Source organism: Pseudomonas sp. PDM03 (genome assembly GCF_014852385.1).
Classification (GTDB): Bacteria; Pseudomonadota; Gammaproteobacteria; order Pseudomonadales; family Pseudomonadaceae; genus Aquipseudomonas; species Aquipseudomonas migulae.
Genome location: NZ_JACVBM010000013.1, coordinates 113,501 through 171,045, shown reverse-complemented (window position 1 = coordinate 171,045; position 57,545 = coordinate 113,501). Strand labels below are relative to the sequence as shown.

The 57,545-nt window shown below is 58.4% G+C and carries 52 protein-coding genes (3 of these 52 only partly in view); 32 read left to right on the top strand and 20 right to left on the bottom strand.

All coding sequences use genetic code 11. From position 1 onward, the window contains the following. Together ggt and IB254_RS18730 are read left to right on the top strand one after the other, a co-directional pair. Positions 1-959: the 3' portion of a gamma-glutamyltransferase gene (gene ggt, locus IB254_RS18735; protein ID WP_192418696.1), read on the top strand. It extends 769 nt beyond the left edge of the window; the window shows 959 of its 1,728 coding nt (coding positions 770-1,728); its start codon lies beyond the left edge, outside the window; it ends in the stop codon at positions 957-959. 69 nt (positions 960-1,028) lie between these two features. Beyond that, positions 1,029-1,562, top strand: coding sequence for a cysteine hydrolase family protein (locus IB254_RS18730; RefSeq protein ID WP_192418694.1), 534 nt, complete (start codon positions 1,029-1,031; stop codon positions 1,560-1,562). 517 nt (positions 1,563-2,079) lie between these two features. Here IB254_RS18730 and IB254_RS18725 read toward each other — a convergent pair. Beyond that, positions 2,080-2,394: a DUF3630 family protein gene (locus IB254_RS18725; protein WP_192418692.1), complete on the bottom strand. Its 315-nt coding sequence runs from the start codon at positions 2,392-2,394 to the stop codon at positions 2,080-2,082. Positions 2,395-2,569: 175 nt separating this feature from the next. On the opposite strand from IB254_RS18725, the gene IB254_RS18720 reads away from it, so the two are divergent. Genes IB254_RS18720 through IB254_RS18710 form a run of 3 tightly spaced genes read left to right on the top strand, consistent with a single transcriptional unit; the run spans position 2,570 to position 4,483 of the window. Further along, the gene (locus tag IB254_RS18720) at positions 2,570-3,640 is read left to right on the top strand and encodes a sterol desaturase family protein (RefSeq protein ID WP_192418690.1); all 1,071 of its coding nucleotides are present in this window, start codon (positions 2,570-2,572) and stop codon (positions 3,638-3,640) included. Continuing rightward, a complete protein-coding gene (locus tag IB254_RS18715) occupies positions 3,630-4,004 on the top strand; it encodes a nuclear transport factor 2 family protein (protein WP_192418688.1) in 375 nt (124 codons plus the stop codon). The genes IB254_RS18720 and IB254_RS18715 overlap by 11 nt, the downstream gene beginning before the upstream one ends. Before the next feature lie 20 nt (positions 4,005-4,024). After that, entirely contained in the window at positions 4,025-4,483 is a 459-nt protein-coding gene (locus tag IB254_RS18710; protein ID WP_192227350.1) for a GNAT family N-acetyltransferase, read from the top strand. 4 nt (positions 4,484-4,487) lie between these two features. Here the strand turns inward: IB254_RS18710 and IB254_RS18705 are convergent, their stop codons facing one another. After that, entirely contained in the window at positions 4,488-5,924 is a 1,437-nt protein-coding gene (locus IB254_RS18705; RefSeq protein ID WP_192418686.1) for a M15 family metallopeptidase, read from the bottom strand. Positions 5,925-6,059: 135 nt separating this feature from the next. On the opposite strand from IB254_RS18705, the gene IB254_RS18700 reads away from it, so the two are divergent. From IB254_RS18700 to IB254_RS18690, 3 genes are all read left to right on the top strand, one after another. Further along, positions 6,060-8,882, top strand: a complete 2,823-nt coding sequence (locus IB254_RS18700) for an amino acid adenylation domain-containing protein (RefSeq protein ID WP_192418684.1) — start codon at positions 6,060-6,062, stop codon at positions 8,880-8,882. A 705-nt stretch (positions 8,883-9,587) separates the two neighbouring features. After that, on the top strand, positions 9,588-10,352 hold the full coding sequence (locus IB254_RS18695; RefSeq protein ID WP_192418682.1) for a tetratricopeptide repeat protein: 765 nt from the start codon (positions 9,588-9,590) through the stop codon (positions 10,350-10,352). Between the two features lie 281 nt (positions 10,353-10,633). Next, a complete protein-coding gene (locus IB254_RS18690) occupies positions 10,634-11,638 on the top strand; it encodes an acetoacetate decarboxylase (ADC) (RefSeq protein ID WP_192418680.1) in 1,005 nt (334 codons plus the stop codon). A 53-nt stretch (positions 11,639-11,691) separates the two neighbouring features. On the opposite strand, the gene IB254_RS18685 is transcribed toward IB254_RS18690, so the two are convergent. Further along, on the bottom strand, positions 11,692-12,141 hold the full coding sequence (locus IB254_RS18685) for a MerR family transcriptional regulator (RefSeq protein WP_008029448.1): 450 nt from the start codon (positions 12,139-12,141) through the stop codon (positions 11,692-11,694). 234 nt (positions 12,142-12,375) lie between these two features. Between IB254_RS18685 and IB254_RS18680 the strand changes: the two genes are divergently transcribed. From IB254_RS18680 to IB254_RS18670, 3 genes are all read left to right on the top strand, one after another. Further along, a complete protein-coding gene (locus IB254_RS18680) occupies positions 12,376-13,206 on the top strand; it encodes an alpha/beta fold hydrolase (protein WP_192418678.1) in 831 nt (276 codons plus the stop codon). 566 nt (positions 13,207-13,772) lie between these two features. Further along, entirely contained in the window at positions 13,773-15,998 is a 2,226-nt protein-coding gene (locus IB254_RS18675; protein ID WP_192418676.1) for an SIR2 family NAD-dependent protein deacylase, read from the top strand. A gap of 85 nt (positions 15,999-16,083) precedes the next feature. Beyond that, complete coding sequence (locus IB254_RS18670) at positions 16,084-16,890, top strand: hypothetical protein (RefSeq protein ID WP_192418674.1); 807 nt, start codon at positions 16,084-16,086, stop codon at positions 16,888-16,890. Between the two features lie 337 nt (positions 16,891-17,227). On the opposite strand, the gene IB254_RS18665 is transcribed toward IB254_RS18670, so the two are convergent. Together IB254_RS18665 and IB254_RS18660 are read right to left on the bottom strand one after the other, a co-directional pair. After that, positions 17,228-17,593 (bottom strand): response regulator transcription factor, encoded by a 366-nt coding sequence (locus IB254_RS18665; RefSeq protein ID WP_192418758.1) that lies wholly within the window; start codon positions 17,591-17,593, stop codon positions 17,228-17,230. A gap of 44 nt (positions 17,594-17,637) precedes the next feature. Beyond that, entirely contained in the window at positions 17,638-18,630 is a 993-nt protein-coding gene (locus IB254_RS18660) for a response regulator (protein ID WP_192418756.1), read from the bottom strand. A gap of 353 nt (positions 18,631-18,983) precedes the next feature. Between IB254_RS18660 and IB254_RS18655 the strand changes: the two genes are divergently transcribed. Next, entirely contained in the window at positions 18,984-24,035 is a 5,052-nt protein-coding gene (locus IB254_RS18655; protein ID WP_192418754.1) for an AAA family ATPase, read from the top strand. Between the two features lie 57 nt (positions 24,036-24,092). Here the strand turns inward: IB254_RS18655 and IB254_RS18650 are convergent, their stop codons facing one another. From IB254_RS18650 to IB254_RS18640, 3 genes are all read right to left on the bottom strand, one after another. Continuing rightward, positions 24,093-24,590, bottom strand: coding sequence for a helix-turn-helix transcriptional regulator (locus IB254_RS18650; RefSeq protein ID WP_192418672.1), 498 nt, complete (start codon positions 24,588-24,590; stop codon positions 24,093-24,095). A gap of 269 nt (positions 24,591-24,859) precedes the next feature. Continuing rightward, positions 24,860-25,396 carry a DUF2867 domain-containing protein gene (locus IB254_RS18645; RefSeq protein ID WP_192418670.1) on the bottom strand — a complete coding sequence of 179 codons (537 nt, stop codon included), beginning with the start codon at positions 25,394-25,396 and terminating at the stop codon, positions 24,860-24,862. 23 nt (positions 25,397-25,419) lie between these two features. Continuing rightward, positions 25,420-26,070, bottom strand: a complete 651-nt coding sequence (locus tag IB254_RS18640) for a DJ-1/PfpI family protein (protein WP_032832512.1) — start codon at positions 26,068-26,070, stop codon at positions 25,420-25,422. A gap of 126 nt (positions 26,071-26,196) precedes the next feature. On the opposite strand from IB254_RS18640, the gene IB254_RS18635 reads away from it, so the two are divergent. Beyond that, positions 26,197-26,757, top strand: a complete 561-nt coding sequence (locus IB254_RS18635) for a TetR/AcrR family transcriptional regulator (RefSeq protein WP_192418668.1) — start codon at positions 26,197-26,199, stop codon at positions 26,755-26,757. A gap of 108 nt (positions 26,758-26,865) precedes the next feature. Here the strand turns inward: IB254_RS18635 and IB254_RS18630 are convergent, their stop codons facing one another. Beyond that, a complete protein-coding gene (locus tag IB254_RS18630) occupies positions 26,866-27,999 on the bottom strand; it encodes an aminotransferase class V-fold PLP-dependent enzyme (protein WP_192418666.1) in 1,134 nt (377 codons plus the stop codon). A 369-nt stretch (positions 28,000-28,368) separates the two neighbouring features. On the opposite strand from IB254_RS18630, the gene arsN2 reads away from it, so the two are divergent. Next, positions 28,369-28,815: an arsenic resistance N-acetyltransferase ArsN2 gene (gene arsN2, locus IB254_RS18625; protein ID WP_192418664.1), complete on the top strand. Its 447-nt coding sequence runs from the start codon at positions 28,369-28,371 to the stop codon at positions 28,813-28,815. Between the two features lie 156 nt (positions 28,816-28,971). Here arsN2 and IB254_RS18620 read toward each other — a convergent pair whose 3' ends face one another. Beyond that, positions 28,972-29,643: a class I SAM-dependent methyltransferase gene (locus tag IB254_RS18620; RefSeq protein WP_192418662.1), complete on the bottom strand. Its 672-nt coding sequence runs from the start codon at positions 29,641-29,643 to the stop codon at positions 28,972-28,974. 77 nt (positions 29,644-29,720) lie between these two features. Then, complete coding sequence (locus IB254_RS18615; RefSeq protein ID WP_192418660.1) at positions 29,721-30,020, bottom strand: hypothetical protein; 300 nt, start codon at positions 30,018-30,020, stop codon at positions 29,721-29,723. 345 nt (positions 30,021-30,365) lie between these two features. Between IB254_RS18615 and IB254_RS18610 the strand changes: the two genes are divergently transcribed. Next, on the top strand, positions 30,366-31,520 hold the full coding sequence (locus IB254_RS18610) for a hypothetical protein (protein WP_192418658.1): 1,155 nt from the start codon (positions 30,366-30,368) through the stop codon (positions 31,518-31,520). 71 nt (positions 31,521-31,591) lie between these two features. Next, positions 31,592-32,710, top strand: coding sequence for a glycosyltransferase 61 family protein (locus tag IB254_RS18605; RefSeq protein ID WP_192418656.1), 1,119 nt, complete (start codon positions 31,592-31,594; stop codon positions 32,708-32,710). A 40-nt stretch (positions 32,711-32,750) separates the two neighbouring features. Here the strand turns inward: IB254_RS18605 and IB254_RS18600 are convergent, their stop codons facing one another. Then, the gene (locus IB254_RS18600) at positions 32,751-33,065 is read right to left on the bottom strand and encodes an NIPSNAP family protein (RefSeq protein ID WP_008029420.1); all 315 of its coding nucleotides are present in this window, start codon (positions 33,063-33,065) and stop codon (positions 32,751-32,753) included. Positions 33,066-33,256: 191 nt separating this feature from the next. Here IB254_RS18600 and IB254_RS18595 point away from each other — a divergent pair, with 191 nt between their 5' ends. The 3 genes from IB254_RS18595 (at position 33,257) to IB254_RS18585 (ending at position 36,205) form a co-directional block, all read left to right on the top strand. After that, positions 33,257-33,586: a DHCW motif cupin fold protein gene (locus IB254_RS18595; RefSeq protein WP_008029418.1), complete on the top strand. Its 330-nt coding sequence runs from the start codon at positions 33,257-33,259 to the stop codon at positions 33,584-33,586. A gap of 137 nt (positions 33,587-33,723) precedes the next feature. Further along, a complete protein-coding gene (locus IB254_RS18590; RefSeq protein WP_318653020.1) occupies positions 33,724-34,953 on the top strand; it encodes a YbfB/YjiJ family MFS transporter in 1,230 nt (409 codons plus the stop codon). A gap of 4 nt (positions 34,954-34,957) precedes the next feature. After that, a complete protein-coding gene (locus tag IB254_RS18585) occupies positions 34,958-36,205 on the top strand; it encodes an MFS transporter (protein WP_192418652.1) in 1,248 nt (415 codons plus the stop codon). On the opposite strand, the gene IB254_RS18580 is transcribed toward IB254_RS18585, so the two are convergent. Beyond that, complete coding sequence (locus IB254_RS18580; RefSeq protein ID WP_192418650.1) at positions 36,122-37,033, bottom strand: LysR family transcriptional regulator; 912 nt, start codon at positions 37,031-37,033, stop codon at positions 36,122-36,124. The two genes, IB254_RS18585 and IB254_RS18580, sit on opposite strands and share 84 nt — an antisense overlap. A 271-nt stretch (positions 37,034-37,304) precedes the next feature. Here IB254_RS18580 and IB254_RS18575 point away from each other — a divergent pair, with 271 nt between their 5' ends. From IB254_RS18575 to IB254_RS18560, 4 genes are all read left to right on the top strand, one after another. Further along, positions 37,305-37,619 (top strand): DUF485 domain-containing protein, encoded by a 315-nt coding sequence (locus IB254_RS18575; protein WP_192418648.1) that lies wholly within the window; start codon positions 37,305-37,307, stop codon positions 37,617-37,619. Next, positions 37,616-39,289 (top strand): cation acetate symporter, encoded by a 1,674-nt coding sequence (locus IB254_RS18570; protein ID WP_192418646.1) that lies wholly within the window; start codon positions 37,616-37,618, stop codon positions 39,287-39,289. The genes IB254_RS18575 and IB254_RS18570 overlap by 4 nt, the downstream gene beginning before the upstream one ends. 82 nt (positions 39,290-39,371) lie before the next feature. Next, positions 39,372-39,926 (top strand): cytochrome b, encoded by a 555-nt coding sequence (locus IB254_RS18565; protein WP_192418644.1) that lies wholly within the window; start codon positions 39,372-39,374, stop codon positions 39,924-39,926. Between the two features lie 3 nt (positions 39,927-39,929). After that, positions 39,930-40,949, top strand: coding sequence for an NAD(P)H-dependent flavin oxidoreductase (locus tag IB254_RS18560; protein ID WP_192418642.1), 1,020 nt, complete (start codon positions 39,930-39,932; stop codon positions 40,947-40,949). 89 nt (positions 40,950-41,038) lie between these two features. Here IB254_RS18560 and IB254_RS18555 read toward each other — a convergent pair whose 3' ends face one another. Then, the gene (locus IB254_RS18555; RefSeq protein WP_192418640.1) at positions 41,039-41,926 is read right to left on the bottom strand and encodes a LysR family transcriptional regulator; all 888 of its coding nucleotides are present in this window, start codon (positions 41,924-41,926) and stop codon (positions 41,039-41,041) included. Positions 41,927-42,040: 114 nt separating this feature from the next. Between IB254_RS18555 and IB254_RS18550 the strand changes: the two genes are divergently transcribed. Continuing rightward, the gene (locus IB254_RS18550; protein ID WP_192418637.1) at positions 42,041-42,712 is read left to right on the top strand and encodes an MOSC domain-containing protein; all 672 of its coding nucleotides are present in this window, start codon (positions 42,041-42,043) and stop codon (positions 42,710-42,712) included. 151 nt (positions 42,713-42,863) lie between these two features. On the opposite strand, the gene IB254_RS18545 is transcribed toward IB254_RS18550, so the two are convergent. After that, complete coding sequence (locus IB254_RS18545) at positions 42,864-43,223, bottom strand: DUF6124 family protein (protein WP_192418635.1); 360 nt, start codon at positions 43,221-43,223, stop codon at positions 42,864-42,866. A 530-nt stretch (positions 43,224-43,753) separates the two neighbouring features. Here IB254_RS18545 and IB254_RS18540 point away from each other — a divergent pair. The 5 genes from IB254_RS18540 (at position 43,754) to IB254_RS18520 (ending at position 49,971) form a co-directional block, all read left to right on the top strand. Continuing rightward, positions 43,754-45,271: a CoA-acylating methylmalonate-semialdehyde dehydrogenase gene (locus tag IB254_RS18540; RefSeq protein ID WP_192418633.1), complete on the top strand. Its 1,518-nt coding sequence runs from the start codon at positions 43,754-43,756 to the stop codon at positions 45,269-45,271. Between the two features lie 123 nt (positions 45,272-45,394). After that, complete coding sequence (locus IB254_RS18535) at positions 45,395-45,784, top strand: tautomerase family protein (protein WP_192418630.1); 390 nt, start codon at positions 45,395-45,397, stop codon at positions 45,782-45,784. 63 nt (positions 45,785-45,847) lie between these two features. After that, positions 45,848-46,897, top strand: coding sequence for an NAD(P)H-dependent flavin oxidoreductase (locus IB254_RS18530; protein ID WP_192418627.1), 1,050 nt, complete (start codon positions 45,848-45,850; stop codon positions 46,895-46,897). 259 nt (positions 46,898-47,156) lie between these two features. Beyond that, positions 47,157-48,506, top strand: coding sequence for a gluconate:H+ symporter (locus IB254_RS18525; protein ID WP_192418625.1), 1,350 nt, complete (start codon positions 47,157-47,159; stop codon positions 48,504-48,506). A gap of 139 nt (positions 48,507-48,645) precedes the next feature. Next, positions 48,646-49,971, top strand: a complete 1,326-nt coding sequence (locus IB254_RS18520) for an OprD family porin (RefSeq protein WP_192418623.1) — start codon at positions 48,646-48,648, stop codon at positions 49,969-49,971. A 392-nt stretch (positions 49,972-50,363) separates the two neighbouring features. Here IB254_RS18520 and IB254_RS18515 read toward each other — a convergent pair whose 3' ends face one another. Continuing rightward, a complete protein-coding gene (locus IB254_RS18515) occupies positions 50,364-51,206 on the bottom strand; it encodes an NAD-dependent protein deacetylase (protein WP_192418621.1) in 843 nt (280 codons plus the stop codon). A gap of 124 nt (positions 51,207-51,330) precedes the next feature. Beyond that, positions 51,331-52,377: a class I SAM-dependent methyltransferase gene (locus IB254_RS18510; RefSeq protein WP_192418619.1), complete on the bottom strand. Its 1,047-nt coding sequence runs from the start codon at positions 52,375-52,377 to the stop codon at positions 51,331-51,333. Positions 52,378-52,802: 425 nt separating this feature from the next. Here IB254_RS18510 and IB254_RS18505 point away from each other — a divergent pair, with 425 nt between their 5' ends. The 3 genes from IB254_RS18505 (at position 52,803) to IB254_RS18495 (ending at position 55,869) form a co-directional block, all read left to right on the top strand. After that, a complete protein-coding gene (locus IB254_RS18505; RefSeq protein WP_192418617.1) occupies positions 52,803-54,137 on the top strand; it encodes an acetamidase/formamidase family protein in 1,335 nt (444 codons plus the stop codon). Between the two features lie 144 nt (positions 54,138-54,281). Then, a complete protein-coding gene (locus IB254_RS18500; protein WP_192418615.1) occupies positions 54,282-55,121 on the top strand; it encodes a DUF692 domain-containing protein in 840 nt (279 codons plus the stop codon). Continuing rightward, entirely contained in the window at positions 55,114-55,869 is a 756-nt protein-coding gene (locus tag IB254_RS18495) for a DUF2063 domain-containing protein (RefSeq protein ID WP_192418613.1), read from the top strand. The genes IB254_RS18500 and IB254_RS18495 overlap by 8 nt, the downstream gene beginning before the upstream one ends. A gap of 141 nt (positions 55,870-56,010) precedes the next feature. Here the strand turns inward: IB254_RS18495 and IB254_RS18490 are convergent, their stop codons facing one another. Then, positions 56,011-56,958 carry a phosphatidate cytidylyltransferase gene (locus IB254_RS18490; RefSeq protein ID WP_192418604.1) on the bottom strand — a complete coding sequence of 316 codons (948 nt, stop codon included), beginning with the start codon at positions 56,956-56,958 and terminating at the stop codon, positions 56,011-56,013. After that, a protein-coding gene (locus tag IB254_RS18485; RefSeq protein ID WP_192418602.1) for a lysophospholipid acyltransferase family protein crosses the window boundary here: on the bottom strand, positions 56,955-57,545 show its 3' portion. It continues 9 nt past the right edge of the window; only the last 591 of its 600 coding nucleotides appear in the window; the start codon falls outside the window, past its right edge; it ends in the stop codon at positions 56,955-56,957. Before IB254_RS18485 ends, IB254_RS18490 begins: the two co-directional genes overlap by 4 nt. Further along, positions 57,541-57,545, bottom strand: the end of a protein-coding gene (locus IB254_RS18480) for a CDP-alcohol phosphatidyltransferase family protein (RefSeq protein WP_192418600.1). Its footprint extends 628 nt past the window's final position; the window shows 5 of its 633 coding nt (coding positions 629-633); its start codon lies beyond the right edge, outside the window — the gene reads right to left on this strand; it ends in the stop codon at positions 57,541-57,543. The genes IB254_RS18485 and IB254_RS18480 overlap by 14 nt, the downstream gene beginning before the upstream one ends.

The window sequence follows — 57,545 nt, the reverse complement described above, 5'->3', positions numbered from 1 at the left end:
AGACCCGCGAACTGGCCCCCATCGAGTGCGATTACCGTGGCTACCACGTGGTCTCGGCACCACCGCCAAGCTCCGGCGGCGTAGTGATCTGCGAGATCATGAACATCCTCGACGGCTACCCGATGAAAGACCTGGGTTACCGCTCGGCACAGGGTATGCATTACCAGATCGAAGCCATGCGCCACGCGTATGTCGACCGCAACAGTTACCTCGGCGACCCGGACTTCGTGAAAAATCCGATCGCCCATTTGCTGGATAAAAACTACGCGAGCAAAATCCGCGCGGCCATCAATCCGCAAAAGGCCGGCGTGTCCCGCGAGCTCAAGCCCGGCGTCGCGCCGCATGAAGGCAGCAACACCACCCATTACTCCATCGTCGATAAATGGGGCAACGCGGTGTCGGTGACCTACACCTTGAACGACTGGTTCGGCGCCGGGGTCATGGCCAGCAAAACCGGGGTCATCCTCAACGACGAGATGGACGACTTCACCTCGAAAATCGGCGTGCCGAACATGTACGGTCTGGTGCAAGGGGAGGCCAACGCCATCGCGCCGGGCAAGGCGCCGCTGTCGTCCATGAGCCCGACCATCGTCACCAAGGACGGCAAAGTCGTGATGGTCGTCGGCACCCCCGGCGGCAGCCGCATCATCACCGCGACCTTGCTGACCATCCTCAACGTGATCGACTACGGCATGAATATCCAGGAAGCGGTGGATGCGCCGCGTTTCCACCAGCAGTGGTTGCCGGAAGAAACCAACCTGGAGGCGTTCACCACCAGCCCGGATACGGTGAAGCTGCTTGAAAGCTGGGGTCACAAGTTTGCCGGGCCGCAGGATCCCAACCATATCGCCGCGATTCTGGTCGGGGCGCCGTCGCTGGAAGGTAAACCGGTGGGCAAAAACCGTTTCTACGGAGCGAACGATCCGCGTCGTAACACCGGGTTGTCTCTCGGTTATTGAGGGTTGTGTTTGGAAGGGGACGGATTTAGTTTCTGTCCCCTGACCCAACGACAGATCAAGGATGGAACCATGACCACCGCAATGTTGATCATCGATGTCCAGCGAGCACTTTGCACGGGCGAGTACGAGTGCTTCGAAATCTCACGTGTCATCGACACCATTAACGGGCTCAGCACCCGTGCCCGAAAGGCCGGCATTCCGGTGGTGCTGATCCATCATGAGGAAGAAGGCAGTCCGCTGGCGTATAACGCGGACGGCTGGCAACTGGCCGAAGGGCTGAAAACCTCGCCCAAGGATTGGCACGTACGCAAGACCACACCGGATTCGTTCTACCAGACCAACCTGCAAAAGCTGCTGCCGGTGCAGGATTTCGAACGCCTGGTCATCTGCGGTTTGCAAACCGACTATTGCGTCAACGCCACGGTACGTCAGGCGCTGCAACTGGGGTACGACGTGGTGCTGGCGGCTGACGCTCACTCCACGGTCGACAACGGCAACATCCCCGCCGAAGACATCATCGCCGAGCACAACAAGGACCTGGCGCATTTGACCGGTTCAGTGGCGCGAATCGACGTGAAACCCGCCGCCGACATCACCTTCTAGCACCCAAGATGGCGGGCCCCGCCCACCCCTGTAGGAGCCGGCTTGCTGGCGATGGCGATTGCACGGACGCCTTCGCCGGCAAGCCGGGCTCCTACGGATCGCGGGATGTCCGGGATGGCGGGCTCACCCAAAGCCTGTAGGAGCCGGCTTGCCGGCGATGGCGATTTCCCGGACGCCATCGCCAGCAAGCTGGCTCCTACAAATCGCGAGGGTGTTGGAGATTGAGGGTTCACGCAAAACCTGTAGGAGCCCGGCTTGCTGGCGATGGCGATTTCCCGGACGCCTTCGCCGGCAAGCCTGGCTCCTACGGATCGCGGGATGTCCGGGATGGCGGGTTCACGCAAAACCTGTAGGAGCCCGGCTTGCTGGCGATGGCGATTTCACGGACGCCATCGCCGGCAAGCCTGGCTCCTACGGATTCGAGCGTGTTGGGGATTGTAGGTTCACGCCACACCTGTAGGAGCCGGCTTGCTGGCGATGGCGATTTCATGGGCGCCTTCGCCGGCAAGCCTGGCTCCTACGGATTGGGGTGCGAACCCATCGATTGTTCCTGATCGAAAACCTGCAACCGCTGCACCAACGCCTGAAAGCGTTCCGACGCCACCCAGGCCGGATCCGCATCGTCCACCAGCAGCATGATCCCCAGGTAATGTTCCAGATGCAGCGTAATGAGCTGCCCCTCGATCTCCAGGTCCCAATAACGCTGATCCAGCCCGCTGGCCTGTACGACCCACGTCCCGTCGAGAGCTTGCCTCAATTCATCGGCGATCCGGTCGAACAGCGCCCGGTCGGATGTATCGGACAGGTAGATCGTGGGGATGGGTTCGCTCATGTTGGCCTCCGGAAAGTCCCGCGACTTTACGTCAGCCGCAAACCCTGTGGCGAGGAAGCAGAGCCAATCGCTGAGTGGGGGGATGTGCAGAGGCTTGAACTCAATCTACACTTAAGAACTGTTCTCTGTTGCGGTTAAATTTCAATACCTTTTCTTTGAGGGAGGCAAGCTCCTGGTGGATGCCCTTGTGCTGCTTTTTAACGGCCTGACCGAGTGGGTGATCGAGCCCGTCACTCGCCAGTTCCTGGGCCTTTTCGATCTGAATGGGCGCATGGGTGTACTGTTTCTGTTCTCGTCTTACAGCATCGCTTACGCCCTGTTCCGGTTCAGGAAACATCGAGGTCTCACCGACGCGCAGTCGTTCGGGCAGTTCATCGGCGGGCGTCGGGTGTATTTCCATCGTTCGGCGTTGCTCGATTACCGCTACTACTTCGTGCGGGCGATTCTGAAAGTGGCGTTGGTGTTGCCGATTGTCGGTCTGGTGGACCCGCTCGTCCTGCGCTCCGGAGACTACATCGCCTTTTTCACCAACCTGTGGGGCGCACGGGTGCAAGTGGAGCAGAATCTTTCACTGTCCTTGCTCTACGGGCTGGGCGTTTTCCTGGTGAAAGACTTCATGGCCTACTGGGCGCACCGCGCCTTCCATTCCCGATGGTTGTGGGCATTCCACAAAGTCCATCATTCGGCGCCGGTGCTGGTTCCAGCGACCGCCAGCCGGGTTCATTTCGTGGAAAAGATTGTCGAAAAGCTCTCGACGATCATCGGCATCGGTGCCTATGCCGGCGTCTTCTGGTACGCCTGCGGCGGCGAGATCAGCCGCTATACTTTGTTCGGCGTGACCTGGCTGGTGTTCATCCTCAACGGGCTGGTGGGAAACCTGCGTCACAGTCATGTCTGGCTGTCGTTCGGCCCGGTGTTCGAACATGTGCTGAACAGCCCGGCCCAGCACCAGATTCATCACAGCGACGCGCCGCACCATTTCAACAAGAACTTCAGCATCAACCTGTCACTGTGGGACTGGATGTTCGGCACGCTCTACGTCACCACGTCGAAACCCGAAGCCCTGCGGTTCGGCACCGGTGCTCAGGATTCTGAGCGTTACCTGACGGTTTACAGCCTGATCGTCACGCCGTTTGTGGACATTGCTCGCAGGATCCGTTCGACCAAACGACCTGATCGTTCGCGGGCGCCCTTGCGAACAATCCAGAATGCGTTAGCAGAAGTGGAGGTGAGACATGACAACTGATTCCGCAGAAAAAGAGTCTGTCAAAGAAGCCGTCAAACTTTATGTCGAGGGTATGGTCTTCGCTGACGAAGCCTCGTTGCGAAAGGCATTTCATCCGTCGTGTCGCATCATCGGTCACTTCCAAAAAACGCTTGAATGGCTGTCCCTTGATGAGTTTATCGACGCGATCAAAACCGAAGGCCCGGCGGCAAAAGAGGTGAAGCCTTTTTGGGAAGTGATTGACCTGGACATAACAGGCGACGCCGCCGCCGTAAAAATCATCGATGATTATGCGGGGATGAGGTTTACCGATTACCTGTCGCTACTGAAGATCGATGATCGCTGGGTCATCATCAACAAGCTGTACTACTACCATGAGACGTGAACCGCACGGAGACCATTGAGATGGATGTTCAGGTACATCGCGCCGACGCAACGCACATCGATCAAGTCGCCAGCCTCTTCGACGCCTATCGGGGGTTTTATGGCCAGCCCTCGAACCTGAATCAGTCCCGCCACTTTATCGCCGAGCGCATTGCCCGGGATGAGTCCGTGATCTTCTTCGCCCGGGACACCGACGGCGAAGCACTGGGTTTTGTCCAGTTGTTCCCGACTTTTTCGTCTATCGACGCGCATCGCACCTGGCTGCTCGGCGACCTGTTCACCGCGCCTGCCGCCCGAGGCCGCGGGGTCGCAACGCGGCTGATGAACACCGCGCGCGACTTCGCGGTGTTGAGCGGCGCCAAAGGCCTGGTGCTGGAAACTGCCACGGACAATCACGGTGCGCAGCGGTTGTATGAAGCCTTGGGCTATGTGCGCGATACGGGTTACTACACCTATTGCCTGGATTTGAAGCAGGGCTGACCGATCACCGTTCCGGCAGGTTCCAGCGCTCGCGAACGTGCTCGTATTGCGCCTCGGGCATTTGCACCAGCAGGGGAGACTGCTGCGGATCGAGCCAGTCGAACAATCGGCTGATGTCCGCCTGATCCATGGCCGTGCAACCCGCCGTCGGCGATGTCGGGCTACGCCAGATGTGGAAAAAGATGCACGAGCCCGAGGCGGGGGACGCCGGTGTGTTGTGCTCGATGACAATGCCTTTGCGATAGCCTTCTTCGCTGCACATGCGTTCGGAGCTGTTCCAGTCCTTGGGCATCGCCGTACCGTCGACCAGGGTGTTGTAGTGTTCGGAATGGCTGTCGTCCACGCATTCGGTGGTCGCTGTCAGGGCGAGGTAGGGCAGTTTCGTGTCGGCGCTGGTCTCGTAACCGAACGCTGTTCCCAGCTTGAAAATCCCGGCCGGCGCTTTTCCATCGCCTTCGTGTTTGACGGGTTCTGTGCCTGGCTCAACGTTGTCCAACCCTTTGCCCCAGGCCATGCCGTTTTTGCCGACCACCACCGCAAACGCCTCGCCATATTTGCGGAAGGTGTTCCCGTCGCGTTCATAGCGCTGGGCGCTGCCTTGCAGGTCATCCCAGTTTTTTGTGGTGACCACAATCAGCTGATGGCTGGCGTCGAGTGCTGCATTGGCGTCGAGCGGCGTAATGGGGAAATCCATGACGTTGTTTGGTGCCTGTGCGCTGCCATAAGTGAAGTGCCACCATTCTTTCGAGTACCCGGAGAAGCCTTCTTTTGCCATGGCGCTGCCAAGCCGCTGGCGATTGTCTTGCGCGGTCGCATTGATCGTCGGGTTGGCGGTATGCGCCCGCTCATCGAAGCAATCGAAGCCGGTGCCCATGTCGAGTGCGCCGTCATGCCAGCGCTGATCGTAGGGGGCGGTGCAATCGACCTGCGTGGCCGAAGGCGTCCATGTGCTGGCGGGCAACGCCTTGGGCCCGGTGAGGGTCAGGTCCACGGTCGAGCCTCTGGAGTGATTCGACACCCGCGCCACATACCCCAGGCGCCAGAAGTCCTGCTTGTCCACACGCGGGTAGAACTCGGCCTTGCGTGGGTCGCCCGGTTCGGTGGCAAAGCGGCCCATGTCGGCCACCGCCCGATTCGGTCGATAACAATCAAACACCTTCAAACCGTAGCCTTGCGCACGCAACGACGCTTGCACCCGGGCGAGCGCCCTGGCGGCGTCCAGCGTCAACAGGCATTCCGCGGCGGCATAACCGTCGAGTGGGTGACCGGTGAAGTTGTGGGGGCTGGCGTAGCGAATGTCTTGCTCGATGCTCGGATCAATCGTGCGCAGATAGACCATGTGCCCCGGCCGCGGCTCGGCACTGGACATGCCCGCTATGACACTGCCCAGCAACAGCAGCGATTGCAGCCAGGGGCGGGCGATGGTGCGAAGAGGGCGCATGCGATGTCTCCAGGATGCCGGGTACGCAATAAACGGGGGAAAGGTAGCAGACTGAGGTGAGGGGGACTAACCTCAGTCTGCATTTCCGGATCACGACGTTAACCTCGTACAGATCATGCGGAGCATAAATCCAAGATGCAGGATCATCGCCCAAATCCGACGCTTAATCTGGAGTATTGTGCCGATCGCCCGATATTCATGGACTTCTTGCAACAGGCACAGCGCTCGCCTGACGCCATTGCTGTCGTCTCTCACGACGCGACGTGCAGTTATCGTCAGCTTGAACAGATAAGCCATGGCATTGCGTCCTTCCTGAAGGTCAATGGCGCGACCGAATCCGACCGGGTGGTTATTGTTTCCAATCGCTGTGCGGGGTTGGTCTATGCAATGCTCGGCGCCTTGCGTGCCGGGTTGACGTTCACCGTTGCCGACGTTGCGTATCCACCTGCGCGCATCGGGCAAATCATCCGAATGCTAAAGCCTTCCTTTGTCCTGCTTTGCGGTGGGGCCACCGTCGATCTCGATTCCGAACACCTGGAGGCAGGGCGTTCGGCTCCACGGATCGTCAGCATTGCGGAAAATCCCGCCGACTCATTGCGTGAGTTCGCCTTTCATCAACATGCCTTGCCGCAAGTCGACCCTGCGCAGCCGGCCTATATCACCTTCACCTCGGGCAGCACCGGCGAACCGAAGGGCATCGTGGCCACTCATGCGCCGTTGGTGCATTTCATTGAGTGGCATACCCAGCGCCATTCCTTGTCAAAAGACGATTGCTTTTCGCTGCTGTCCGGGCTGGGGCATGACCCTGTGTACCGGGATGTATTTACCCCGCTGTCGATTGGCGCAAAAGTTATTGTTCCCGCACAGTCGACCGTCATAGACCCTGTGGCATTGGCGGCGTGGATACAAAAAAATGCCATTTCGATTATTCATCTGACGCCGCCGTTGGGAAGGCTGATAGAAACCGGCGCAACACTTCAGGGGGCAAGATTCAACGCGCTTCGATACTTGTTCTGGGGCGGCGATGCATTAGGCATTTCGCTGTTCGAGCAAATGTGCGTGATCGCCCCCAATGCCGTCAGTGTCAATTTTTACGGTACGACGGAAACGCCTCAGGCAATGGCGTACCACCACGTCGACCCTGAAGCCGACAATTCCAGGATTCCACTGGGTAGAGGCATTAAAAACGCGCAATTGCTGGTCGTGAATGACACTCGTCAATTGGTGCATGAAGGCGAGGTCGGAGAAATCCTGATACGCAGCCCTTACTTGGCGCAGGGTTACTGGGAGGACATCGCGCAAACCCGGGAAAAGTTTGTGGTGAATCCGTTTACGAATGTCGAGAACGACATTTGTTATAGAACCGGCGACCTTGGGACTTATCTTTCAGATGGCAGAGTCAGCTTTCTGGGGCGGGGCGATAGTCAGGTCAAGATTCGCGGACATCGCATTGAGCTGGCTGAAATCGAAGGCGCACTTTCGAAACATCCGCTGATCAAGCAGTGCGTTGTGCTCGCCGTCAATGACAACGCGCTGGTCAGGTTGGTGGCCTATTGCGTTTCAATCAACGCTGTTTCAACGGGGGAACTGCGTGAGCACCTCAACACTCGGCTCCCGGAATACATGGTGCCGGCGTTGTTCGTCTTTCTGGATGCGATTCCACTGACGCCGAACGGAAAGATCGATAGGCGGGCGCTGCCGCGGATAGCCGCCAACACGGAGGCGGCGTCCATCCATTGCGATCAGGATCTATCGCCGCTGGCGTTAAAACTGTCGCAGGCTTGGGCCGAAATACTCCAGGTCCCGCGCATCGACGCAAACCTGACGTTTGTCGAGCTGGGTGGGGATTCGCTGTCGTTCGTTCAGGCCTCAATGGTGCTTGAAGAACTGATCGGCCAACTGCCCGATCAATGGGAAATGACACCGGTACATGAACTGTGTGGGTTGGCCGGTAAAACCAGCAGTTCAAAGCTGTCCATCAGGGCAATGGAAGTCCCTGTCCTTTTACGTGTTATCTCGATAATCCTGATTGTCATTGGGCATCTTCATCTGTTCTCGACCTGGTCAGTGGTCGGCGAGACGACGGTATTGTTTCTGATCTCGGGCATCAGTCTGGCGAGGTTCCAGCTTCAAGCCATCAATGAACGCGGCAATGTGCGTACGCTGGTCAGGTCAGTGGTCTTTATTGCGGTGCCGACCATCCTTTACACACTTTTGAATCAGATACTGTTCGACCAGGTTTATTGGCAAACGATGTTGCTGATCTCCAACTGGTTTCCACCGACGCTGATGGGCGGCTTTGCCTACTGGTATGTTGAAGTGCTCCTGCAGATGATCGTCATCATCGGGTTTGTTCTGTCGTTTGAGCGCGTCAGGAACATCATTGTTGCGAACCCGTTTCGGTGCCTTGTTCTGGCGGCATGTGCATTGGCCGTGGCCGACATTGTGATCAGTGCGTTTCTGTTTGACGCGTCACCGCTCTATAACCGCGTGCCACAGCATTATCTTGCGGTCATGGTGCTTGGAATGGCCGTTCACTACGCTCATTCAAGTGCCCAGAAGTGGATCGTCAGTGCGGTTGCTGTGGTTGTGATGGGTGGGGAGGATCTTCTGGCAATCTTCGGGGCGGGGGCACAGGAAATTGCGAAGGACTATGTTGATATCGCCATCCCTGCAGTTCTCTCACTGATTTGGGTCAAGTCAATTCCGGTGCCAGGTCTTATCGCGCGGGGGCTTGCGCTAGTTGCTTCGTCAACGCTGTTTATTTATCTGACGCATTTTCAGTTTCAGTCCCTGGCTCGGCATATTGTTGATCTGCCTGTGTTCGCGGTGGTCTTTGCCGTCGTAGGTGGTATCGGGGTCGCGTATGGGTGGAACAAAGTTGTTCGAATCGTTTTGGTGCGCTGGAGTGGCGTAGGTAAGAAGAGCGGTTCGGATACGGTTGAGCGTGTGGCTTGATGGTGAGCTTTGTCTTTTGGTGGGGGATATATCCGTTACTGCGGTGATGGCGGTTAGTGGTTTCGCCCTTACGGCGAGTCACTTGGAAGAGCCCCAAGTAACCAAGGGCTCTTGCCCCTTTCGTTCGGTGGCTCGCTAAGACTCGCCATGCCCTCGCTCCGGTCCTGCTCCGTGGGCCCGCCGCCATCGGCCATCCATGGCCGGGGGCGGCTAACCCGGCATCCATGCCGGGTTGCCCACTGCGCAGAACCTGCGCTCGGCCTCTCGAGGGGGCGCTCAGATCAAAAGCGGAAGGCGAGCTAACGCTCGGCCTGATGAGTGGTGAAAATCAAAAGCGTACGCCGATCCCTGTAGGAGCTGGCTTGCCGGCGATGGCGTCCGTTCAGGCAATAAATGTGTTGAATGACCCACCGCTATCGCCGGCAAGCCAGCTCCTACAAGGGATTGGTGTCATGTCTAGGTAGCCAGTCCGTTTTAGGTACCGCCCCGGCCCGGGATCGGTGCGCAGCTCAAGGTCGATATCACCAGCGCTTTTAAGTTGCATCAACCTTCACGCTTAGTGATGGGGGGGCAAAAAAACACGGGTTACAGTGGCCGTTGCAGCGGGAACTTCAGGGGGGCGGGCAGGTCAGTTGGAGCCCTGTATCGAGTGCTGTGGTCGGTTGTACGATCGTGCCACGAGAGATCAATCGAGTTCGTCCACTGATGCCAACCAAACGTTTTCTGACAGGTTTCATTCTGGCGTTATGCGCCAGCGCGTCGTTTTATTCGGTGGCCGCTGAGCGAAGAGCGACGGCGCAAAGCAACAGCGCATCAACCACCTTGATCGAAACGGCCTCGCGGCAGTATGAAAATGGCCAGTTGGACCAGGCTGCTGCCACGCTGGAGCGGGCCCTGCATATCCAGCCGAACAATCCCGCGACGCTGCATTACCTTGGTGTGTTGCGTCTTCAGCAGGGGCAGTACCAGCAGGCTGAAACCTTGGCGATGCGCTCGAACATTCGGGTAGGGCGTAACGTCGAGCTACGTAACCGCAACTTGCAATTGATACAGGCTGCGCAGCGGGCCCAGGCTACCGGTATCCCACCCAGTGCCAACGCAGACAGGGTCGCCGTACTGAACAAGTCGGAAGTGGAGACCCAAAGGCGCAGCGAAGAAGAAATCAACATTGCTGAACAACCCGCTCAGAATGCCGGGCGCGACGCTGGCAACTTCGCTCGCGCAGAGGCAGCGCCGGCATTGGACTCGTCTATGGTTGGCAGGCCGGGGCCCGAAGGAAACATGCAAATGGCTTCCACCGAGCCTGCGGGTACAAACGATGCGGTCGAGATTCCCCGCGGCCATTGGCCGCCGCCGGGCAAATGCCGAATCTGGTTCCCGGATCGCCCGCCGGGGCATCAGCCCGCACCCGGCAAATGCAAGAAGCTGCGACACCGGGTTCCGCCAGGAGCCTATTTGGTCCGCGGTTGAGCTTCTGGACGTCCGTATATGGACTCATCAGGTTCCCTTCTTCCTCGAGGACAGGAGGGTGAGCTTTGCCATCACCGATGAAGGGCCAAAACCCTCAATCTCGAATCGCCGAATCCTGGTCGATGGCACGTTGAAAACGCTACTACGAACAAACTGAAAATCTGCCTTTCCAGCGCTTGACCTTAAAGTTCAGTTTAACGTTAAGGTGATTTCAAGCCGGCCTCAGAAGCCGGCCCTGGCCAACGCCATCAAGCAGATGCAATCACCTGGAGAGAGACAGATTGAAACTCGCAAGCGCCGTTTTAACAGGATTGCTTTTCAACACGTTCGCCAACCATGCGTTGGCGGGAATGCCTGAAATGCCCAGCCCGACCGACACAGCCATGATCGATATCGCCGGTCACCAGGTGCCCGTCGTAAAGGGCGGTTTGTACGATCGCTTTCGCTCCAACCCTCCTTTGTCGGTGATTGCAGCAGAAGTACCGGGCGTTGATTTGAGCTGGTTCAAAGGGTTGGAGAAGAACAAGGTCGACATAGGCTTTGAATCGTTCTCGCCAAACTTTTACTACCAGAACAGTCGCGTAACGGCTGTCTATACGGCAGATCTGGACAAGCTCCGGGCACTGATGCCACCCGAAGTTCTGGCAACCGCCCAGCCTCTGCAAATCTGGCCCGGTCGAGGTTTGATTGCGTTTACCGCGTACACCTATGAACACTGCGATAACGACGCCTATAACGAAGTCGCGGTGTCGATCATCACCAACAAACCGGGCAAAGCCAATCTGGGGCCGTTCACGCTGATTGGTCAGTCGATGTCTGGAGACTTCTGGGGTTATGTACTCAAGTTGCCGGTCAATACAGAGCTTGCGAGGGTTCGTGGTGTCGTCGGTTACAACCTGCCGAAATGGCTGACGGGGATTGACCGCAAAGAAGATGCCCAATCGGTGGTCTATGACATTACCGATAGTGAGACGGGCAAAGTGGACGTGTCCTTCAAAGCGCAGAAGCTCGACGACCTGTCCAGTGACGTTGATATCGTCACCAGCAGTTTCACCAATCTCGATCACCAAGGCCGGTTAGCCTATGGGTATGCTGTTTCCCGCCAGCTCAGCCACGGCTCCAGCAGAAACGAAGATTCGGCAACCCTCACGCTGGGCGACGGCAGCCTGTCGAACTACATCCGCTCCTTGAAGCTGGGGAAAATGATGAAGTACGAATACGTGCCAGCGTTCCAAAGTGCGCTCTACGCGCCGAAGCCATTAGCGGCACTGGCTGACACGCACTGATTTAACCCGCCGGCAAAAATCTGTCAGGCCTCAAAAGCCTGACAGGTGACGCCTTACTTGGACGATGCGGTATCACGGCCGCGTGGTGCTGCCGCCACACCTTCCTCGCGCAGGCGATGCAATAACAACTGCGTGTTGTCCACGCAACCCATGCCTTCCGGCTTGCTTTCAATGCCCTCGATAACCAGAAGAAGTTGCGCTTTATTCTGGGCCAGCCGTTGCTGCAGGACTTCGATTTCCTCAACCTTGCGTTTGAGCCCGCTGAGTAACTCTTCATGCTGCCAACCGTTCGCATTCATCGGCAGCAATTGTCGGATTTCTTCCAATGAAAAACCCGCCGCCTGAGCGCCCGTGATGATCTCCAGAACCCACTCCGTGTCAGGGGCGTAGTCCCGATACCCATTGGCTTTGCGCACGACAGATTTAATCAGGCCGCTTGCTTCGTAGAAACGGATACGTGAAGGCGCCAATCCGCTGATTTTCGCCAGTTCGCCTATTCTCATATTCCCCCCAGAAAACCATTGACCTTAAAGTTGACTTTAAACCTAAAGTGATTTGGTGGCCAAGCGGCGCGGATGTCATGCGTTGCTCAAACGCCATGGAATGCAGGGATAGGCGAAAGCCGGACCAGGACCCGTCTCAGAACCGCCTATGGGGTGGGCTGCACTTGTTCAACAAGGGGCACGATCAGTACACGATTCTGGTCATGGCCTCCATTTCATTCGGGAGATGCGAACATGGGTTATGTCACTACGCAGGACGGTGTTGAGATCTTTTATAAAGACTGGGGACCACGCGATTCCCCAGTGGTCTTTTTCCATCACGGATGGCCGCTCAGCGCGGACGACTGGGATGCGCAAATGCTTTTTTTCCTGGCGAACGGCTACCGGGTGGTTGCACACGACCGACGCGGTCATGGGCGATCCAGCCAGGTCTGGGACGGGCACGACATGGATCACTATGCCGATGACGTCGCGGCCGTAGTCGACCATCTTGGCGTGCAGGGCGCAGCCCATGTGGGGCACTCCACCGGCGGTGGTGAAGTCATTCATTACATTGCTCGCCACGGCGAAGACCGAGTGTCCAAGGCCGCCATCATCAGCGCCGTGCCTCCGCTGATGGTGCAGACCCCGGCTAATCCAGGTGGCTTGCCGAAGTCGGTTTTCGATGACTTGCAGGCACAGCTCAAAGCCAACCGTGCACAGTTCTACCACGACGTTCCAGCGGGACCTTTCTACGGTTACAACCGCCCGGGCGCCAAACCGTCCGAGGGCATCATCCTGAACTGGTGGCGCCAAGGCATGATGGGCTGTGCAAAGGCACATTACGACGGGATCGTAGCCTTTTCCCAGACCGACTTTACCGACGATCTGAAGAGCATCAAGATCCCTGTGCTGGTGATGCATGGTGATGATGATCAGATCGTGCCTTATGAAAACTCCGGGCCCTTGTCAGCCCGACTCTTGCAGAACAGCACGCTGAAAACCTACTCGGGCTACCCACACGGAATGCCTACAACGAACGCCGATACGATCAACGCCGATTTGCTCGCTTTCCTGCGAGGTTAGGTAACCGGGGGAGGGCGGGTTAAATCCTGCCCTTACCTTCTCCGAAGTCACTGAATCGACGTGTTTCGGATCCGGTTGAATGCGCGAAAGTTGTGCTAACCAAGAGTCCATTTTTGGCCGATTGCTGATAGCCACCAAGGACTGCAATCGACCCAGAGCTGCCCGTCAGCACTGGCAGGAGCCGGCCAATAGCAGCAACTCAAGTATTTTGATGTTAAGAGTGATTCATATGCGGCCCCTAGTGCGACGTCCTGCGGCACTCTGGGAATGCCGTCCCTGCGAACAGGCGCAAGATTTGTTCGAATGCGCTCCTGAGTCAAATAACGTCGGTATCGCACGCGATATTCTGATCGAAAGACTTTCAATGCTAGAGATTCTCAACAGTTAAGAATATTTTTGAATATTTCGATGTTAATCAGGATCTTAGTTCGTGTCAGGCCTGATCGCGCCCTCTGATCCGAGCCGCATTGCCATGAGGGACGGCATGGTGGCATTTCGATTTTCGTGCATGGTGTGTATTGTTGGAAAAATACACATTGATCAATTGCAGTCGCCAGGGAGGCCATATGGCCGAAAGCATCAGTTTGTCGCCAAGGATCATTGACCAAATCAAGGAAGGTAAGGCGATACTTTTTCTTGGCGCTGGAGCTTCTTACGGATGTACTTCTCTCAACGGAGAGCGGAAAGCGTTAACGGGAGCTCAGTTAGGTGTCGCGATTTCTGATAAGTTTTTAGGTGGTAAGCGAAATTTAGAGGCTCTTGCTAAAATTGCTGATTACGCCACGTCGGATAGTTCGGTACTAGATGTTCAGGGTTTTATAAAGCAGATTTTTGAGTCAATAGAACCTCAGGAGTTTCACAAGCTTATACCTTTGTTCAAATGGAAGGCGATTGTTACAACTAATTATGATCGAGTTGTAGAAAAGGCTTGTGAGCAAACGCCGGCTAGAATTCAAAACCCGTTGGTGATTATTCAAGATGGTGATTTAAGGGCAATTGAAGATACTGTAAATGCGGTTCCAATTTTTAAGATTCATGGATGTATTAGTCGGGTGGCCGATACAAACATCCCACTGATTATAGCCAACGAGCAGTATGCAAAATATCAGAATGGAAGAAGCAGGTTGATCACTGCCTTCAAAGAAATGGCGAAAGATCACCCCGTAATTTTTTGCGGGTATGAGATTGCAGATCCGCATATAGCACAAATTCTGTTTTCCCTTGAGAATGGCTTTCAGGACAGGCCTTCTTATGCCGCGATCAACCCCAGATTTGACGATCTAGATAGAAGATATTGGGGTAAGTTTAAAATGGAGACTGTGCCTGCAACTTTTGAAGAGTTTTTAATTCATATCGACCAGCAAATTGATTCTAAAAGTAGACTTCTTGGATCTATTTTAAGTCGACCCGCTGGCGCCATGTCCCGCTGGTTAAAAACAAATGCCATGCCGAGTCATAATTTACAGGCTGTTATAAGCGGCAGGCTAATTCACGTGCATCATGAAATGCTCATAGAAAATCCTAATCCTATGAATTTTTATCGTGGTGATTCTGCAACGTGGGCCCCTATAAAAAGTGGATATGATTTTGATCGAAATATCACATCTCAGATTTTAGCAAATATACGATCGCCCAACACTGACCCAAAATTGGTATTAATCAAAGGCCATGCGGGGGCTGGGAAGAGCGTTACTTTGAGAAGAGTGGCGTGGGAGCTTAGCGGGTCGAGTATAAATTGTTTCTGTTTTTTCTGTGATACCTCGCTAAAAGGTGTGCGTGACATCCTGGACGAGCTTTACGAGCTTTCCGGGGAACGAATATTCATAGTTGTAGATAACGGATTATTTGATGCTGTAGCATTGAATGAATGCTATGTGGCGGCTAAAAAAAAGCAGATACCTGTTACGTTTATTGTGGCAGTGCGCTCTAATGAGTGGAACTCTACAAATGGCATGATGAAGTTAATTGCTGCTGAAGAGTATTCGTTAGGTGATTTATCTCATGACGAAGCAGACATGCTCTGCACTTTACTTGAGGAGCATGGGTGTCTCGGCGAACTCAAGCATTTAGCTCATAAAGATCGCGTTGATACTCTTATGAGTAATCATGAGCGCCAGTTGCTGGTTACTTTACACGAAGCCACGCTTGGAGCTGATCTTCGTAAAATATTACGGGATGAATACAGAAATATCTCTCCGCTCGAAGCCCAAATTCTCTATCTGGACATTTGTTCCCTACATCGTCTCAATGTTCCAGTTAGAGCAGGTTTAGTTTCAAGAATGAGTGGTACAAATTTTATACAATTTGAAGAGCGATTTTTTTCACCCTTGGAAAAAGTAGTGAGCGCTTATTCAGATTGGAGGTCTAAAGATTTTGCGTATAAAACTAGGCATACAGAAATCGCACAAATTGTTTTTGATGAGGCTTTTCCGAGTCCTGCCGATAAAGCAAATCAATTAGTAAGAATATTGTCAGTGTTGAATTCCGATTACTCAAGCGATTCCGAAGCTGCTTCCAAGATTTTAAAAGGCCGGGTCATTGCGGATGACTTTGCGGATAGATCTCTTGCTGAAAGAATTTTTGAATCTGCCGAGCAAGCCGGCATCGACCAAGGATTTGTATTTCAGCAACGAGCACTGTTTGAATTGAAACACCCAGGTGGAAGTGCCATTCGGGCCTTGAAGTTCATTAGACTCGCCACGCGGACAAGCGAGTTCCATTCATCATACAAAGGCGGTAGTTCTCAGAGATCTAGCGCGAGCCAAGGACATAGAACCATCATTAGCAGTTAGATACCAAGAGAATGCTCTCGCCGAAGTGAAAGATCATAGTCTGCTCAAGACCTCTTACGGTGTAGTTACATATTGTGAAATATTGATGGATCAGGTGAAAACAAGGATTGAGAGCGCCCCTGATCTTTCACAAAAACTTTCAGATGAAGTTGCTGTTCGCAAAATGAGCGAGCTTGAGAGAAATATTACGGAGGGGCTTCAGCGATGGCCAGATGACACGTATCTGGTAAGTCTTAGGCATCAGCTTTTTACTGTATTGAATGAGCACCCACAAGCGTTGCTGATGCTGCGCAAAGCATATAGCAAAACACCTGCTAATGAATTTGTTGCGCTGCGACTATCTAGACAACTTATGGATAGCGACGACCCTATTCAAATAGCAGAGGCCAAGACGATCTTGCACGGAGCGGTATCTCAAAATGCAAGCTCAAAGGCTCTAAACTTTCAGCTCGCAAGATTGTTAATTAGAGAGGATGAGTCAACAAACGCTCAAGAAATATCCAAGCTTCTTCGAAGAAGTTTTACTGATGGTGATACCCATTTTGAGGCTCAATTCTATAGTGCTCGTCATGAATTTCTATTCGGTAGCCGTGAGAGAGCAAACCAGATCTACTCTCAACTAAATTCAGGCCCTGTACCGTATGGGGGAGCGAACGAAAAGCGAGGGACGGTAAGAGATTCGAGCGGTGCATATACCGAGTTTGAGGGAAGTATAAAGACTCTAAAAGGAGACTTTTGTTTTGTTGAGTGCCCATCTCTTGGGAGCGCAATATTTTTGAGCCGTAATGAACTTAAGGGGGCTAACTGGTCTCATCTGCGCCCTGGCGACTCTCTAAAGTTTAAAGTGGCATTTTCCTACAGAGGCCCTTGCTGCATAGAAGCTCATGCCTGAAGTAATTGCCACATTCTATTGGCAGAGGTTGAAGGCACAAGCAAAAACGACTGAATAGGTGATATCCGTAATTTGAGGCTGGAAAGAAAGTGTTTATCCCAACCTAAAACTGAAAGGTGAATAGCCATTGGATTCGTAGCCAAGGGAATGACTCCTTGTGGCCGAATGCCGCCTGTCGCGAAAACTCATTCAGACAGCTATCAGTGCGAGCCTGTTTTAGGCCAACTTTGGGCTTGCCTTTGTTTACGTAAAAACTGCCACCACCAAACTTATTGGCCTGGGGCATGCTGACCACGTGTGCCTTGGTCGGTTGTCTTGCGGTAACAGCAGAAGACTTTCAACGCTCACATTGAAGCGCAGACTCGACAGCGCTCAGTAAAGCTTCGCCGCTGAAGGGTTTACGCAAACATTCGATGGGCTCATAACGGCTGGTTTCGGCGAGTGTCGCTTCATCCCAGTGTGCCGACATGCAAATCACTGGAAATTTACTGTCTTTGAGCGTCAGCGCGTGCATGACCTCTATCCCTGACAGTCCGTTCATCTTCAAATCCAACAGCAGACACGCGATGTCATCGAAGTTTTCGAGGGCCAGGAACTCCTCTCCCGAGGTGAATACCCGAGAGCGGTATCCCGCTGATCGGAGCAGATTGGCCAGGCTTTTGCGCACGGACGCATCGTCGTCCACGATACAGACGATGATCATGGCGCTGACGGATGGCCCGGGTGCGGCGCAGTCATTGTTGGTAGTCATGTAGGACTCTGTACGCCAAACGTAGGCTCTGAGCTAATCAAGCCATACAGGTTGACCAGACTCACTAGCGAGCGCGTTTGCATCTTCTCCATGATGTGTTTGCGGTGGACCTTGGCGGTGATTTCGCTGGTACCCAGCCGGTTGGCAATGTGTTTGTTGGACAGACCTTCCACGATCAGTGGCAGCACTTCGCGCTCACGGGGGGTCAACAGGGCGGCCTTTTTAAGGGCGCCCTGAATGCGCCGCCATTGCTCGAATGCCATCGCTGCACGCTGACGGGTGGTGCGCAGGGTACCGAGCAACTGCTCGTCGTTGAAAGGCTTGGTCATGAACTCGACCGCTCCCGCTTTCATGGCCTGCACCGACATCGGGATGGTGCCGAACCCTGTCATGAAAATCACCGGCCACGGGTATCCACGTTGTCCGAGTGCCGATTGCAGTTCCAGGCCTGTCGTCTCGGGCAGGCTGACGTCCAGCAACAGGCAAGCGGGGCCAATGTCGAGGTCAGCGTTGAGCAATTCTTCGGCAGAGCTGAATATCCGGTGCGCGATGCCTTCGGCCCGCAGCAAACGACTGAGTGCTGTGCGTACGGACGCTTCATCATCCACGATGTACACCGGCACGCTGTCAGGATCGATCGTCTCCTGCTCCTCGGATGCAAAGGTGCCAGGTGATACCGGATGGAACAGGGGCAGGGGCGGTTCACGTTCTTTCAATAATCGGTAACCTCGGCGCGGGACCGTCTGGATGAGCTCTTTTTCTCCGAGCAACTTGCGCAGCGAGGAAATCTGCACCTGCAGATTGTTTTCCTCGACGACGGTGTCAGGCCAGACCTGTGTGATCAATTCATCTTTGCTGACGATTCGGCCATCGGCCTGCATCAGCACCGAGAGGATTTCAAACGCCCGGCCCCCGACACGCAGCGGCCGCCCATCAAGAAAGGCTTCACGCCGTTCCAGGGAAATAGTGGCTTGGCCGAGTCGGATCATACGTTCCTCTGCACTGCGTTGAAGGGGCGTGACGCCGGAACGTCGTTTCATCAGGGCTACACGCTAGGGGACGGCCTCGCATAATGCAATTATCCCGAGGGATAACACGTAGCGATATCAGTACTAAAAAACAACAGGCCGCGGGGGCCCTCAACTGCCATCCACGTGCCGATAACGGACAGGATTGCTCGAGCGCAGCCATCGGGCCAGAGCCTTGCGTATACTCACCGGCTCAGCCCGAATCGAATCTTCAACGGTGATTGTTCATGCCCAGCAGCTCGCTCTCAGCATCCGGTTCCCACAGTCTTGATGTCTCACACGATGAAGCCTGGCTTGAGCGTTGCACCTTCGCAATACTGCGCCGGGAAAACGATCTGACCTGGTTCACGCTCCAGGATCGGCAATCGGGCACACGCTGGCTCGCCGCGCGGGCGCCGATTCAGCGGCCTGCCGTATGCCAGCGGCTGGAGCGCGATTTTCACCTGCGCCTGGATCCGGCCTGGGCGATCGCCCCTGTCGCGTTCATCCGCTCGGCCGAAGGGCCTTTGTTGATTTATCCCGAGCATGGGGTGCCGCTGACTGATTTGATGGGTGACACAGGGATGCCACTGGCGCGCGTGCTGGTCATCGCCCTAACCGCGGCCAACGCACTCGCGAGCGCCCAGAAAATGGGCGTGCGACATGCCAGTCTGCTACCCCACCACTTGGTTGTGGACGCCGCTGACTCGGTCAGACTGCTGAGTTTTCACAGCCATGCCGGGGAGACGCCTGCCGTTGAACTGCCCGGCCTGGAGCAATGGCCTTATTTGGCCCCCGAGCAGGTGCGACGCGATGCCGCCAATTTTGATGCGCGCAGCGATGTCTACGCGCTGACCGCGATTCTTTATCAAGCGCTGACCGGCCGACTCCCGCTCACCGCCCGCGACCCGTCCCAATGGCTGCACGTGCACGCCGCTGTCCAGCCGGAATCACCGGCGATTCATGTCAACGACCTACCGGAAGGCATCTGCCGAGTTCTGATCAAAGGCCTGGCGAAGGAACCGGATGCCCGCTACCAGAGTGCCGAATCAATGGCCGCGGATCTGGCCTGGTGCCAACAACAGTGGCTGGAACATGAGCGTATCGACGTGTTCCGTCTGGGCGCTTTCGATGCATTGCCTTCCTTGACCCGCAGCGATGTGCTGTTTGGTCGAGAGGCCGAGCGTACGCAGTTGGTCGAGCTGATGCATCAGGTGGGCAACGATGGCATTGCCCGGGTTCTGATGGTCGGTGGCGCGCCAGGTGCAGGCAAGTCGACGCTGATCCATCAGGGTGTCCGCCCCCTGGCGCCCGGCTACTGGGCCAGCGGCAAGAGCAATCTGTTGCAGCAGGAAATTCCATTTGCACCCTTGGCAGAAATCTTCAAGTCGCTGATGACCCAGTTGCTGGGCAAGCCGGCTCCGGAACTGCAGGCGCTGGGCGAGCAACTGGTCGAAAGGCTTAAGGGGCGGGGCAGGCTTCTGGTGGAACTGGCGCCCGAGGCCGAGCTGGTCATCGGGGTCACCCCTGAGCTGCCGAACATGCCGGCCCGACATGCGCTCGATCGCGCCAACCGGACCCTGCTCGATGTATTGGAGGTCTTCGCTCAGCCGGGACGCCCCCTGGTGCTGTTCGTGGATGACGTGCAATGGGCGGACGATTCGACGCTGTCGTTTTTGCAGGCCTTCGTCGCCCGGCGGCCTCGGCATCTGGTGCTGATCCTGGCGTATCGCGAGGCGGAGTCGCAGGCCCTCGAGCGCGAGGGGGGATTGTTGGCGGTGCTGGGCCGCGAGCAATCGTTGCCCTGTGCAAGCGTCATGCTGGGGCCATTGTCGGTGGCTGCGGTCGCGCAGCTGATCGCCGCTGAGCTGGACACCGACCCCAGGGAGATTGAGGCGCTCGCGCAAGTCGTGCATCACAAGACGGCCGGCAACCCTCTGTTCGTCAGCCAAGTGTTGCGCGCATTGATCGATGAACGTCTGGTGCGCTTCGACGTGCAGGGTCGCCGCTGGGTCTGGAATCAACAGGAGGTGGACGGATATCGCTACGCCGACAACGTCGCGGACTTGATGGTGCTGCGACTCGAGCGCCTGTCATCGATGGCGCGCGAAGTGCTGCGCACGGCTGGCTATGTCGGGGGGCGCTGTGATGAGTCACTGCTGCACCGGTTATTGCCGTGTGAGCAGCAGATCACCCATGATGTGCAAAGCTTGGTCGATGCAGGTTTTTTGCTGCGTGAGCGCGATCAACTGGTGTTTCCCCATGACCGTGTGCTTGAGGCGGCCTGTCAGCTTGCGGCGCCAGCGGGACGCGCCGCCGAGCATGCGCGTATCGCCGGCGCCATGCTTGATCATTGGGGCGAGCAGATCCATGAGCGCGTGTTCGAAGTCGCCAGTCAGGTCCAGCGCATTGACGCCGATGAACTGGAGGCGCATCGCCGCGCCACGTTCGTCGAACTGTTGGTCGAAGCCGCCGAACGCGCCCGGGACACCGCCGCTGTCGAGCAGGCCGTGGGCTATCTTCGCACGGCCGAAAGTCTGCTCGGCCAGACGGGTTGGTCGAACCTCTACACCCAGGCGTTCGCCACCCAATGGTTGGCGGCCGAGTGCGACATGCTCCTGGCCGATCTGACCAGTGCCCAACGCCGCCTCGACGATTGCCTGACCCACGCCACCACAGCGCTTGACCGCGCGAAATCCTTTCGGTTATTAGCCACCTTGCGCACGCTGCACTCCGATTACGAGGGGGCGATCACCGAGGCGTTGAACGGTCTGGCCCTGTTGGATATTCCCCTTCAGCGCAGGCCCTCACAGAACGACTTGACCCTGGCATTTACCCAGGTGCGTGAGCTTGTCGGCGCACGCCGCATCGCTGATCTGGTGCAATTGCCCAAGGCCGATGACCCGCCTGTCGAAGCGGCCATGGAGTTGCTCAGTACGTTGATTTCTTCGTTCTTCGTCGACGACGACATTCGTTTTCTGCATTTGGCGAAAATGGTCGAACTCACGCTGCTGCATGGCACCACGCCTAGCAGCGGTTACGGTTTTGCCTGGTTTGGCGTGATGATTGCCGAACGCTATGGCGAGTATGTGGACGGGCAGGCCTTCGCCGAAGTGGCTCTTGAACTCACCGACAAGCACGGCTATGAAGCAGGGCGCACAGGCACGCTGGTGGCGCTCGATCAGGTCAGCCCCTGGACCCGACCGATGGCGTACGCTCGACAGAAGGCCTTCGCTGCATTCGAGTGCGGCCAGGCCGGCGGCGACCTGGGCATGTCCTGTTACGCCTGCAACCACATCGGTTCCGACCTGCTGTTCATGGGCGAACCCTTGCAAGGGGTGTTGAACGAACTGGAGCATGGGTTGGCGTGGGTGCGGCAATTTCATTACATCGATATCGAGCGCATCCTGCTGGCGCAACAGGCATTCGCCACCGATCTGCGCGACGGGCGCCTGCATCGGCCATTGGCCAAACTGGATGGCATCGAACATGACCGTTTCGGCCCCATCGACCGTACCCGTGTGTCGCAGCCGACGCTGTTCTGGTCGTGGCTGTATTCAGGTATGTCGGCGTTTTATTTCGGTGATATCCCTTACGCATTGCGACGTTTCGAAGAAGCCGCCGCGCTGGCCTGGTCCATTCCGGCGCATATCAATCTCGCAGATTACTACCTGTTCTATTGCCTGGCGCTGGGCAGTGCGCAAGCGCCGGGCGAGCTGGCGGAAAAACTGGAAAAACTCGAGCGGCAACGCCTGCGGTTTCTGCCGTGGGTCGAACTCAACCCGACAACCTTCCGCAACAAACTGCTGCTGATCGAGGGGGTCATCGCCCGCTTGCGCGGTCAGGAACTGGTAGCTATCCGTTGTTTCGATCAGTCGCAGATCGCTGCGGCGGCGGCCGGTTTCATCCATGAGCAGGCGCTGGCCCATGAACAGCTGGCCGATATCTGCCTACCCAACGGGCTGGTGTCGGGTGCCAGCCACCACCTGCGTATCGCGCGCGATTGCTACAACCTGTGGGGCGCCGACAGCAAGGCACGTCAATTGGAAACGTTACACCCGTTTCTGAGTGCGGAGCCGTCGTTCGAGCCGGCCCGGCCTGTGACCCAGGTCCGTCTCGACCTTGAAGTGGGAATCGAAGCGGCGCGTGCACTGTCGCAGGAGGTTCTGCTCGAACGACTGGTCGAAACCCTGATGAACCACTTGATGATTCAGGCCGGTGCCGACAATGGCGTGCTAATGATCGTCAGCGGCGCCGAACTGCAATTGGCGGCAACTGCTTCGGTCGAAGCCGGAAATGTACGGGTCGCTCTGGACGCCGGGCAACCGCTCGAACAGATGGCGCCGGCCTCGGTGCTCAATGCCACGATGCGCACGCGCACGACCCTGGTGCTCGACGATGCCCGGGCCGATTGTCCCGAAGCCTACAGCGCTGATCTGCAACAGCGTCAGATGCGGTCGGTGTTATGCCTGCCGTTGCTCAAACAAGGCACGTTGATCGGCCTGGTCTATCTGGAAAATAGTCTGGTCCCCAAGCTGTTCAGCGCCCAGCGCCTGACCATGCTGGAAATTCTCGCCTCTCAGGCCGCGGTGTCACTGCAAACCGCCAAGCTGTATGAACAGCTGGTCGAGGACAACCAGTTACGCGCGCAGATGGAAGCGGACTTGCGCAGTTCCCGCGCGGAACTGGCACGTAGCTCGCACCTCAAAGTCATGGGCGAGCTTTCTGCTTCGATTGCCCATGAAATCAGTCAGCCGTTGCTGGGCATCGTGTCCAATGCCTCGGCCAGCCTGCGCTGGCTAAAGCGTGATCAGCCCGATCTGGAGGAGGCGATTCAGGGGCTGGAAGACATTCGCTCGGACAGCGCCCGCGCCGCAAACATAGTCCAGGCGCTTCGCGCACTCGCCAAACAGGCGCCGTTGCAACGGTTGCCGGTGCAAATCGATCACTTGATCGCAGAGGTCGTGCGCCTGACCGCCACCGACCTGGCGAACCGCAATGTGCGCCTGGAGACCCGGCTCGAAGCGCAATGCCCGGTGGTGGTCGACGCGGTGCAGATCCAGCAGGTGGTGTTCAACCTGATCACTAATGCGCTGGAGGCCATCTCCGGAGCAGGGTTGCCCAATGGACGCATCATCATAGGCTCAGCGGTGAAGGACGCTCAGGTCCAGGTCTGCTTCCAGGACAACGGCCCCGGAATTGACGTGCACCAGCGCGAGCAAATCTTTGATGCGTTCTACACCACCAAAGGCAGCGGCATGGGAATGGGCCTGGCCATCTGCAGGTCGGTGATCGGTGCGCACGGCGGGACGCTGGTAGTCCAGGACAGCGAGCAGGGCGCCCGGATTTGCTTCAACCTGCCACTGGCACCGGCCAACTCCGGATAAAAAAAGGCCGCATGAGCGGCCAAAGGGGAGGAGTTCGTTTTGTCGATCCAGATCAGTTCACGCATGCAGCTCTTGCGCGCGCGACTGTCCCATGCCATCGACCAGGCTATCGTGAATTCTCCAGCTGGGTATGTCCCGATCAATCACTGGCGTCTGGGGAGGGTGGTTCGTTGCATGATCAAAGGCCCGGCGCCATGCCTTGGGTGTTATCCCTTCCAGGCGGCTGAAGGTGCGGGTGAAATGCGAGTGGTCCGCGAAACCGCATTCATAGACGACATCGGTGATCGGCATCGAGGTGATTAGCAGGCTTTTGGCTTTTTCGATTTTCATCATCACTAGCCAGCCTTGAGGCGAGTGGCCTGTAACCTTCTTGAACGCTCGGGAAAAATGGCTACGGGACAGGTTGCAGTGTTCGGCAATCTCGCTGATGCGAACGCAGCTGCCCATGTCACGCAGCATCAGCTCCTTGGCACGGCGCTCCTGCCAGCCCGACAGGGCGCCCAACGGCCGTACAAGGGTGCTTGGATGGTTTGAATTCACCGATTGCGGGTTCATGGTGGCTCTCCTGATCGTTCAGGAAAGTCTGTCCGCCGGCGACATTTAAAGTCCTTAAGCAAACCTTAAGAGTTATGAAATGAGCCTTATCACAGGCGTTGGGTAGCACAACGTTATATGCGGGCGAACCGTTGCAAGTTGCCGACAGCTCCAATGATCTCAACACACTTAGTGTTCCACCCTTCATCGAGCATCTGCGTTGAAATCCAGCACCCGCGTGGCACCGACAAAGTGACGCAATCTCGTGCCCAATGGATCAGCAACGGCTCTCAGCCTTCGGAGCCGGTAGCCACAGGCCAACCGATGCGCGCTGCACGGAGGAGGCTGGCCTTAACAACCAAGCGGTGAAATGGGGCAATAACGAATATGTAGGCCCGGCCTAGGCGGTTGTGGCACTGGACCACGGTTGAAAAAACGAGTTGGCGACTGCCTTCTGGCTCTGCCTCTCCAGAACACAGGATCGATATCCGGAAGTCGAGATGCTTGTCGTCCTCTCCCAACACGATTTCAGTCTGGTTCGAGCTGTAGACCTTGAAGATTTGAATCCGATCAGCAAGCGTTGCCAAATGTCTGGCTGTCTTGATACCAAAACAGGCAACGATAGTGTCTCGGACTTTCATGAGCCATCCGATCCAGGATGGCTGGTGGGAAAGGATGAATCGAGCCAGCACATCCGGATTGCTGGAGGTGCCCGCCGGGAGCTGAATCGCAAAAGCGTCCGCCAGGTTCATCGACTTGTAAAGGTGGGTGATGCCGGACCTCGAAGGCACTGGCACGGACATAATGAGCTCAAATTCTCGGGGCATCGGGGATCTCTCCTGAGTTCCAACTACCAATTAGATGACATGCCATGTCGCGTTTCTTGTTGCGATGGTCTGTCGTATAACGCTCCTTGTCGGATGCTGAGCCCGATCAAGGCATCATAGAGCTCTTGCTGCCCAGCTGGCAAAACAGGGAGCAACGTTGCACGGCGCTTGCCGACATCGAACCAGGATTCAACCAGCCATCCCACCAGATAGAGCGCCGAAAGGCATCCGCCAGCAGTTGCAACGTTCCCCTGGCAAACAAGTGGCTGGTCCACGGGTTCAAGTCCCAGAGCTTGCAAGCTCGATCGTGCATCCGGATGTGTAGTTGCTTGGCCGCTGAGCAGCCCAAGCCGTTCGAGAATGAACGCTCCGGCGCATATCGAACCGATTCGCTGGCGTCTGGAGTCAAGTTCAAACGACGGCAGGAAATCCGGGGCGGCAAGTGCAGCGGGTATCCCTTCCTTGCCGCTGACGAACAATACCGCGTCGGCACTATTGGCCTCGGAAAGCGGACCGTGCACCGAAACAGGCAGGCCATGCGCCGATCGCACGATAGCGCTGGAACCCAATATCCGGACGTGCCAGTCCTCAGTGTTGCGACCCAAAATGTCCCACATCAGGAATAGGTCGATATCAGTGAATTGGTCGAAAGCAACCAGAACGATTTTCTTCAAGGCGAGCTCCATGAAAAGTGCTAGCGTGCAAAACGCAACGGCTATCTTTGCTGGTGTTCGCAGCGTATCAATCGGTTGCGCGCCATACACAGTCTGTATGGCGCTAAACATGGAGCGAAATAACGGGTGGGAAAACTAACTCGCAACCATTGGATCGCGGCTGGTTTTGAGGCCCTCGACCAAATAGGACATAGTGGTGTTTCGGCCGAGAGTCTATCGCGCCGATTGAATGTGACCCGCGGATCGTTCTATCACCATTTCCGCAATCGTGAAGACTTTGTCCGCACTTTGCTGGCCGCTTGGGAAGAAGACTACACGGAGCGCATGCTCGCTTATGCGGCGCAGGGTCGTAGCGCGGGCGAAATCTTGAAACGCTACTTGAGTATTGCCGCTGAGAAACAACCTGGGCGGGAAGTTTCCATCCGCGCCTGGTCGCTGCACGATCCGTTGGTAGGCGAGTTTCAGCAGCGTGTTGACACAAGACGACTGGACTTCGCGATACGCACGTGCCGGCGCTTGGTCCCTTTGCCAGGCGAAGCAGAAGTTATTGGTCGGGTGGCCCATCTGTGCCTGATTGGTGGTCAACAGGCAGGGCTGCGACGTGATGCCGCTCGCTTCAACAGTTTTCTGAGTCGAGCCTTTTCACTTTTCGAAGGGGCTCTTCCACCGTGGCACACGCGTCAGTAAGACGCGTGCACGGGCTTTCCCTTGTGGTCCCAACATGACGTCCGGACGACCAGCGTCATATTCTTAGATCAGCGCCGTGGGCCGGCAGTGCCCAGGCAAGATGCAGGCTTAGTTCACCATCACCTCGTCCAGTGCCTGCTCAAGGGTGCTGACCGTGCGCTCGATATTTTGCAGCTTTTCGAGTCCGAACAGGCCGATGCGGAAAGTCTGGAAGTCGGCCGGTTCGTCGCATTGCAACGGCACTCCGGCGGCGATCTGGAGGCCATGGTTGGCAAATTTCTTGCCGTTCTTGATGTCGGCATCATCGGTGTAGCTCACCACGACGCCAGGGGCCTGAAAGCCGGGTGCGGCCACGCTTTTGATGCCTTTGCCGGTCAACATGGCGCGCACCCGATCGCCCAGCGCCTGTTGTGCGTCGCGGACCTTGTCGAAACCGTAGGCTTGCGTCTCTTTCATCACTTCGTTGAATCGCGCGAGGGAATCGCTGGGCATGGTCGCATGGTAGGCATGTCCGCCCTGTTCGTAGGCCTGCATGATCTGAAGCCACTTTTTCAGGTCGCAGGCGAAGCTGCTGCTCTGCGTCTGCTCGATGCGTTCGAGGGCCAGGGAACTGAGCATCACCAGAGCGCAGCAAGGGGAGGCGCTCCAGCCTTTCTGCGGTGCGCTGATCAGCAGGTCGACGGCGCATTTGTGCATATCAACCCAAATCGTGCCTGAGGCGATGCAGTCCAGCACGAACAGGCCACCCACCGCATGCACGGCATCGCCGACGGCCCGCAGGTACTCGTCGGGCAGGATAATCCCTGATGAGGTTTCAACGTGGGGGGCGAAGACAATCTGCGGCTTCTGCGCCGCAATGGCTGCCAGCACTTCGTCCAGAGGGGGTGGGGCGTAGGCAGCCTGGCGACCCGTGTCGACCGGTCGGGCTTTCAGCACCGTGGTGGCAGCCGGTATGTTGCCCATCTCAAGGATCTGGCTCCAGCGATAACTGAACCAGCCGTTGCGTATCACCAGGCATTGCTGGCCGGTGGCAAACTGTCGCGCCACCGCTTCCATGCCGAATGTGCCGCTGCCCGGGACCACCGCAACCGCCTGGGCGTTGTAGACCTGTTTCAGGGTCTTGGAAATGTTCTTCATCACGCCTTGAAATGACTGCGACATGTGGTTGAGCGAGCGGTCGGTGTAGACCACTGAGTACTCGACCAGCCCCTCAGGATCGATACTGGGATATAGCTTTGACATGGAGTGACTCCTTTGGCAGAGATGTCAGTGGTATCGACCCTGCCTTAAGCCTTGGCAAATGACAAGATTGCTCGGGATTGAATGGCGACTTCTGTTGAGCGGTTGGCCTCATCAGGTCGATAACTGGACGTAGCAATGCTCGCGGGTGGCTGCTGAGTTGTGGGAGGGTGGGCGTTAAAGGTTCCTACTTCCTTATGTTCGGTTGATAACGACCAGTTACGAAGGGTAGCGGCCGACCCATAGCTGCCGGTGGCGAAAGGCAGAAAACGACCCGAAGCAGACGAATTCCAGTGCCGTTCTCGATTGATCGGGGGATAAGGATTGAGCGTGCTAGCATTGAGGTCAGAGAGCCTAGTAAGAGCACTGACGATGCAGATGATTAAAGTAGGAGCGAGCGGTTTGAATCAGCTCCGTGCGGCTTTGAGTCAAGCTGGATTACCCTACGATGATGTGAGCGATCCCGGGCGGCAGTTCTACCGATTCGACGTGGACGGGGAATTGGTTGCTTATGGTGGGTTGGAGGGCTCGGGCCCCGATCTCCTACTGCGCTCTATGGTCGTTTGCGAGAAGCATCGCGGTGCGGGACTGGGTGCGGCGGTGTTGTCGGAACTGGAACAATACGTGGTCTCCCGAGGCGCAGCTCGACTGCATTTGCTGACCCAAAGCGCTGTTAATTTTTTCACGGCAAATGGGTACGAACTGCTTGATAGGGGTAAGGCGCCTGTCGCAATTACCCAGACAGCTCAGTTCAAGCATTTGTGCCCTTCCTCAGCAAGCTACCTGCGGAAAACTTTAAGCAGATCCCCTCTGCGCTGAGTGAGCCGTCGAAACGCTGCTGGGTCATTGCCAGTGTTGGTAGCCAGCGCCCGCTTCTGGCCGATTGCCGCCTTCCGTGAAGGGCCGCAATCGCCTGAGATCCGCTACTGAGTCTTCAACCAAACACCCCCCCCCGCCGACATCCATCAAACAAACTCACCGCCGCACCTCAGCCACCAACAACAACGACTGCGGTACAGGACTCTGCGGGTGCTGCGGCTCCTGCAGGCCGGTCAGTTGAAAGCCGGCCATGTCCAGCGCATTGAGCCAGCTGGACAAGGTGCGGAAGTACCACGGCATGGGTTGCCACTGTCCCTTGAACCCGGTGAAAGTCTCTTGCCGCCAGCCATCCTGATAGTCGCCGGCCGCTGCGCTCCACGGATGCAGCGTCTGGATCACCAGCGCGCCGCCGGGGGCGAGCAGGGCGTTCATGGCGGTGAGCAGGGGGATGATGTCCTGGTGCAGCAGGGCGAAGTTGGCGCAGATCAGGTCGTAGTCGCTGCCGATGTCCACTTTGGCTTGCGCCAACTGTTCATAGTTCGCCAGATGCACCGGCGAAGAACCTGCCGCCCGCGCCGCCTCGACCAGCGTCGCATCGCCATCGACACCGACCCCATTGATCGCCCGTTCAGCCAGCGCCCGTAACAGCCAGCCTTCGCCGCAGCCCAGGTCGAGCACACGTTCGGGCTGACGGCTTGCCACTGCCAGCAGGATCGCCTGGTCGGTGACCTTGAGGCGGCTTTCGATGGCGCCGGTACGGATCGCGTCGATCCAGGATTGGGCGTTGTGGTGCCAGCTATCGAGAAGGGTCGATTCGGGGGCGGGCATGTCGATGTCCGGAGTTGTGGGTTGGAGAGAAGGATAGGGCAAGTGCGCGTGGTGCGGACGCTGTCAGTGACGCTGCATTATTTTCTGCACTCTGCCAACACCACCTGGCAGGTGTCCGGCGCGCCACCGGAGCGTCCGGCGTAGCGAATGCAATTGTCCATGGATTTTTGGCGGGCCATGCCTAGGGTGGAACCCCAGGCCAGGCCACCCTCGCCGACAGTGGGCAGCGCTTTGGCGTAGCAAGGTGAGCCTTCGTTTGAGGCCCAAGTGCGAGGCGTGGCAGCGTTGCGTGCGCAGCCTGCTGTCAGCGCCAGGTTGATGGCGAGGAGGGCGTGCAAGACCCATGACCCGCATGGGCGCGCGGTTTTTCCGGTCATCCCGCTTTCCCTGTATCAAGTGGCTGGAGGCGTGTCTGTATCCTGTAGTCTAGACGCTGTTGCGCCTGCCCTTTGCCCGGTTTGGCGCATTTGGGTGCAGTTGCGGGGAGGGCACTTTTGAACCCGTGCCTGTCCAGAAGTGAAGAAATTCTGGCGTCATGAAATATACGGCTACGCTGCCGATACGCCGCTTGCAAAGTCCCTGCCTTGATCTTTAATAGTTACTGATGGAGGACGCGTAATCCCATCAAATATGTCTTAAATATCAAGGGTTAAGCGAAAGTATCAAGTCCCGCCCGGATCTTTCTCTGATTTCACGACGATAGCTCAAAGGATGACGAAGAAATGAAAGAGAAGCTGGCGGCCGTTATCCGAAAACTGATTTCTCCTTCATTACGCTATGAAATCAGGAACGCGGCAACCTGGCTGCGGGACATCCTGGGGCGTGCATGCTTCTGGAAGTGGGAGATTGCCCGCTTCAAGCTGCAGAAGGACAGTCCTTACGAATTCCTCTACATCGGCAGGAAAAAACAGCGGGAAATGGCCAAGCTGCTCATCGGCGGGAAGTCCCAGGGGCCGCCCGAAACGGTCGACGACGAATCGGCACCTGCCGCGTCGAATCATGTGGTGGTAGTCAGTGAAGCGCCGTCCCCGGGGGCCTTGAATGTGCCCCTCTACCTGAGTGCCGTCGTACCGCTGGGGCGCCCCATCGAAGACATCACCGCCAAATACGATAGCGAGTTGCGTCGAAACATCCGCAAGAACCGACCGCGCTACCGGATGGTCCAGACGCTGCTGGATGACGAAATCGAAAAGGCCGACAGGGAAATGCTTCGACCTTATGCCGAAGCACGGCAAGGCATCCACGCGGCGCAGTTTCCCTCTCAGGAAGTCTTGAGAATCGCCAAGACCGTCGGCCGGCTCGACCTGATCATGCTGGAGGACGAGGTGGTTGCCTGCCATCTGGGTTGCGTCGTCACTCGCGGCGGCAAGCGCTACTGGAGCACGCTGCGTTTCGGGTATGTCGAGGCGATTTTTTCAGATGCGAAAAAACTGCGTGAGGTCAACTCGATTACCACCTTCATGGCACTTGAATGGGCCATCGACAATGGCTTCGATTATTACGACATCGGTCTTTGCGTGGCCCGCCCGGATGACGGGCTGCTGAAATGGAAAAGACGGCGCGGCGGTGATATCGATTCCATGGGAAACCACGCGTACATGTTCGTCCGGCTGCCCAAGACCGGGAGAGCCAGATTCCTCTGGGACACGCCGCTGTTTGCTGTCGAAGGCAAGGAAATAACCTTGCACCTTGGCTTGCCGGACGGGCCAAGCGATGAAGAAGTCGCCAGCCGTTATCACGAAATGGTGTTTGGCGGGCTGCACAAAATTTACCTGTATTGCGCCAAGAGCTCGGGCGAACAATTTCTCGACACCTTGCGCAGTCGCTATGCCAGTTTGCAGACACCACCCGTCATGGAACGGATTCCATCCAGCTGAGCCATTTCCAGGACTGAATAATGACAGCGCTCGCACCTGACTTTTGACCCTGCCCGCAGGGAGGACTCTTCATGGAAAGCGATCTCTCGCCAATCAGCACGTCGACTGCTGGCAATCAAAAAAAATGGACCCTGGCCGCCTACAAAAACATGGCGAGAAAAAGACTCGCACGCAAAGCCGATATCAACTTGAAAAGCATCGCGCTGAAAAGTTGGGATATTGCGCCGGGCGAGACGACTCATTCTCCGTCGGCGTTCTTCCTGCCCGGTCAAATGGACCGCGTGACAGGGTGGGAGGCAAAGCGTTTTTATCCTTTCGAGCATCCAGCGCGCACCATGCAAGGGCTGGGCGACGTAGAACAAGGCCCGACCCGAGGCTACTTGCTCAAGGACGTCTGGATGATCGATGGCGCGCTCTACAAGGACAACGCCAGTCTGTGGCTGTCGCTCAAGCCAAGTATGTTCCCGCGCATTACCGTGGACACCGAGATCGATCGCGCCGCCGTCTACTGCACGCAAAACGGCAATACCTGGTTTGGAACCTGGTTGATGGAAGACTGCCCGACCTATTCCCTGGCCTGCGATGAAGGTGTGCCGGTGACCACCGCGCCGTCCGCCAGGTTTCCGTTGTTTACCCAGGCTCCCGCTTACGAAGACTGGTTTGGCATGAAACCGGTGCGCCTGCACAGTGCGTTTTTTCGTGAACTCGTGCTGTTCGACGACTTGAGCAACAATCGAAACAGACACCTGCGTTACCGGGCCATGGGGGAAAAACTGCTGTCGCACGTCAAGCATGAGGCTCACCCCGGCGTGTTCATTCTGCGCGGTGGCGACGGTGACTTGCGCTTTTTGCGCAATGAGCTCGAGGTCGCTGAACACCTGCGCAAGAGCAGGGGGTTCCGCGTTCTCGATCCTTTGAAAACCGATGTGCCGACCATCGTGGCGACCTGTGCCGGGGCGCGGACGGTGGTGGGGGTCGAAGGCAGTCAGCTGGTGCACGGCGTCAATGTGCTCCAGCCGGGCGGTTCGTTGCTGGCACTGCAGCCACCGAACCGTTTCGTCAGCTACTACAAGTTCCTGACGGATCGCGACAGGCAGAATTTCGGCTTCGTGGTCGGAACGCCAGAGGGCGACGGCTTCAAAATCGACATTCAAGAGGTCGAGCGCACACTGGACCTGTTCCCGTCATGACGGCCTGAGGGAAGCCCGGCAAAAGACTTTCCGAACGGCTTTAGGCCTGATCCCCAAACACCGGCCGGAAAAAACTCCGCTCATAGCTGAGGATGAATTTTTTATCCTCGGCATACTTGAACGCCGCGATGCAGTCCGCGTCGTTCATGGAGTCCTGCCGATAGCGCTCGTACTCGGCAAGGCTCGCAAAAGTGAACATCGCCAACGCGATGTTGTTGGCGCCCTCGGACGGCAGGAAATAGCCGTGGTGCTGGCCACCGAATTTTTCCACCAGTGGAATCCACAACTTTGCGTAGTGTTCGAATGCGCTGATCTGGTACGGATCCAGCACGTACTTCAGGTAACAAGTGACCATGTTTTCGCTCTCTTCTACGGGAGGGTTAAACCATTCAAAGGCTGTTCAGCCATTCGGCAGTTTCGCAGATCACCTGGCTGCATGGGAGTCTTCACTGAACCCTGTATCTCGTAAATGCGGGCCATCTGTGTCTATCGGCCACATCGCGAGGTTGTTACGTTTGCGCCTCTACCGTATTCGATGAGGTAAAAATGGATCTCACCGCCATTCCGTTCGGGACGACCGACTGGTCGACGATCGAACCTGTCACCCATGCCGGCCAGACCGGAAACGCCTATTGGCGAACCTGTCAGTTTGGTTCGACGCGTGTGCGAATGGTTGAATACAGCCCCGGATACCTCGCCGATCATTGGTGCTGGAGAGGTCATATCCTGTTGTGCCTGGAAGGCGAGTTGCACACGGAACTGGAGGACGGTCGACAATTCACCCTGACTGCCGGCATGAGTTATCAGGTGGGCAACAATGCCGAAGGGCATCGGTCGTTTACCACCAGCGGCGCGAAATTGTTCATTGTGGATTAAGCGCAGGATTGAATTTCGCCACTGGCCGTAGCACTGGGTATCTCTATACGAGATAACCGCGATCAGATTAATTCGCTTCTTGAGATATATCCCGCGCGCGTAGTGTCTGCCCTGTCTGAAGTAGAGAAGGGCGGATGATGAACAGGTTGAACACAACGATCGCCAATGCGCAGCCCGCATTGCGGCCAGCCAGCGCAGGCTGGGCAACGGTGGCAGGCTTTGCTGCAAGCCTGGTCGGCATCGGCCTTGCGCGGTTTGCATATACGCCGTTGCTTCCAGCGATTATCGGCGCCCACTGGTTTGATCCGTCCAAGGCCGCTTACTTGGGTGCCGCCAACCTTGCCGGGTATCTGGGTGGCGCCATTTTCGGCCGTTCCATGGCAGCGAAAACCTCAACGGTGTTCATGCTCAGAGCAATGATGCTGCTGGCCAGTGTGGCGTTTTTCGCGTGCGCCTATCCCGTGTCGTTCGCGTGGTTCTTCGCGTGGCGATTCCTGTCCGGCACCGCCGGTGGCGCGTTGATGGTGTTGGCCGCTCCGACCGTTCTGGCCCATGTGCCACCGTCCAGACGCGGATTGGTCGCCGGGGTCATATTCATGGGCGTGGGCGTGGGCGTTGGCATTGCCCTTTCCGGAACGCTGGTGCCGCTCTTGCTTCAACAGGGCTTGGGCGAAACATGGCTCGGCCTTGGCCTGATATCCCTGCTGCTCACAGCTCTTGCCTGGCGGGGCTGGCCGAAAGAACCCGCGCCGGCCGCCGAAACGACGCATCACCCGCATCCTGCACGCAACGGAACACTCAAGGCGTTGTACGTCGAGTACGCCCTCAACGCTGCCGGCTGGGTGCCGCACATGATTTTCCTGGTGGATTTCGTTGCCCGGGGCAGGGGCGAAGGTCTTCAAGTGGGGGCGCAGTACTGGGTTCTTTTCGGCATCGGCGCGACCGTCGGGCCACTGCTTGCCGGCGCACTGGCGGACCGGATCGGTTTTGGTCGCGCATTACGGCTTTCGTTCATCGTCGAGGCCTTCGCCGTCATTGTCCCTGTCCTTGGGCTCGGAGCCGGTTGGTTGATGGCCTCCAGCGTTGTCGTCGGGGCCTTTGTGACCGGGACCGTGCCGCTGGTGTTGGGGCGGGTCCATGAAATTCTCGCCCATCATCCCGCCCAACACAGTTCGGCCTGGCAAACAGCCACAGTCGGATTTGCCTTGTTCCAAGCGGTCGCCGCCTATGGCTTGTCGTTCCTGTTCTCCTACAGCGACGGGAACTACAGCGTGCTCTTCATCATGGGGACTGCGGCCATGCTGCTTGCGTTTGTGATTGATGTGCTCGCAGGCGCGAAAAGCTCCAGCGATTCCCGGAGCCTTTGACACCGTGAATTACTCCGATAGAAACGTGATGTATTGGCGCCGCAACCTGACCGTTTGTGTGTTCGGCTCGTTCACGACCCTGGTCAGCCTGAGCATGTTGTTGCCCTTTTTACCGTTGTACGTTCAACAACTGGGCGTGACGTCGCAGGCGGACGTGGTGCAATGGTCGGCCGTGGCATTCGGCGCGACTTTTTTCGGCACGGCGATCACTGCTCCCTTGTGGGGGCGCCTGGCTGACCGCTATGGCCGAAAACCCATGCTGGTCAGAGCGGCAATCGGGATGGCCATTGTCATGTCGTTGATCGGGCTGGCCCGGGACGTTACCGACCTGGTTGCATTGCGCCTCATCGCCGGGCTCATCGGTGGCTACGCATCGGCGTCCATCGTCATGATCGGGTCGCAGGTCCCGCGCGAAAGGGCGGGTTGGGCACTGGGTGTCTTGTCCACGGGGGCCTTGTCCGGCAACTTGATCGGGCCACTGGTTGGCGGTTTTTTACCTGAGCTTGTCGGCATTCGCGGCACCTTTTTCGTCGGTGGAGCAATGATTGCGGTCGCCGCCATGACCACCATCCTGTTCGTTCGTGAGGATTTCGACCGAGCGTCGGACGCCAGACAACGGGACAGGAAAAACCGGCCTGAGGGTGCCGGTTCGAAATGGCCGGTCATCGCTGCACTGCTCATGACTGCGATGATGGTGCTGCTGGCCAACATGTCGATCGAGCCGATCATCACCGTCTACATCGGCGACCTCGGCGTACCGGTTGATCATCAGGCGCGGATAGCCGGTGTGGTCATGGCCTGTTCTGCGTTGGGCAGTATCCTGACCGCCGCCAGACTGGGGGCGCTGGCCGACCGGGTGGGCGGCTGGAGCGTAATTGTCGGTTGCCTGTTGCTGACGGCCGTGGTCATGGTGCCCCAGGCGTTCGTCACGCAATGGTGGCAACTGGCGGTATTGCGCGGCGTCATGGGCATGACCATTGCCGGGCTCTTGCCCGCGATTGCCAAGCTGATCCGGCATTCGGTCGAAGAGCACAACACCGGCAAAATCCTCGGTTACCTGCAATCGGCGCAGTTCTCAGGGCAGGTGATAGGTCCCTTGATTGGCGGCCAGATTGGCGCCCATTTCGGCCTGCATCATGTGTTCCTGGTGGCGGCGGCATTGCTGGTGTTATGCGCCTTGATGAACGGCTGGGTGAGGAATCGCTACCTGGGCGACACCGTCCAGGCGAACGCTGTCCAGAAAAGTGGATAACGCGCTGGAAAAGTAGCCATCAAGGCGCCTGACGAACACCGTCTCTACGTCGGCGATGTCTGGCGCGAGCTCATGCACGTTGACCAACCCCTCGCGCAAAGCACTCGCCACAACGCCTCGGGGCAACAGCGTGACCCCGACGCCCGCCGACACACAGGCAATGATCGCTTCAATCGAGCCAAACTCCAGTGGCTCAGGCGCCAGGATGCCCAGGTTGGCCAACAGGGAATCCAGGCGTTGGCGGTAGGAACAGCCGATTCGAAAGACCACCGTCTTCAGATTGTCGACCGCGGCAACCGCGTCCAGCGTGTCAATGGCGCAGGACGTGACCAGCACGAGCTCTTCGCGGAAGGCTTGTTCACTGATCAATTCCGGGTGATTGACCGGGCCCACGACAAACGCCCCTTCGAGCTTACAGTCGATGACGCCCTGGATCAGGCTGCAGGTGGTGCCGGTGCGAATCACCGGGCGAACTTCAGGGTAAGCCTTGGCAAATTTTGCGATCAGCCGTGGAAGACGCAGTGCCAACGTCGTCTCGAGCGTACCGATCTCGAACACACCTTTTGGATGCCCATCATCGCGCGCAGCGCAGGATGCATCGGACAGGAGCCGGGAAAGGCGGGCGGCGAAGGGCAGGATCCGCCGTCCAGCCGGCGTGACCTGGACGCCTCTGGCGCTGCGTTGAAACAGCGCCACCCCGAGCTCGTCCTCCAGCGATCGAATCCTCGCGGACACGTTGGACTGCACGGTGTTCAGCTCGCTCGCAGCCTTGTTCATGCTGCCGTGGCGCGCAACCGCATCGACCACCTTCAGATCCGTGACATCCATCGAATTCACCTATCTCTAAAACCAATAACAAACCGCAAATAAACAGCGTTCAGCAGATTAGTTTTCGTGTGCGGCAAAGGCAAGCAATGGCCGACATAGGGAGCGATTGAATTCATCAAAAAAGATCATACGCATCACTAATGATCGTTTTACATGATCTTTGGCCGGGCATAGGTTGAGGGTGCAAATACACCGCAGCCAGTGGCAAATCGAGTCTTCGAATTTGAGGCTGTGGAACAACAATAACTGTCCACTGCTACACGGAGTCAACGTGAACCATGCATCCGAGTCAGCCAGAATTCGCAACCATCCCCGGTACCAGGATTTGGTATCACGGCAGCGAAGATTCGTCGCTTGTCTTACTGCCGCCACCCTTGTCCCGTACTTCACGTTCATCCTCGTCGCGGCGTTCGCGCCCCAGCTTCTAGCGCAGAAACTCTCCGCCACCAGCATCATCAATATCGGTTGGCCGCTGGGCGTCGCCTTCATTGTCGGGGCCTGGTTGTTTACCGGCCTGTACATCCTGCGCGCCAACGGCGAGTTCGATGACCTCACCGCAGAAATTCGCGAGGGGGTCATCGTATGAAACCCATTCTTCGTTACCTCATTGCGCCTTCTCTGTTGGGCGCGGTCACCACGTGCGCCTCGGCCGCCGACGTCTTGCAGGCGGTGGAAAAACAGCCGCTGAACATCACCGCTATCGCGATGTTTCTGGTCTTCGTGCTGACGACCCTGGGCATCACTTACTGGGCCGCTTCCAAGACCAAATCGATGGACGATTTCTACAACGCCGGCGGCGGCATCACCGGTTTCCAGAACGGTTTGGCACTGGCGGGGGACTACATGTCGGCGGCGGCGTTACTGGGCGTCACCAGCATGATTTTCTTCAACGGTTTTGATGGCGTGCTCTACTCAATCAGCTTCTTCGTCGCCTGGCCGTTGCTGTTGTTCTTGTTCGCCGAGCGCATCCGCAATCTGGGGCGCATCACCATCTCGGACATCGCCTCGTTCCGGCTCGATCAAAACCGGATCCGCACCATGACCGCGTTCGGTTCGTTGACCGTGGTCTGTTTTTATCTGGTGGTGCAGATGGTCGGGGCAGGGCAACTGATCCAGCTGCTGTTCGGTCTTCCCTACAACTACGCGGTGATCGCTGTCGGTCTGTTGATGGCGATCTACGTCACGTTTGGCGGGATGGTCGCCACCACCTGGGTGCAGATCATCAAGGCCGGCTTGCTGCTGGTTGGCGGCACATTGCTCGCCGTGTTGGCGTTGAGCAAGTTCGGTTTTTCGTTCGAGCTGCTGTTCGAAAAAGCGGTTGCCGCCCATCACGATGGCGAGCGGATCCTGCTGCCCAGCAAGCTGGTGGCCGACCCATTGGCGCTCATCTCTCTGTCGCTGGGGCTGGTCTTCGGTACCGCAGGATTGCCCCATATCCTCATGCGCTTTTTTACCGTGCCGGACGCCAAGCAAGCGCGTAAATCGGTATTCGTCGCCACGGGCTTCATCGGCTTCTTCTACCTGATCGTTGCGGTGTTGGGGCTGGCAGCCATCGTGATCGTCGGGCAAGACCCGGCCTTCTACGAGTCCGGCATTGTCGGTGGAAAGCTCATCGGCGGCGGGAACATGCCGGTGATGCATCTGGCAAAAGCCGTGGGCGGTGACCTGCTATTGGGCTTCATCTCGGCTGTCGCGTTTGCCACGATCCTGGCCGTGGTTTCGGGGCTCACCATGGCGGGGACCTCGGCGATTTCCCATGACCTCTATGTCCGGGTCTTCCGCAAAAACCGTGCGGATGCGAAAGACGAGCGGCGTGTGTCGAAGATTGCCTCGGTCGGTATCGGCATCGTTGCGGTGGTGCTGGGCATTTTGTTCAAGGACCAGAACATCGCCTTCCTGGTCGCGCTGACCTTTGGCGTGGCGGCCTCGGTCAACTTCCCGATCCTCGTGCTCTCGATGTACTGGAAGGGGCTGACCACACGCGGGGCGTTGATCGGTGGCATCGCCGGGCTGGTGAGCTCGGTCAGCCTGGTGATTCTCTCGCCGGCGGTGTGGGTCAAAGTGCTGGGCAATACCGACGCGATCTTCCCCTTCGACTACCCGGCCATCATCTCGATGAACGTGGCGTTCCTGTTTACCTGGCTCGGCTCGGTCACCGATCGCAGTCGCGGGGCCGCGCTAGAACGCGAGCTTTTCGATGATCAGCTCATTCGCGCCCGCACCGGCCTTGGCGCATCGCAAGCGGTCAGCCACTGAGACGCGGCACACCGTCATCGCGATGAGGGTGTGCCAGTCATTTCCATACCCTGATTTGCGCTTTCTGCAAAAGGAGTCAGCCATGCAACTTCGAGACAATGGCTTAAGGTTTTCACCCATCACGGTCGTGCTGCACTGGGTCGTGGCGTTGTCGCTGCTCGCCATCCTCGGCTTGCAGATGATGATCGGCCAGGCGTCCAGTGAGGCCGGGCGGATGTCGTTGGTACACCTGCAAAACCTCATGGGGCTGATCCTGTTTCTCGTATCGATCTATCGGTTCTGGGCCCGGATCACCGCTTACCACCCGCTGCCGGTGGGCACGCCCAACCCCATTGAAGTGATCATCAGCCGTTCCGTTGCGGTGGCACTCGCCCTGGCGATGGTGCTGCTGCCGGTCGCGGTGTGGGCCTCGCGGGCGGCGGCCGGCGAGGGGGTGGGGCTGCCCGGAGGCTTTTCGATTCCGGCGCTCTTGCCCACCAATGCAGCGCTGAAGCAGGTGGTCGATGTGCTATTCGATATCGGGGCGTCGGCGTTCCTGGCCGGCCTGGCCTTGCACGTGTTCGGTGCGCTCAAGAATCACTTTCTCCTGAAGAACAACACGCTCAAGCGGATGCTTGGAAAACATGTGGAGCTGTGAGCCATGAACGAAGCCAGATTCGATTTTGCAGGTAACGCCATCACTCAACTGTGCGGCGTGAAATACCCGATTTTTCTCGGCGGGATGGCGGCGATTTCCGGCCCGCCGCTTGTTGCGGCCGTCGCCAACGCCGGGGGTTTGGGTGTGGTGGGCGGCTTGCGCCTGCCACCCTTGACCTTGCGCCAATGGATACAGGAAACCCGAGCGCTGACCGACAAACCCTTTGGCGTGAACCTGGTGCCGCAGTTCGGCGGCCCTGATGTGTTTGAAGCTCAATTCCAGGTCGTGCTCGAAGAAAAACCGCGCCTGCTGTCCTTGTTTTACGCCGAGGCCTATTCCGCCGACATGATTCCCCGGGCCAAAGACGCGGGGCTGGTGGTCATGGTGCAAACGGGCTCGGTGGAGCTGGCGAAAATCGCCATCGCGCAAGGCGCTGACATCATCGTGGCGCAAGGCAGCGAAAGTGGCGGTCATTTGAATCGAGGCACCATCGGCATCATGCCGTTGCTGACGTCCATCCTTGCGGTCTCCGAGGGGCGGCCGGTGCTGGCGGCCGGTGGCATCACCAACGGCGACGATGTCCGCGCGCTGATGTCGCTCGGCGCGTCTGGGGTGGTGGTGGGCACCGCGTTTATTGCCACCGACGAGTCGAACGCTCATCCGCTCTACAAGCAAAAAATTGTCGAGGCGACGACGGATGACACCGAGTACCGGACCGGGTATTCGTTCGGCTGGACTTACGGCACGCCGCACCGGGTGATTCCCAATCGTGACAAGTGGAACCTGCTGCGCTTCATCGGCGGTGGCGCCCGCGCAATCGACAAACCGCGCATGGCCAAGAAGCTGTCGCTGTACGCGGGGCAGGGCGTTGGCAAGATCCACAGCGTCGTCCCCGCAGCAGAGCGTGTGGCGGAGCTGGTGACAGGACTGCCGATGAGCACAAACCTGATCGAGGGCGGCGGCGCTTATGCCGACACTGGCAGATTTTTACTGGAGCAGAGAAGGCCGCTTGGCTGGCAGTGAACCTTGATTGATCGCGTGATGAAAGCAACGGCTCGGTGTAATTCACCGAGCCGTTTTGCGTGGGCCCGCGGCGGTTGCCGACATCAGCTTTACGCAGCCGCCGGCCGGGCAATCTGCTCCTGCGCCAGGCCGATAAACGCGCTCATCGCCGAGGTGATCATCGAGTCGTTCCTGCGGATGAATACGGTCGAAACCTTGGCGAATTCGGCCGGTAGCGTGTGGCAGCGAATCGCATGGCGCACGCTGCAATTCTCTGCGATGGCCTTGGGCAGCAAGGTCACGCCCATGCCCGCCGCGACGCATGACAGGATGCCATCGAGGGTGCCCAGCTCCATGATCTGGTTGGGCACCAGCCCGACCTGGTAGAACCAGTTTTCCAGGGTGGAGCGATAGAAGCATCCGGTGCGGAAGACCAGCACGGTTTGCTGGGGGATTTTCTCGATCAGCGCTGGCAGTGTCTCGAAGTGACTGCTACTGACCAGCACCAGTTCCTCTTGAAACACCTCTTCCTGCGCCAACGCCGGGTTCTGGTGAAATCCACCGACAAACGCGCCGTCGAGTCGATGCGCTTCAATCGCCTTGATCAACTCGGCCGTCGTTCCGGTCAGCAGCGACAGTTGCACTTCGGGGTATTGCTCGCGGTACTTCGTCAGCACCTGCGGTAAGCGAATGGCCGCCGTGGTTTCCATTGAGCCCAGCCGCAGCAGGCCGGTCGGAACACCGGTGTCCGTCAACGCATTGCGGCTTTCTTCTGTCAGTTGCAGGATGCGCCGCGCATAACCGAGGAAGGTCTCGCCCGCCGACGTGAGCACCACCCCGGATTTCTTGCGGATGAACAGCTCCCGGTTCAGTTCGGCTTCCAGTTCCTTCACCCGCATGGTGACGTTGGACTGCACCGTGTTCACGTTGACGGCGGCTGCGGTGAAGCTGCCGAGTTCGGCAACCGCGCAGAAAATCTTCAGTTGGCGCATTTCCATGATCGTCACCATCCATCATAAAAAGTGATTATGGACATATTTAACGATCACTTTACGGTCATTGTCGGTGGTTAGTAAAGTGGCCGAAACCCGGTAAAAGATGCGGATCGACCTATGACACTCATTTCGAAAATTGATCACGTCTTCGCCGGCGGCCTGGGGCTGTTGAAGCCCGAAGGGCAGCGTACGGGCATCTTCAAACAGCGCCGTTCAGGCCCCGTTCGCGTCGAGCTTCACGGGATTGTCGGTGACCAGCACGGCGATACCAGGGTTCACGGCGGTCCGGAAAAGGCTGTTCATCACTATGCGGCCGAAAATTATCAGCACCTGGCGCAGGCCTTTGCGCACTGCGCCCATGAGCTGCTTCCCGGCAGCCTGGGGGAGAACATTTCTGCGCTCGAACTCTCGGAGCGCAACGTGCACATCGGCGATGTATTCCAGATGGGCAGTGCGGTGTTGCAGGTCTCTCAACCGCGCAGCCCGTGCTGGAAAATCAATCATCGTTTCGACGCCGAGCGGATGTCGATGCATGTCGCCAAGGAGCGAATCACCGGTTGGTATTACCGGGTGCTTCAACCGGGCTTCATTGAAGCGGGCGACAGGATCGAGCTGCTGGAAAGGCAAACGGAGCGTTTTTCCATCGATGAATTCTGGCAGGTGCAGTTGTCGCACCGGCCGGTGATCGACGATCTGCTGGCGCTGGCGGCAAGCCGTGGGTTGGCCGAAGACTGGAAACGGCGCCTGTCGGAGCGGGCGAAGTGGCTGCAAAAAGCGCTTCAGGATTGATAGTTGTACACGCACTTGCACGGCTTTTTGTAGGAGCGAGCCTGCTCGCGAAGAGCGCATAGACACCGCGTGTTTCCAGGCTTCACGCGTTATCGTTAACGCTTTTCGCGAGCCGGCTCGCTCCTACAATGGTTGACCCGCTTAGCGGTGTTCAGTCTCGCGGATCAATCTGATCCAGCACCCGGTTCGCCGTGATCTCCGCCAGCATGATGCTGTTGGAAATGCCCAGCAGCGCATTGCGCGACCCACCGTCCAGAAGGTCCACCAAGTGATGGACCATCACATCGACCGAGGCCAGCGTCTCGACTAGATAAACCATCAGGGTTTCGGTCGTGAGCTCTGGGTCCACGGTAAACAAAGTGCTGGGTGTGCGCGGCGTGGCTTTGATGTCGGCAGTCGACGGGAAGTGGTAGTCGAGGGCACGCTCGGCGGCCTCGTTGAGTTTGTTTGAATCAGGTTCGTACGGGGAGGCTGTATCGGTGTCTGGCGGATTGGGTGAGGGTTTGACCATGGTTCTGTCTCCAAAAACGTGGAGCCGTCACCGACTTGCGACTAAACAAGGGGTGGCAGCTGTACGCAGGTTAGTCGACCGGGGGAGACTCAAAACCGGCGCACCCGAAGGCGCCCTGCGCACAGCTACCATGAAGTTCAGGCATGAAATGACCTGACTGTCTGGATGCCAATACGCTTTGAATCATCCCCGGGCGACTAAACCCGACCACTGATGAGCAGTGGCACGAATCAAGTTACCGGGCACCCCCAAAGCGCACAAGCCGGCGGATTCTGGCGTACCCGTAGGCAACGGCGCAAGGTTTTGTAGCTTTCATCTCGTAACCAAGAGCGCGCTTAAACAAGCATTCAGCAACGCTGTTTAACACCGCTAACACCTTCACCATTTCTGATCCATAAGATCATTAATCATCATTTTACATGATCCTTCGGCTGGCCTACTTTGACCCTGGCAGGCGAGCCATCGGCCGCCTGGCGCACTCCCGACAACAACAAGAGATGGCTCTTATCCACCACCAGGGGACACCCGCCATGAGCAACCAGCCAGCAGACATCGCACACTACATTCACGGCCGCGTGACGCACGGTACTTCCGGTCGCACGCAGAATGTCACCAACCCTGCCATCGGCTCCGTCATCGGCAAAGTGGCCCTCGCCAATGCCGCTGAAGTCGACGCGGCAGTGAAGTCGGCCGCGGCCGCGTTTCCAGCCTGGTCGGCGCTGCCGTCGCTGCGTCGCGCCCGCATCCTGTTCAAGTTCCTGGCGCTGCTCAATGAACACCGCGACACACTGGCGCGCATGATCACCGCCGAGCACGGCAAAGTCTTCACCGACGCCCAGGGCGAAGTGACGCGCGGCATCGAGGTCGTCGAGTTCGCCTGCGGCATCCCGCAACTGCTCAAGGGTGATTACACCGAACAGGTCTCCACCAACATCGACAACTGGACCATGCGCCAGCCGTTGGGCGTGGTGGCCGGCATCACCCCGTTCAACTTCCCGGTGATGGTGCCGATGTGGATGTTCCCGGTGGCCATCGCCTGCGGCAACACCTTCGTGCTCAAGCCGAGCCCCATCGACCCGTCGCCTTCGCTGCTGATCGCCGAATTGTTCAAGGAAGCCGGGCTGCCGGATGGCGTGTTCAATGTGGTGCAGGGCGATAAAGAAGCCGTGGATGCGCTGATCGATCACCCGGACGTCAAAGCGGTGAGCTTTGTCGGATCGACGCCGATTGCCAATTACATCTACGAGACCGGTGCCCGCCACGGCAAGCGTGTCCAGGCGTTGGGCGGCGCGAAGAACCATATGGTGGTGATGCCCGATGCCGACATCGATCAGGTGGTCGACGCGCTGATCGGCGCGGCGTTCGGCTCTGCCGGCGAGCGCTGCATGGCGATCTCCGTGGCGGTGTTTGTTGGCGATGTCGCCGATAAGGTGATGCCGAAACTGGTGGAACGCACCCGGACGCTCAAAGTCCTCGAAGGCACGAACCTGGCCGCCGAGATGGGCCCGATCGTGTCGCAAGTCGCACTGCAACGCATCACTGGCTACATCGAACAAGGCATTGCGGAGGGCGCAGAGCTGCTGGTCGACGGCCGTGGTTTTGACGGCGCCCAGGCTGGCGCGAATTGCGCGGAAGGGTTCTGGCTCGGCGGCACGGTGTTCGACCATGTCACCCCCGAGATGAAAATCTACAAAGAGGAAATCTTCGGTCCGGTGTTGGCGTGCATGCGCGTGAAGGACTTCGCCGAGGCGGTCGATCTGGTCAACTCACACGAGTTCGGCAACGGCACCGCTTGCTATACCCGCGACGGTCACATCGCACGTGAATTCGCCAGCCGCATTCAGGTGGGGATGGTCGGCATCAACGTGCCGATTCCGGTGCCGATGGCGTGGCACGGTTTTGGTGGCTGGAAGCGCTCGCTGTTCGGTGACACACACGCCTACGGCGAAGAGGGCGTGCGCTTCTACACCAAGCAGAAGTCGATCATGCAGCGCTGGCCGAACAGCATCGCCAAGGGCGCGGAATTCGCGATGCCGACCTCCAAGTAAGCACCGCTTTCTGCTCCACAGGTTTGGGGTGGATGACGTGTTGGCGCGGGCTTGCACGGCATCGTTTTTTCCCAGGGGGAGCGAACACCTCGCTCCCGGTTTTTTCCGCACAGGTGAACCGCTATGCCGCTGCTCAAGTTCGACCTCATTCAGGGGCGCAATGACCAACAACTCAAGACCCTGCTGGACGTGACCCATCAGGCGATGGTCGAGGCCTTTGAAGTGCCCGGCAGTGATCGCTACCAAAGCGTCACACAACATCGTCCGGGGGAGTTGGTGCTGCACGACACGGGATTGGGTTACACACGTTCGGCCCATGTGGTGTTGCTGACGGTGATCTCGCGACCGCGTCTACAAACGCAGAAAACCGCGTTCTACCGCTTGCTGGCCGAGAGGCTGCAAGCCGAGTGTGGCCTGTCACCCGACGACCTGATTGTTTCGCTGGTGGAGAACACCGATGCGGACTGGTCCTTCGGCCGTGGAAGGGCGCAATTTCTGACCGGTGAACTTTAGGGTTTGCCGCGTGGGCCAAAGGGTCCGTTTTTACCTCTGTGCAACTCTCCTTCAGGTGATGCCATGTCCACTCCGCTGTTGTCCCTTTTGAACATTCGACTGCCCGTCCTTCAATCGCCGATGGTGGGGGTTTCCACACCCCGACTGGCGGCAGCGGTGTCCAGCGCCGGCGGCCTCGGCGCGATTGGCATCGGGGCGAGCAACGTCGAGCAGGCGCGGAACATGATCCGCGAGACGGCCGCGCTGACAGACAAGCCGTTCAATGTGAATGTTTTTTGCCACCAGCCGGCTGTCCACGACAGCGCTCGCGAGACGCAGTGGCTGACATTTCTGGCGCCGTTCTTTGCGCAGTTCGGGGCCGCTGCACCGACGGCGCTGCGTGAGATCTACACCTCATTCGTCGAAGACCCGGACATGCTGCAGATGCTGCTGGAAGAACGGCCGGCGGTGGTCAGCTTCCATTTCGGGCTGCCGCCAAAACCGGCAATCGATGCGCTCAAAGCCGCCGGCATCATCCTGTTGTGTTCCGTGACCAACCTGGCTGAAGCGCAGAACGCGGAACACGCCGGCGTACATGCGCTGGTCGCACAAGGTTACGAAGCCGGGGGGCATCGCGGGGTATTCGATCCAAAACAGGATTCGCAAATGGGGACGTTTGCGTTGGTACGTGTGCTGGTGGCGGCTTGCCGACTGCCGGTGATCGCGGCGGGCGGCATCATGGACGGCGCGGGGATCAAGGCAGTCATGCAGTTGGGCGCCAGTGCCGCCCAGTTGGGAACGGCGTTTATCCTCTGCCCCGAATCCTCCGCCAACAGCGCCTATCGCGAGGCCTTGAAGGGGCCTCGCGCGCACCAGACTGCCGTCACCAGCGTCATCTCCGGGCGTCCTGCCCGAGGCATGGTCAATCGCAACTTCACCTGCCTCGAAAAGGCTGGCACGGCACTGCCAGACTATCCGCGCGCCTATGACGCCAACAAAGCGCTCAACGCCGCGGCCACCGCCCAGGCAAACACGGAGTTTGCCGTGCAGTGGGCGGGGCAGGGAGCGCCCCTGATTCGTGAGATGCCGGCCGCTGCGCTGGTGAATGTGCTTGCTGCGGAAATGAACGACTGAGCCAATCGGTCATCTGCGGCGAGCCGACATTTCACCGACTGCGCAAAACGATTCAAACGCGAGCTGTACTTCAACATTAATGGCTCAGGCGCGATGAAAATCCGCCTGGCCCAGTTTCAAAAAACACGACCCCCCATACCTCTACACGACAACCCTTATCCCTCTACGAAAATTACTTTCGCCTCGTTTGAAAATCACCTCTCGAAATGTTTTATGAGTTTCACAACCCATTCGACGTGACCCTTTCGAGGAGTACCGCATGACCCTGTCCTTCGGCTATTGGCTGCTGGTGTATGCCGCCATCGCCATCATCGCGCTGATCGTTCTGATCGCCCGTTACCGGCTTAATCCCTTCATCGTCATCACCCTGGTGTCCATCGGCCTGGCGCTGCTGGCCGGCATGCCGCCGTCCGGGGTGGTCGGCGCCTACGAGGCCGGTGTCGGCAAGACCCTGGGGCACATTGCGCTGGTGGTGGCGCTGGGCACGATGCTCGGCAAGATGATGGCCGAGTCCGGCGGCGCCGAGCAGGTGGCGCGCACCTTGATCGACCGTTTCGGCGAGAAGAACGCGCATTGGGCGATGGTGTGCATCGCGTTTCTGGTCGGGCTGCCGCTGTTTTTCGAGGTCGGTTTTGTGTTGCTGGTGCCGATTGCGTTTACCGTGGCGCGTCGCGTGGGTGTGTCGATTCTGATGGTCGGTTTGCCGATGGTCGCCGGACTGTCGGTGGTGCATGCGCTGGTGCCGCCGCACCCGGCGGCGATGCTCGCGGTGCAGGTGTATCAGGCGTCGGTCGGGCAGACGTTGATGTATGCGATTCTGATCGGCATTCCGACGGCGATTATTGCCGGCCCGCTGTACGCCAAGTTCATCGTGCCGCGCATTCAACTGCCGGCGGAAAACCCGCTGGAACGGCAGTTCCTCGAGCGCGAACCGCGCGACAGCCTGCCGGGGTTCGGCATCACCATGGCGACCATTTTGTTGCCGGTGCTGTTGATGCTGATCGGCGGTTGGGCCAACCTGATCTCTACGCCGGGCAGCGGCTTCAACCAGTTTTTGCTGTTCATCGGCAACTCGGTGATCGCACTGTTGCTGGCGACCTTGCTGAGCTTCTGGACCCTCGGCCTCGCCCAGGGCTTCAACCGCGAATCGATCCTCAAGTTCACCAACGAATGCCTGGCACCGACGGCCAGCATCACCTTGCTGGTCGGTGCCGGCGGCGGTTTGAACCGGATCCTGGTGGACGCCGGGGTCACCGACCAGATCGTCAGCCTGGCCCATGAATTTCACTTGTCGCCGTTGCTGATGGGCTGGCTGTTCGCGGCGCTGATGCGCATCGCCACCGGTTCCGCCACCGTGGCCATGACCACCGCCTCCGGCATTGTCGCGCCGGTGGCCATCGGTCTGGGATATCCGCACCCGGAGTTGTTGGTGCTGGCGACCGGCGCCGGGTCGGTGATCTTTTCCCACGTCAACGACGGCGGCTTCTGGTTGATCAAGGAATACTTCAACATGAGCGTCGCCCAGACCTTCAAGACCTGGACCGTGCTGGAGACCATTATCTCGGTGGTGGCTTTTGCGCTGACCGTGGGTCTTTCTTACCTGATCTAACCCGAACTTTCCGATCGCTTCCCCACGGCTGATGGCCACCCATCGGCGCACCTTTGTGCGCGCCGATGTCAGGTGGCAGCGGTGGACTGCGCTCGTTCAACTCTCAAAAAAACATAAAAAAATCACCCTGGAGCACCGTATGTTCAAGCGAGCAATCCCCACCGCACTTTTGCTGGCCACCGGTTCGATGTGCGCACAGGCAGCCGATTCTGCCGCGCATGGTTTTCTGGAGGACAGCAAAGCCACGCTGTCGATGCGCACGTTGTATTTCAACAGCGATAACCGCGATGGCACGGCGGCCCCGTCGAAAACCGAGGAGGCCGCGCAGGGTTTTGTGTTGCGCTATGAGTCCGGTTTTACTCAGGGCGCGGTCGGGTTCGGGGTGGATGCGCAAGCGTTGCTCGGTGTGACGCTGGACAGCGGCGCGGGTCGCCACGTGGGCAGCGGCATGATCCCGAGTGACGGCGACGGTGCTGCCGACTCCTGGAGCAGCTTCGGCCCCACGGCGAAGATGCGCATCTCAAAAACAGAGTTCCGCTACGGCACCTTGCTGCCGAAACTGCCGATCCTGTTGTCGAACGATGCCCGCGTATTGCCGCAGTCGTTCACCGGTGCGCAGGTCACCTCGAGTGACATCGATGGCTTGATGCTGACCAGTGGTGTGCTTGAGCACGCAGTCGGCCGCGCCTCGACGGACCGGACCGGTTTGTCGGTGCCGGGCGCCACGCAGGACAGCAACAAGTTCTACTTCGCCGGCGGTGACTACTACATCACCAAGGAACTGAAGGCGCAGTATTACTTCGCGCAGATGGAAGATTTTTACAACCAGAACTTCTTCGGCCTGACCCACGTGCTGCCGATCGACAGCAAAAGCTCGTTCACCACTGATCTGCGTTACTTCAACACCACATCGACGGGCGCCAACAGTTCCGCCGCCGGCCGCGCCCAAGGTTATCGCACCTCGGGTTATACCGAGGACAACAACGGTGAAATCGACAACAACACCTGGGTGGCGATGGTCACCTATGTGAACGGTGGCCACTCGGTGTCGCTGGGGCATCAACAGGTGGGTGACGGCAGCAACTTCGTGCAGCCCAACCAAGGCAGCCTGGTCGATAAAGGGGCGGGTGGTGGCAGTGTTTACCTGCCGACGGACCGCATGATCCAGAGCTTTACCCGTGCGGGCGAGCAGACGAACTTCGGTCAGTATTCCTATGACTTTGCGCCTTTGGGCGTGCCGGGCCTGAGAGCTTCGATCGCGTATCTGAAAGGGACTGACATCAAGGTTCGCAACGCGGGCGATCAGTCCGAGTGGGAGCGCGATATGACCCTGGACTACGTGCTGCAATCGGGGTCGCTCAAGGGGCTTGGTTTCAGCGTGCGCAACGGCAAGTCGAATACCGATGCGGGCCGCAACGTTGATCAGAATCGTTTCATCATCAACTACACCTTGTCGCTGCTGTAATCGCCCACGGACCCTTGTAGGAGCCGGCTTGCCGGCGATTGGGCCTTGAGGTTTGTGGTGTTTTTGCGGATGTCATCGCCAGCAAGCCGGCTCCTACAGGTTTGGTGGTGTGTCAGGTGAATACGGACCCTTGTAGGAGCCGGCTTGCCGGCGATTGGGCCTTGAGGTTTGTGGTGTTTTTGCGGACGCCATCGCTAGCAAGCCAGCTCCTACAGGTTTGGTGGCGTGTCAGGTGAATACAGACCCTTGTAGGAGCCGGCTTGCTGGCGATTGGGCCTTGAGGTTTGTGGTGTTGTTTCGGATGTCATCGCCAGCAAGCCGGCTCCTACAGGTTTGGTGGTGTGTCAGGTGAAAACAGACCCTTGTAGGAGCCGGCAAGGTATGCGTTGTTGCTAAGGTGTCAGGCGCTGGGTCAGCAATGGCAACAGCTGTTCGCACGAAGCCTCGATTTTCAGATCGAGGATGTCATCCGCCCGCGTCTTGCCCAGGTTAATCGCTATCAGCGGCTTGCCCTGATCCGCCACCGCCCGGCATAACCGAAACGCCGAATACGCCATCAACGAAGACCCCACCACCAGCAATCCCGCCGCTTTTTCCACCGCAGCCATTGCCTTGGCCGCCGTCACTTGCGCCACATTCTCGCCAAAAAACACCACGTCCGGTTTCATTCGCTCGCCCGCGCAATGCGGGCAATGTGGTACTTGAAACCGCGCTTCGAATGCCGCGTCGAGCAGCGTGTCGCCGTCCGGCGCCTGCACCGCATCCACGCCGGCCAGGTACGGGTTCTGCGTTTCCATCAACTGCTGGATCGAATCCCGCTCACTGCGCTGCCCGCAATCCAGGCACAGCACCCGGTGCAGGCTGCCATGCAGTTCGATCACGTCGTGGCTGCCGGCCTGGTCGTGCAAGGTGTCGACGTTCTGGGTGATCAGCCCGCTGATCTGCCGGGTGCTTTGCAGGTTGGCGAGGGCTTCATGCGCCACATTTGGCTGAGCCTGACGCACCCGCGGCCAGCCGAGCATCGCTCGCGCCCAGTAGCGGCGCCGGGATTCCGGGGCGCTGAGGAATTCCTGATACATCATCGGTTGTCGGCCACGGCGCACGCCCTGGTGGTCGCGGTAGTCCGGAATGCCCGACGGGGTGCTGATGCCGGCACCGGTCAGGACCACGAACGGCTGGTCGGCCATGAACTGCTGGAGCCGGTCGAGTTGTTCGCGGGTGCGGCTGTCGAGCATGTTCAACACTCCGATGGGCCTGGGGTGTTTGAAGGGTAGCACTGAACCTGTAGGAGCCGGCTTGCCGGCGATGGCGATCTTACGGACGCCATCGCCGGCAAGCCGGCTTCTACAAGGTCAACGTTTACTTGCGCGCTTCGAGTATCAGGTTGAACGGTGTTTCCGTCGCCCGACGGAATGTGCTGAATCCCGCTTCCGTAAACACCTTGCGCAACCGCGCCTCACCGGCCTGGGCGCCGAGCCCGAGGCCGACTTCCTGAGACAGCGAGTTCGGGGTGCAAATGAAGGTCGAGGCGGCGTAGAACAACCGGCCAACCGGGGTAACGTTGTCATCGAGCTTGTCGTTGGCGAACGGTTCCACCAGCAGCACCGTGCCGTCCGGTTTCAGCGACTCATAGGCGTGCCGCGCCGCGCCCACCGGGTCGCCCATGTCATGCAGGCAGTCGAAATAGCAGATCAGGTCGTAGTCGTCACCGGGGTAGCTTTTTGCCGTGCCCTGGAAGAACCGCGCCCGCCCGGACACACCGCCTTCCTCGGCGCGCTGGGTGGCGACAGTGACGGACGGTGCGTGGTAGTCAAAGCCGACGAACCGCGATTCGGGGAACGCCTGGGCCATGATCACCGTCGATGCGCCATGCCCGCAGCCGATGTCCGCGACCTTGGCACCAGCCTCCAGTTTGGCGACGACACCTTCAAGGGACGGTAACCATTCGGCGACCAGGTGCGCTTTGTAGCCAGGCCGGAAGAACCGTTCCGTGCCGCTGAACATGCACGGATGGTGTTCGCCCCAGGGCAGGGCGCCGTTGCCGCGCATGGCTTTGACCAGCTTGTCCTTGTCATGGAAAAACGACGCGACCACCCCGATACCGCCCGCCACGTAGACCGGTGAGTCTTCGATCGCCAGTGCCAGGGCTTGTTCTTCGGGCAGGCGGAACTGGCCGTCGCGGTGTTCCATGTAACCGGACGCGGCGTGAGCGCTGAGCCATTCGCGCAGCAGGCGGGGGTTGCAGCCGGTTTTCTCGGCGAGTGTTTCGGGGCTGATCAACTGACTGTCGGCCATCGCCCGGTACAGCCCGAGTTCTTCGCCGAGGATGACGTTGGCGAGCATCGCCGCGCCGCCCATGTCGTTCACCAGTTTGCCCATGAAATCGTTGAGTCTGGCCTCGTCCATCACGTGTGCTCCTTTGGCTGGATCACGGTCCAGGGGCATTCTTTGTCGAGGCATTCACCTCTGGGCAGTGGTCGTGGAAATGATCAGGACGGTGAGTGCGTCCTGCGTGCAGTAAGTTTAGTCCGCAGGCCGTGGGCTGCCGGGCGGAGCGACGAAAGCCCGCATTTCCCTGATTCACACACATCCCCGTGTAGGAGCGAGCCTGCTCGCGATGAGGGCAGCACATCCAACAATGATGTTGACTGACACTCCGTCATCGCGAGCAGGCTCACTCCTACACGGGGACGTGTGTATCGGAGTGTATCTAACTCCCTGCTCGATACATTTCCCGCAAAACCGGCTCACTGCCGAACACAGCCCAGATACAAACCTGCGATGAACTGCACTGGCCGCTTGGCACCCTATACACCGTGAAGGGGACAACAATGACCACGCTCCTGCCTGAAACCGACCTGACATCCACCCCCGTCGATCGCCTGCGCGTCGACCAATACACCAGCGGCCTCATAGGCCCAAGCCAACCGATGCTCGGCCCGCTGGCCGACGGCGGCACCCTGATCACCGGCACGCCACCGGGCTGCTGGGGGCCGATGATTACGCCGGCCTTCGAGGGCGGCCATGAAGTGACCCAACCGGTGGCCATTGCCGGTGCCGAAATCGGCGACGCCGTGGCGATCAAGATCAAAAGCATGCGCGTCACCTCGCTGGCCACGTCGTCCGGCGTGATGAGCTTCGTTGAAGGTCGCTACAACGGCGATCCGTTTGTCGCGAAATTCTGTAGCAAATGCGGCACCGAGCACCCGGCCAGCTACGTCGAAGGCATCGGCGAAGATTCGATTCGTTGCAGCAATTGCGGCGCCGAAGTCAGCGCTTTCCGCTTCAGCCACGGGTACGTGATCGTGTTCGATGCGCAGAATCAGGTCAGCCTGACCGTCAATCAGGACATCGCCAACCAACTGGCGGGCAACGCCTCCGAGATGTCGGCGCTGCCGGAGTTCGCCGCCCAGCATTCGATCCTGTCCCTGGCCCGCGCCGACATCCCCGGCGTTGCCGCGCACATGCGGCCGTTCCTCGGCAACATCGGCACCACGCCGTCGCGGGACTTGCCGGACTCGCACAACTGCGCCGATTTCGGCCAATACCTGATCGGCGCACCGCACCGTTTCGGCATGACGCGTGAGGAACTGCACGCGGCCAAGACCGACGGTCACATGGACACCAACTCGATCCGTGAAGGCTGCGTTTTGATCTGCCCGGTGAAAGTCCCGGGCGCCGGTGTGTACATGGGCGACATGCACGCCCAGCAGGGCAACGGCGAGATCGCCGGGCATGCCACCGACTGCTCCGGGGAAACCGAAGTGCAGGTCGAAGTGATCAAGCACCTGACACTGGAAGGCCCGATCCTCCTGCAAAACCTCGACGATCTGCCGCCGATGGCGCGGCCGATGAATGCCCTGCAACGGCAGAAAGTCGGCGAACTGGGCGAGCGTTGGGGCCAGACCGAGATCGAGCAGAGCGGCCCGATCACCTTCATCGGCAGCGGCGAAAATCTCAACGTGGCGGTGGAAAACGGCCTGAAACGTGCCGCATCGGTCACAGGCCTGCCGTATGACGAAGTGCTCAACCGCGCGACCATCACCGGTTCCATCGACATCAGCCGCTTGCCCGGCACCGTGCGCGTGACCTTCCTGTGCCCGATGAACGTGCTCGATCGCATTGGCATCGGCCATCTGGTGCGCGAGAAATACGACCTGGCGTGACGCCCAACGGCGGCTCTGTACCGAAGTGTGTACAGACCCGCCGGCGATACAACCGCCGCGATTTTCTGCCGGAACGCAACACAGGCCCGATACACCGTTTCGGTTAACTGTGATTACGTTCTGACAACCTTTGAGATCGACATCATGCAGACTTCCAACACATCAACGAAGGCCACCGTCGGACTTGGCCTGCGCCGCGGTTTGATGAAAGACCTTCAAGCCGCCCGCGTGGGCGATTTCGACTTTCTGGAAGTCGCGCCGGAGAACTGGATCGGCATCGGCGGCGCTCATGGCGCGGCACTGCGGGGCCTGGCCGAGCGCTATCCGTTGTCCTGCCATGGTTTGTCCCTGTCATTGGGCGGGCCGGCGCCGCTGGACGTCGGGTTCCTGCAGGAAGTGCGGGTTTTTCTCGATCAGTACAACGTGCCGCTGTACAGCGAACACCTGAGCTACTGCAGCGATGACGGTCACCTGTACGACCTGTTGCCGCTGCCCTTTACCGAAGAAGCGGTGCACCACGTCGCCGCGCGCATTCGCCAGTCCCAGGACATTCTCGGTCGACGCCTGGCGGTGGAAAACGTCTCGTATTACGCCGCGCCGCAGCAGGACATGGACGAGCTGACGTTCACCAACGCGGTGCTGCGCGAAGCCGATTGCGACCTGTTGCTGGACGTCAACAATGTGTACGTCAACTCGATCAACCACGATTTTGATCCGCAGGTTTTTCTGGCCGGCATCGATTCGGACCGGGTGGTGGCGATGCACGTGGCCGGGCATTTCGATGAGTCCGACACGTTGAAAATCGACACCCACGGCGCCTCGGTAAAACCGGTGGTGTGGTCGTTGCTGGCCCAGGCTTATGCGCGGTTCGGCGCACAACCGACGTTGCTTGAGCGCGATTTCAATTTCCCTGCATTCGCGGAACTGGTTGCCGAATTGCAGACCATCCGCCGCTTGCAGGCCAAGGAGGTGAACCGTGGATAACTCAGGCCTGTTTCAGCAGCAAAACACCTTGGGGCTTTACTTGCGTGACCCCGATCACTGCGCGCCACCGGCCGGAATGGACGTGGCGCGGGCACAGGTTTATCGCGACCTTGTTTTCAATAACCTCTCGATCTTGCTCAGCGGCACTTTTCCGGTGTTGATCAAGATTCTTGGCGATGAGCGCTGGGGGGCGCTGGTGCGCATCTTCCTGCGGGACCACCGTGCGCAAACGCCGAAATTCAGTGAGATCGCCAGGGAGTTTGTCGACTTTCTCGCGTCAGAACCGCCTGCGTTGTACGAGGGGGCGTGGCCGCCGTTCATGGTGGAACTGGCGCATTACGAGTGGATCGAGATGGTGTTGCAACAGTCCGACGCCGAGCCATTGCTGGCGAGTGATGTCGGGTTGTTGCTGGATCGACCATTGCAGATTTCACCGCTGGCCTGGCCGTTGGCGTATGCCTGGCCGGTGCAGTTGGTGGGGCCGGACTATCAGCCTGAAACGCCTCCGGCTCAGCCGACGTTGCTGTTGGTTCGCCGGGCGGAGGACTGGAGCGTGAAGTTTTCCGAACTGAGCCCGCTGGCGTGGCGCTTGTTGCAGCGGATCGACGAGTTTCCCCAACTGAACGGGCGTGAGCAGCTGGAAGGATTGGCCGTCGAAGCGGGGGCGGCGGGATCGCAGGGTTTCATCGACAGCGGAGCGGCGTTGTTGCGGCAGATGCACGGGGAAGGGGTGGTGAGCCCGACATAATCCCTTGTAGGAGCCGGCTTGCTGGCGATGGCGGTCCAACAATCAACATTGAAGTCGCCTGACACACCGCTATCGCCAGCAAGCCGGCTCCTACAAGGAGTCGGGGTGTCAGGAAACAGTGGTGTGTCAGGTATTAGTGGCTTATGTGGCGGAGAAGAAGTACCGCGTCAGGTGAAAGAAGATCGGTGCCGCGAAGCAGATCGAGTCCATCCGGTCGAGCATGCCGCCGTGGCCCTTGATCATGGTGCCCCAGTCCTTGGCGCTGAGGCTGCGCTTGATCGCCGACATCACCAGGCCGCCCAGGAAACCCATCACCACAATCACGAACGACATCATCAGCGACTGCCAGAAACTGAACGGTGTCATCCAGAACATGCAGCCGCCAATCAGCGTGGCCGACAAACCGCCGCCGACCAGGCCTTCCACGGTTTTCGACGGGCTCACCAGCGGCGCAACCTTGTGCTTGCCGAAGAGCTTGCCGAACACGTACTGCAACACGTCACTCAACTGCACGACGAACACCAGGTAGAACAGCAGCAGCGCGTTCTGGCCCTGGAAGCCTTCCAGGTCCAGCAGCAACAACGCCGGCGCGTGGCTGATGCAGTAGACGCAAATCATCACCCCCCACTGAATTTTGGCCGCCCGTTCCAGGAAGGCGTCGGTGTCCTGGCTCAGCACCGCAATCGCCGGCAACAGCAGGAAGGCGTACACCGGAATCAACAGCGTGAACAGCGAATACCAGTGGGTGCCGATCAGTACGTATTGCAGGGGGATCAGAATGAAAAACGCCGAAAACAGCGCGTTATGGTCGCCAGGCCGGGTCGGTGTCAGGGTGATGAATTCCCGGAGCGCGAACAGGGAAATGAAGCCGAACAGAATGACCGTCGCGTTCCCGCCCAGCAGGTAGGACACGAAGAAAATGATCACCATCCCCCACCAGGCATTTACGCGCTGGTTGAGGTTTTCGATGGTCGAGACCGAGCCCTCTGTCGTAGCCCGCTTGGCCAGTATCCGGCCGATGATCGAAGCGATCGCCAACAGGGCGGCAATGGCGCCGAAGAACCACAAAAACTTTTCATCAAGATTCATTCCGACAACCTCACAATCGCGTCACGCGCCCGATCCAGAAACACCTGTTTTTCCTCGCCACTGATCCGTTGCAGCGGATCGCCGATACGGATCGTGCAGATGATGGGCAGGGGGACGTGTTTGCCTTTTGGCATGGAGCGATGCAGGTTTTCCAGGTAGATAGGCACCAGGTCAACCTCAGGGAATGTCTCGGCCAAGCGGAACAGACCCGATTTGAAAGGACCGGGCAACGCCTCGCTGCCGCGCGTGCCTTCCGGAAAGATGATGATCGAATGGCCGGCGCGCACCACGTCGAAAATCGGCTCCAGTACGTTGACGCCGGGCGCGGGGTTGCGATCGATCAGCACCGCATTCAGGCCTTTCTGCGAGATGTATGACAGGAATTTGTTCTTTCCCCAGTAGTCAGCGGCCGCAACCGGTTTCACGTTCACTCGGGCTTCCGGTGGCAGGGCCGCGATGATTGCCAGGGTGTCCATATGGCTGGAGTGATTGGCGAAATAGATGCGCTGGCGTGTCAGGTCCGGCGGGCTTTCCCATCGGGCCGTGACGCCGATCAGGAATCGAAGAACAGAAATCAGCGCGTTACT

What these genes read in the sequence shown, in the direction of transcription:
- IB254_RS18730 (WP_192418694.1), top strand. Translation starts at nt 1,029, where the DNA reads ATGACCACCGCAATGTTGATCATCGATGTCCAGCGAGCACTTTGCACG.
- IB254_RS18725 (WP_192418692.1), bottom strand. Translation starts at nt 2,394, where the DNA reads ATGAGCGAACCCATCCCCACGATCTACCTGTCCGATACATCCGACCGG.
- IB254_RS18715 (WP_192418688.1), top strand. Translation starts at nt 3,630, where the DNA reads ATGACAACTGATTCCGCAGAAAAAGAGTCTGTCAAAGAAGCCGTCAAA.
- IB254_RS18710 (WP_192227350.1), top strand. Translation starts at nt 4,025, where the DNA reads ATGGATGTTCAGGTACATCGCGCCGACGCAACGCACATCGATCAAGTC.
- IB254_RS18705 (WP_192418686.1), bottom strand. Translation starts at nt 5,924, where the DNA reads ATGCGCCCTCTTCGCACCATCGCCCGCCCCTGGCTGCAATCGCTGCTG.
- IB254_RS18700 (WP_192418684.1), top strand. Translation starts at nt 6,060, where the DNA reads ATGCAGGATCATCGCCCAAATCCGACGCTTAATCTGGAGTATTGTGCC.
- IB254_RS18695 (WP_192418682.1), top strand. Translation starts at nt 9,588, where the DNA reads ATGCCAACCAAACGTTTTCTGACAGGTTTCATTCTGGCGTTATGCGCC.
- IB254_RS18685 (WP_008029448.1), bottom strand. Translation starts at nt 12,141, where the DNA reads ATGAGAATAGGCGAACTGGCGAAAATCAGCGGATTGGCGCCTTCACGT.
- IB254_RS18680 (WP_192418678.1), top strand. Translation starts at nt 12,376, where the DNA reads ATGGGTTATGTCACTACGCAGGACGGTGTTGAGATCTTTTATAAAGAC.
- IB254_RS18675 (WP_192418676.1), top strand. Translation starts at nt 13,773, where the DNA reads ATGGCCGAAAGCATCAGTTTGTCGCCAAGGATCATTGACCAAATCAAG.
- IB254_RS18670 (WP_192418674.1), top strand. Translation starts at nt 16,084, where the DNA reads ATGGATCAGGTGAAAACAAGGATTGAGAGCGCCCCTGATCTTTCACAA.
- IB254_RS18665 (WP_192418758.1), bottom strand. Translation starts at nt 17,593, where the DNA reads ATGATCATCGTCTGTATCGTGGACGACGATGCGTCCGTGCGCAAAAGC.
- IB254_RS18660 (WP_192418756.1), bottom strand. Translation starts at nt 18,630, where the DNA reads ATGATCCGACTCGGCCAAGCCACTATTTCCCTGGAACGGCGTGAAGCC.
- IB254_RS18650 (WP_192418672.1), bottom strand. Translation starts at nt 24,590, where the DNA reads ATGAACCCGCAATCGGTGAATTCAAACCATCCAAGCACCCTTGTACGG.
- IB254_RS18645 (WP_192418670.1), bottom strand. Translation starts at nt 25,396, where the DNA reads ATGCCCCGAGAATTTGAGCTCATTATGTCCGTGCCAGTGCCTTCGAGG.
- IB254_RS18630 (WP_192418666.1), bottom strand. Translation starts at nt 27,999, where the DNA reads ATGTCAAAGCTATATCCCAGTATCGATCCTGAGGGGCTGGTCGAGTAC.
- arsN2 (WP_192418664.1), top strand. Translation starts at nt 28,369, where the DNA reads ATGCAGATGATTAAAGTAGGAGCGAGCGGTTTGAATCAGCTCCGTGCG.
- IB254_RS18620 (WP_192418662.1), bottom strand. Translation starts at nt 29,643, where the DNA reads ATGCCCGCCCCCGAATCGACCCTTCTCGATAGCTGGCACCACAACGCC.
- IB254_RS18615 (WP_192418660.1), bottom strand. Translation starts at nt 30,020, where the DNA reads ATGACCGGAAAAACCGCGCGCCCATGCGGGTCATGGGTCTTGCACGCC.
- IB254_RS18610 (WP_192418658.1), top strand. Translation starts at nt 30,366, where the DNA reads ATGAAAGAGAAGCTGGCGGCCGTTATCCGAAAACTGATTTCTCCTTCA.
- IB254_RS18605 (WP_192418656.1), top strand. Translation starts at nt 31,592, where the DNA reads ATGGAAAGCGATCTCTCGCCAATCAGCACGTCGACTGCTGGCAATCAA.
- IB254_RS18600 (WP_008029420.1), bottom strand. Translation starts at nt 33,065, where the DNA reads ATGGTCACTTGTTACCTGAAGTACGTGCTGGATCCGTACCAGATCAGC.
- IB254_RS18595 (WP_008029418.1), top strand. Translation starts at nt 33,257, where the DNA reads ATGGATCTCACCGCCATTCCGTTCGGGACGACCGACTGGTCGACGATC.
- IB254_RS18590 (WP_318653020.1), top strand. Translation starts at nt 33,724, where the DNA reads ATGAACAGGTTGAACACAACGATCGCCAATGCGCAGCCCGCATTGCGG.
- IB254_RS18580 (WP_192418650.1), bottom strand. Translation starts at nt 37,033, where the DNA reads ATGGATGTCACGGATCTGAAGGTGGTCGATGCGGTTGCGCGCCACGGC.
- IB254_RS18570 (WP_192418646.1), top strand. Translation starts at nt 37,616, where the DNA reads ATGAAACCCATTCTTCGTTACCTCATTGCGCCTTCTCTGTTGGGCGCG.
- IB254_RS18565 (WP_192418644.1), top strand. Translation starts at nt 39,372, where the DNA reads ATGCAACTTCGAGACAATGGCTTAAGGTTTTCACCCATCACGGTCGTG.
- IB254_RS18560 (WP_192418642.1), top strand. Translation starts at nt 39,930, where the DNA reads ATGAACGAAGCCAGATTCGATTTTGCAGGTAACGCCATCACTCAACTG.
- IB254_RS18555 (WP_192418640.1), bottom strand. Translation starts at nt 41,926, where the DNA reads ATGGAAATGCGCCAACTGAAGATTTTCTGCGCGGTTGCCGAACTCGGC.
- IB254_RS18550 (WP_192418637.1), top strand. Translation starts at nt 42,041, where the DNA reads ATGACACTCATTTCGAAAATTGATCACGTCTTCGCCGGCGGCCTGGGG.
- IB254_RS18545 (WP_192418635.1), bottom strand. Translation starts at nt 43,223, where the DNA reads ATGGTCAAACCCTCACCCAATCCGCCAGACACCGATACAGCCTCCCCG.
- IB254_RS18540 (WP_192418633.1), top strand. Translation starts at nt 43,754, where the DNA reads ATGAGCAACCAGCCAGCAGACATCGCACACTACATTCACGGCCGCGTG.
- IB254_RS18535 (WP_192418630.1), top strand. Translation starts at nt 45,395, where the DNA reads ATGCCGCTGCTCAAGTTCGACCTCATTCAGGGGCGCAATGACCAACAA.
- IB254_RS18530 (WP_192418627.1), top strand. Translation starts at nt 45,848, where the DNA reads ATGTCCACTCCGCTGTTGTCCCTTTTGAACATTCGACTGCCCGTCCTT.
- IB254_RS18525 (WP_192418625.1), top strand. Translation starts at nt 47,157, where the DNA reads ATGACCCTGTCCTTCGGCTATTGGCTGCTGGTGTATGCCGCCATCGCC.
- IB254_RS18520 (WP_192418623.1), top strand. Translation starts at nt 48,646, where the DNA reads ATGTTCAAGCGAGCAATCCCCACCGCACTTTTGCTGGCCACCGGTTCG.
- IB254_RS18515 (WP_192418621.1), bottom strand. Translation starts at nt 51,206, where the DNA reads ATGCTCGACAGCCGCACCCGCGAACAACTCGACCGGCTCCAGCAGTTC.
- IB254_RS18510 (WP_192418619.1), bottom strand. Translation starts at nt 52,377, where the DNA reads ATGGACGAGGCCAGACTCAACGATTTCATGGGCAAACTGGTGAACGAC.
- IB254_RS18505 (WP_192418617.1), top strand. Translation starts at nt 52,803, where the DNA reads ATGACCACGCTCCTGCCTGAAACCGACCTGACATCCACCCCCGTCGAT.
- IB254_RS18500 (WP_192418615.1), top strand. Translation starts at nt 54,282, where the DNA reads ATGCAGACTTCCAACACATCAACGAAGGCCACCGTCGGACTTGGCCTG.
- IB254_RS18490 (WP_192418604.1), bottom strand. Translation starts at nt 56,958, where the DNA reads ATGAATCTTGATGAAAAGTTTTTGTGGTTCTTCGGCGCCATTGCCGCC.